This is a genomic window from Streptomyces sp. NPDC043746, from assembly GCF_056436485.1.
The window spans coordinates 1-55,873 of the sequence record NZ_JBWKCM010000031.1; the positions used below are offsets into that span (position 1 = coordinate 1).

The window sequence follows — 55,873 nt, forward strand, 5'->3', positions numbered from 1 at the left end:
CTCCCCCCCCCCCCCCCCCCCCCCCCCCCCCCCCCCCCCACCCCCCCTCCCCCCCCCCCCTCCCCCCCCCCCCCCCCCCCCCCCCCCCCCCCCCCCCCCCACCCTGGGGCGCTTCTGCCTATCGTGACGGCCATGGACGTGTTCGACGAGCTGTTGCAGGGTGTGCGGGGCAGAGGGGCGGTGTTCGGCCGGTCGGTGCTGTGGCCGCCGTGGTCCCTGCGCTTCACGGACGGGGCCTACCTGACGCTCTGCCTGCCGATGCGGGGGGCCGGGTGGATCGTTCCGGAGGGCGGCGGACCCCTGCGGCTGTCGTCCGGGGAGGCCGCGATCGTCCGGGGTCCGGCGCCGTTCACCTTCACCGACGACCCGGCACGGGTGAACGGCCCGCAGGCGGGCGTACGGGAGGTGCGCTGGGAGGACGAGGTCCCGCCGCCCTCCGGCCCCGGCCCCGAACTGGCGGGTCCCACCGTGCTGCTGGCCGCCGCCTACGATGTGCGGGCCGAGGTGCCCCGGCGCCTCCTGCGGGCTCTTCCGCCCGCTCTCGTCGTCCCCGACGAGGACGACTGCGGGCCGCTGCGCGACTATCTGGTCGCCCAGATCGGCGGTGCGCGGCCCGGCCACCAGATCGTGCTGGACCGGCTGCTCGACTGGATGCTCGTATGCACCCTGCGGGACTGGTTCGACCGCCCGGAGGCCGAGCCGCCCGGCTGGTACGGAGCCCTCGGCGACGCGGTCGCCGGGCCCGCGATCAGGGCGATGCACAGCGACCCGGCGCACCCCTGGACGACGGCGGAGCTGGCGGCCCGGGCCGGGGTGTCGCGGACGACCCTGGCGAAGCGGTTCACGGAGTTGGTCGGGGACGGCCCGGTGGCGTATCTGACCGAGTGGCGCATGACCCTCGCCGCCGACCTCCTGACCCGGCCCGAACTGACGGTGGCGGCGGTGGCCCGGCGGGTGGGCTACGCGGACGCGTTCGGCTTCAGCGCGGCCTTCAAACGGCTCCGGGGCGAGAGCCCGACCGCCTACCGCCGGGCGGCGACGGCGGTCGGGGGCGAGGGCGGTCGGAAGACCCCGGCGGGGTGAGCCGGGCCCCGGGGCGGATCACCCCCAGGCCCCCTCCGCCGCCGCGTCCCGGAAGACGTCGGACACATCGCGCGGGGGCCGGCCCAGGGCGCGGTGGACGCCGTCCTTCAGCGGGGCCTCCCGGCTGGTTCGGATCGGGTCCAGGGCGGCCGTCCAGAGGTCGGCCTCCACCTCCGCCATGCCCCGTCCGACCAGCGCGTCCCGGAACGCGGACTCCTCCAGCGGGGCGTAGGAGGCCCGCCGCCCGGACACCTTGGCGATCTCGTCCAGGACGTCGGGGACGCTCAGCGCGCGCGGGCCCGACAGTTCGTACACCTGGCCGTCGTGGCCGTCCTCGGTGAGCGCCGCCACCGCCACAGCGGCGATGTCGTCCGCGTCGACGTAGGCCGCCCGGCCGCCCCCGACGGGGAGGGCGAGCTCACCGTCGCGTACGCCTTCGAGGAAGACGCCCTCGCTGAAGTTCTGGGCGAACCAGCCGGGGCGCAGGATCGTCCAGGCCAGGCCGGAGGCGCGTACGGCCTGCTCCCCCCGCAGGTGGGGGCCGTTGTCGAGGAGGGGGGAACCGAAGTAGCCCGGTACGTCGACGCCCCGGGCCGAGAGCAGCACGAGCCGCCGCACCCCGGCCGCGGCGGCCTGCTCGACGAGGGCGGGGGTCGGGGAGGGCTCGATGTCCAGAGGGACGATGTAGACGGCGGCGGCCCCCTTCAGGGCGGGCGCCCAGGTCTCCGGGGACTCCCAGTCGAACGGGGTCTCGCCGGACCGCGAGGCCGCCCGGACCTCCACGTCCAGGTCGCGGAGGCGGGCCACCACCCGGCGGCCGGTCTTGCCGGTGCCGCCGATCACCAGGACGGGGGACGAAGGGTGCGCTGCTGCTTCTGTCGGCTGTGTCATGGCCCCAGCCTCGCCCGGCGCCCCGTGCCCCGCCATGGCTCAGCGTCCGGGAGGGATGTCCGCCCGTCCGGCGTACGCCGGGCCCGCGCCCGCTCCCCCACGGCCGGGGGAAGCCCGAGCCCTTGCCCTTGCCCTCACGGCCCTTCCTGACGGAACGTCATATCAGTGACCCGGCGGAGTGTCCGCGGTCGTGTCGGTCCCGAGGGGCGCCCGGGCCGGCCGGCGGGCCCCTGCGAGAAGCCGGTGACCGCCGCCGCCAACGGGACCGCCGCCGGGATCGGCGCGCATCCGGCGGGGGCGCCGAGCGCCCTCTCAGGAGTGCTGGGCCACGTACTCCGCCAACGCCCGCCGGTACGCGGTCAGCCGGGAGGTCCGGCCGATGGTGAGGGCGCCGACCAGTCGGCCGTCCAGGTGGTAGCTGACCTCCAGGCGGCGGGCCTCGCGGTCGCACTCGTGGACCTTCACCATGTCGCCGAGTCCGGGCAGCCCCACCGAGCGGAGCCGGACGCCGTGGACGTCGGACCAGAAGGAGGGCACCTCGGAGAAGACCGGGGCCGCCTCGTCCAGCAGCAGCGTGCGGGCCGCCGCCACGCCCTGTTCGACCGCGCCGGACCAGTGGCCGAGGGCCGGGGCGGCGCCGCCCGCCAGGGGCTGCGGGACCCGGGCCGCGTCGCCCGCCACGACCACACCGGGCACCACGCTGCCGTCCGGGAAGAGGGCGCGCAGCCGTGTGTCGGTGGGCACTCCCCCGACCGCCTCGATCCCCGACCCGGCCAGCCAGCCGGTGGCCGGGACGGCGCCCAGGGCCAGCAGCGCGACATCGGCCGCGAGGATCCGGCCGTCGGACAGCCGCGCGCCGGTGAGCGCACCGGCGGGGGCGGGTCCGGTCGGCGCGGCGGCGGTGCCGCCACCGGTCGGCGGGGCGTGTGCCGAAGCGGCAGCCGTACGGAACTCCGTCACCGTGGTGCCGGTCCGCAGGTCGATGCCCGCCTCCCGGTGGAGCATCCCCATGAAGGCGCCCACCTCCGTGCCGACCGCCCGCTCCAGCGGTACGGCCCCGGCCTCCACGAGGGTGACGTCGAGCCCGAGCGCCCGGCCGGCCGCGGCGGCCTCACCGCCGAGGAACCCGGCGCCGACGACGAGCAGCCTCCGCCCGGGGGTGAGCGCGGCCCGCAGCGCGAGGGCGTCGTCGCGCCCGCGCAGGGTGAACACGCCCTGGTCCGGACCCGGTTCACCGGGGAACACCCCGGACCGTGCGTCGGCCCCGGTGGCGATCAGCAGACCGTCGTACGGGAGGCGCGTACCGTCGGCGAGGGTGACGATCCGGCTGGCCGGGTCGAGCCCGACCGCGGAGCGTCCCAGCAGCCAGGAGGCCCCGAGGCCGTCGGGGACGGGGAGCGCGGTGTCGTCCGGTGAGCTGTCGGTGAGGAACCGCTTGGAGAGGGGCGGGCGGTCGTAGGGGGTGTGCTGTTCCGCCCCGACGAGGGTCAGGCTTCCCGTGAACCCCTCGGCGCGCAGCGTCTCGGCGGCCCGCAGACCCGCCAGCGAGGCCCCGACGATCACGATGTCGCGCGGACGGCCGGTGCCGGTCACGCGACGGGGGCCACGGTGATGGCGCGGACCGGGCAGGCGGCGGCGGCCTTCTCGATCCTGTCGCGGAGCGCGTCGTCCGGCGCCGGGTCGTACTGGAGGTATTCGTCGTCGTCGAAGGAGAAGGTCTCGGGAGCAGCGAAGACGCACTGGCCGTGGCTCTCGCAGACGTCCATGTCCACGGTGATCTGCATGGTGACTCCGTCACAGGTAGAGCGGGCGAACCGATGGGAGCGGGGGAAGCGGCGGCAGCGGGGGAGGAGCGGGGCGGCCGGGCGGGGGTCAGGCGGCCGTCGGCGGGTTGAAGCGGGAGTAGGCGGGCGCGGACCAGCGCAGCGGTGAGGCCGCCGCCACCTCCCGTACGGCGGCGATCTCGAACTCCACCAGCCGCTGGGCCCCGGGGTGGCGGGCCGCCTCCGCCTCGTCCCACACCGTGCGGGCGGAGCCGGTGAGGTGGAGGGAGGTGCCGGTCTCCCAGCCGGGGACGAGGAGGCCGGCGGCCGGGTTGAGTTCGAGGTTGCCGAGGGTCAGGAACATGGCGTTGCCCACGTAGTCGGGCCAGCGCAGCAGCCGGGGCGAGAGCACCTGGACGAAGCCGGGGTTGCCGCCCCGGTGCGAGGCGTCGGCGTCACCGTCCGGGGCGGCGGTGGCGACGAAGAAGGTGTCGGCTTCCCGCAGGGTCCGCTGCTGCCGCGGGCTCAGTTCCGTGCCGTCGACAGCGCCGCGGGCGGCCGGGGCCGCCGCGTCCGCGACCGGGTGGTGGTCGCGTTTCTGGATGTACTTGGGGCAGTTGGCGATGACCTGGTCGAGCTCGACGCGCAGTCCGTCGCCGTCTCGGACGGCCCGGCCGTTCATCCGCATCCGGCGCCGGGTGGCCGGCTCGATGCCGAGCATGCCGATGCGGGCGGGTCCCCGGCCGGAGCCGGAGCCCGTTTCGGCACCGGCTCCGGTCAGGACCGCCGCGAGCGGGTCCTCCGGCGGGGGCAGCGTCGCGATGTGCAGGGTGTGCGGCCCGGGGACGGTCAGGAAGCCCGGCTCCCCGGTGAGCTGGGTCGCCCAGATACGGCCCCGCTCGTCCGTGCCGCCCACCACCACATGGGGCTGTTCGGCGAGGAAGGCCACCGCCACCTCGGGGACGGTGTCGCCGATGGCACCCTGCGAGTACTCGGCCTCGCGGGCGAGTCCCGCCCGCTCCTGCACGGCGATCTCACCGTGGTGGTAGCCGCCCATGGTCCTGCCTTTCCACCGAGGAGGGGGCCGGTGCCGGACAGGTCGCCGGCACCGGGGGCCGGTGCCTTCGGGCACCGGGCGAAGCTGCGCGAGGCGCTGTCGGCCTAGAAGAAGCCGCAGGTGGGCGCACCCGGGGTCGGGGCGTCCGCCGGGTCGGCGCCGGTGGGCGCGTAGATCTCCAGGCGGATGCCGTCGGGGTCGGTGAAGAAGATGCCGCCCGAGGTGCCGTTCTCGCCGTGCGGCACCACTCCGTCGTAGTTGAACTCCGCACCCAGGTTGCGCAGGACCTCCTCGGTGGCCCGGACCTCCTCGACGGTGTCCACCTGGAAGGAGAGGTGGTGCAGCCCGGGCAGCGTGGAGCTGAAGGTGCCCTCGCTCTGCTGCCACAGCGCCACCAGGAGCCGGGGCCCGCGACCGAGGAAGGCCCAGCGGCGGTCCTCTTCCTTGCCCTCGGCCAGCACCTCGAAGTCGAAGACTTCGCGGTAGAAGGCGAGCGAACGGTCCAGATCGGTGACGTTGAGGCCGATGTGGCCGGTCTGCAGGTTCTTCGCCTTGCTCATGGTCAATCCCCATGCTTTCGGTCAGGGCCGCGAGGTGATCTCGTAACCTGTGAAAGCGACTTTAACGGTTAGAGATGCACCGGTCAACCGGTGATCTTGATTTGTCCGGTTACCATCGGGGGAACATTTCCCCACCGAGCCCGCGACGGAAGGATCCAGCCGTGCCGCACCCCCCAGGGGCCGACCCCCGTCCGCTCACCGGTGAACCGCTCGCCCTCGATCTGCTCAACACGCGCTGGGGCGATGCGGAGGGCGAGCACGACCTGCTCGCATCCGAGGCCGGTCTGGCCCTCTGGCTGGCCAGTACGCCGGTCCGCGAGCAGATGGGGCCCCTCTCCGCCGCCGCCGACGGCGTCACCCTGGGCCGGCTCCGGGAGACCCGAACGGCCCTCGAAGCACTGGCCGCGGCGGCCACCCAGCACAAGGCGGTCACCAGGGGCGCCGCCGCCGCGCTCAACACGGTCCTCGCCCACGGCCGCATCCGCCGCGCCCTGGCGGTCGGCGGGCTCCCGGAGTCGGTGGTGGAGGTGGACGACCCGTCCTGGGCCCCCGCCTGGTACGCGGCGGACAACTGGCTCAAGCTGGTGGCGGACCGGCCCGACCGCATCCGCCCGTGCGCGAACGACGCCTGCGTCCTGCACTTCTACGACGTCTCCAAGAACGGGACCCGCCGCTGGTGCTCCATGGCCGGCTGCGGCAACCGGGCGAAGGCCCAGCGCCACTACGCCCGCCGCACGAACGCGGGCGGGTGAGGAGCGCCTCCGCATGAACGTTCCCGCACAGCCGAAGGGCCCGGCCACCGCCCCATGACGGGCGGCGGCCGGGCCCTTCGGCTGCGGGATCGGCGTCGGGCCCCCGGACTACGGGGGCGGGTTCGGGTTCGGATTCGGCCCCCGCCAGGGGGCGGAACCGGGTTCAGGGCCCGGCCCCGGCCACCGGAGCGGGGCCGGGGCCGGGTCCGAACCGGGTCAGGGGACGGTCGGGGTCGGCGCTCCGGGCTCCTCCGCCCGGTACTCCGCCGCCCTCGGCCCCTGCTCGCGCAGCGCGGCCCGGCGCACCTTGCCCGAAGTGGTCCGCGGCAGGGCCGCCGCGAACTCCAGCACCCGCACCCGCTTCTCCGGCGGCAGCAGGGCGCTCGCCGCGTCCAGGATCTCCCGGGCCGTCGCGGCGGAGGCCGGGCGTCCGGCGGCCGGGACCACGAAGGCCTTCGGCGCCCAGAGCCCCACCGGGTCGGGCACCGGGACCACCGCCGCGTCGGCCACCGCCGGGTGGCGCAGCAGGGCGTCCTCCAGCTCGCGCGGCGAGATCCGGTGGTCGAACGACTTGAACATGTCGTCCGAGCGCGCCAGGTACGTCAGCGAACCGTCGGGCTCCCGCCGGGCCAGGTCCCCCGACCGGTAGTAGCCGCCGGCCAGCGCCTTCGCGGTGCGGCCGGGGTCACCGACGTACCCCCGCATCAGCCCCAGCGGCCCGTCGGCCAGGTCGAGGCAGACCTCCCCGGGCACCCCGTCGGCCACCGGCTCCCCGCTCTCGGGGTCGACCAGCACCACCGTGTAGCCGGGCAGCGGGAACCCCATGCTGCCGGGCAGGGCGGGGCGGCCGGGCGGGTTGCCGATCTGGCCCGTGGTCTCCGTCTGGCCGTACCCGTCCCGCAGGTCGAGCCCCCACTCCCTGCCGACCAGCTCCACGAGGGAGGTCTCCAGCGGTTCGCCCGCCGCGACCGTCTCGCGCAGCGCGGGCGGCCGGTCGCCCAGGCCGTGCGCCGCGAGGCCCCGCCAGACGGTCGGCGGTGCGCAGAACGTCGAGACCCCGCGGGTCCGCAGGACCTCCAGGATCTCCGCCGGGGTGGAGCGGGCCGCGTCCAGGGCGACGACGGTGGCCTCGGCGTTCCAGGGCACGAAGAGCGAGCTCCAGGCGTGCTTGGCCCACCCCGGCGCGGAGATGTTCAGATGGACGTCGCCCGGCCGGACCCCGTTCCAGTACATGCCGGAGAGATGGCCCACCGGGTAGCTGACGTGGGTGTGCTCCACCATCTTCGGGCGCGAGGTGGTGCCGGAGGTGAAGTAGCGGAACAGCGGGTCGTCCGCGCGGGTCGGCCCGTCCGGGGTGAACTCCTCCGGGGCGGTCAGGGAGTCGGCGTACCGCTGCCAGCCCGGGGCCGCACCGCCGACGGCGATCCCCTGCCAGCCGCCGGGCCCTCCGGCGAACCGGTCCGCCAGCTCCGCCTCCGCGACGACGTGCCGTACCTCGCCGCGCTCCAGCCGGTCGGCCAGTTCGCCGGGGGTCGCGGTGGTGTAGGTGGGGATGACGACCGCGCCCAGCTTGATCGCGGCGAGCATGGTCTCCCAGACCTCCGCCCGGTTGCCCAGCATCAGCAGGAGCGGGTCGCCCCGGCGCACCCCGATGCCGCGCAGCCAGTTGGCGACCTGGCCGGAGCGGCGGGCGAGTTCCCCGTAGCCGATCAGCCGGTCGGAGGCGGGGCCGCCGGAGCCGACGACCCGCAGCGCGTCCCGGTCGCCCCGGGTGGCGACGGTGTCGAAGTAGTCCAGGGCCCAGTTGAAGTGCTCGGGCCTGGGCCAGCGGAAGGCCTCGACCGCCTTCGCCAGATCCGTACGGTGGAGGAGCAGGGTGTCCCGTGCGGCGAGGAACTCCTGCGCGGGGACGGACAGTCGGCCGACGGGGGCGTCGGTGTGGAGGGTCTCGGTCATGCCCCTTCCCCCCGACGCGCGCCGACCGCCGCGCCGAGCCCCGGGGACGCCGGGGAACCGGACTGCTGGGCCGGGATGATCGCCGGGGTGGTCGCCTCCCGGTCCGCACCCGTACCGAGCGGACGCAGCACGTCCACCGCGATGGCGTCGGCGTCCTGGTAGAAGAGGGTGTTCACGCCGGGGCGGCTGCTGCCCACCTGGGTGAACCAGCGGGTGTGCTCGGTCGGGATGCCCAGGCCGTACAGGTCCGGCCGGACCCGGCCGGCCGCGTCGACCACGTGGAAGGGGCTCGTGGTGACCTCCAGGCCTCCGGTGGCGTACCCCTCGCCCTCCGGCCCCTCGATGACGTACGGCCGGACCATGCCCTCCGCGACCAGCTGGCGCGTCAGCGGTGAGGTGTCCCGGAGCAGGTCCGGGGTGGGGATACGGGCGTCGATCAGGCTCTGCACATGCCGGGCCGACCCCTTGACCTGCGGGGAGACCACCCGGAACGCCCCGGCCGCGTCATCCGCCTCGAAACGGGTGCCCGGGCCGGCCACCTCCACGATCCCCTGCCGGACGAGCGCCCTGAGCTGCTCGACCCGGGCCATCGGCGGACCTGCCGAGAGCAGGGCGTTGACCGGCAGGAAGCGGCCGTGGAAGAAGCCGGTGTGCGAGGCGGGCAGCAGTCCGCCGTAGTCCACCGCGAGGCGCACCACGTTGCGGATGTCCCGCAGCACGTCGAGCGCGGACTTCAACGGCCCGTCCAGCGTGCCCAGTTCCGCCTGTGCGAGGTCCTCGTCCATCACGGCGAGCAGCCGCTCGCGGAACTCCTCCGGTGAGGCGAAACGGTCGTCGCCGAACGGCCGTGCCAGCGCGTCGAGATCGACCGGGGCGACGTCCCCGAGCCCGGCGGCGGCCCGCAGCGGACCGGGGTCCCCTCCGGAGAGCAGCAGTTCGGCATGGGCGTCGGAGAAGGTCTCGGCCGCCTCGGGACCGGCGGAGTTGCGGACGTGGGTCACGTAGAAGACGTGGTCGATCTCCTGCTGGAGCAGCGGCAGGACGTCCTCGGCGAAGTCCAACTGGCCGCTTCCGCCGCGCCTTCGGCGCGCCGCCACCAGGGCGTCCCGGGTGAGGAAGCGGGCCCGGTGGCTGAAGTCGGGGCGCTTCTGGTTGCGGCCCCGGGCCGGGATCGGCAGTCCGCTGCGGGAGCCGGCCACGATGTGCGGCTCGCGCCCGCTGGGCACGTACCGCAGCTCGCTTCCGCCGTCCGCCCCCTCCGCCTGCCGGAACGTGCCGCCGCGGCCGACCGTGAGCGAGAGCATCACGTCGTAGAAGGAGAGTCCGAGGCCCTTGATCCCGACCGCGCTGCCCGGCGGGACGGTGTCCTCGTCGAGCGCCATGTCCGCGGCCGAGTCTCCGCAGAGGTAGTGGGTGCCCGGGGTGCGCTCGGTGAAGTCGAGCATGGTCCGCTCGAACGCGTCGGGGGCGTTGAAGGGGTGGCCGGTGGCGAGGACCACCCGGTCGGCCTCCAGCAGGTGCGGCGCGGATTCCAGGCTGAGCAGATAGCGGTCGTCGGGGCCGGTGCGCAGGGCGGTGACCCGGCCGGTGACCGGGACCAGCTCGACATGGGCGGGCAGGTGCTCCGCGATCGTACGGTGGACGTGGGCGAGGTACTGGCCGTAGCGGACGCGGGGCGCGTAGTCGTCGGGGCCGAGGGCCGGTTCGCCCGCGATCTCGTGACGGTGGGCGATCCACTCACCGAGCGAGGGGCCGGCGCCGGGGCGGTCGGGGCCGCCGTCCGGGCCGCCGGAGTACATGGTCACCTGGCTGATGACGGTGTTCATCGTGAACCAGTCGTCCTGATCGGTGCGCCACACACGGCCCGCGCCGATCTCCGTGGCGTCGATGAACAGCACGCGCACCGGGCGCGGGGCCCGGTCTGCTGCGGCCGTCCCGGCGGCTTCGGCCGCCTCGGCCGCTTCAGCCGCCTCGGCGGTGGCGCGTACGGCGATCCTTTCCAGTACGGAGATCCCGCGCGGGCCACTGCCGACGACGGCGATGACCAGGGGGTGCGGAGTGGATTCGAGTCCGGACACAGGAGCTTCCTTGGAGTGAGGAGGGAACACACGGCGATGGGCGCACCTGCCGGACCGGCCCGCACGGCATGGGCGGCACACGGGCCCGGCGGATCTGCGCGACGGGAGGTCAGACCGGCAGGGCGGCCCGGCCGTCGGGCCCCTCACCCCGCGCCAGAGCGGCCCGGTCGAAGGACTCCTGGGTGTGCGAGAGCATCCCGAGCAGGTCGTCGGCGCGCAGCCGCTCCCGGCCCGGCACGGGGGTGGCCGCGATCGGCATCGCCCCGGTGGAGTGCCACTGGAGCGTGCCCCGGGTGTCGATGTAGCTGCGGGAACGGTTGGCGTTGTCGGCGTGCAGGCAGTACGGGACGTCCAGCAGCCCGCGCCGGAACGCCTCGGTGAGGGCCCGCCCGACGTCCGGGTGGAGGCCGAGCACGGTGTCGATCAGGGTCCTGGCCTCGGCCTCCACCCCGAACTCCGGCTCGACCGCGCTCGCGCGCGCCGGATCCCCGGCGGCGGCCCGTGCCGCCTCCTCCAGGGCGTGGATGTTGTCCTGGATGGTGGGGATGCGGTGCGCCTCGGCCGGGGTCTTCACGATCATGCGCTCGGTCCCGGTCCGCATGGCCAGCACCGCGCTGTCGCGGAGCAGTCCGAGGGCGCCGCCGGTGGTGCGCGGGAAGACGCCCATGTACGTGTAGAGCACCACGTGCCAGTCGAGCCCGGCCAGATGCTCCCCGGCCAGGGTCCGCATCGCCTGGAGCGCCTCGACGTCCTGGCCGTGGTGGGTCTGCTGGGCGTAGCTGAGGGAGACGCTGCGTACGCCGTACTGCCGGAAGAAGATGCCTTCCAGCACCGAGAGCGCGACGAGCAGCCCCGGCGGACAGAGCTGGCCCAGCATGCAGCCGCCGAAGCTCTCCAGGTGGGTGCCGGGCCGGGAGGCGAGGAGTTCGCAGCTGCGCGCCCAGGCGTCCACGGAGGTGCGGATCGGGGTGCGGCTGTAGGGCAGGCAGTACGAGACCGGTCCGCCCTCGGTGGCGTCGAGTCCGGCGTCCAGCAGGGCCCGGATGATGCCGATCGGGTCGGCGGAGCCGTGCCGCACCTGGACGGCGAAACCGTCCCCGACCAGGTCGGAGACGAGCCGGCGGGTGGTGTCGGCGCCGTGGGCGACGATGGGGTAGCCGTTGAGGTCGGTCCCCTCAGCGAGCGCGCGGGCGGCCGAGTCGTTGTCACCGACGCGGGTGTAGCTGTCGATGGTCAGGGTGCCGACGGTCCGGGCGCGGGCGCCCTTCACCGCGAGGAGCCCCTCGCGCATCCGGGGCAGGTCGGCGAAGCCCATCCGCGGCTGGACCAGGAGCTCCCCGGCCCGCCGGGCGTCGGCGACGGCCGTGGCGAAGGCGCCCCGCTCCGGTGTCGGTGCCACGGGGGCGGGGTGGGGGCCGGACACGCTCACCGGGCACCCGACGTGAGGAGTTCGGGGCGGGCGGCGGTGCCGATGTACTGGCGGAACTCCGCGATCCCGGCGCCGTCCTCGAAGACCGCGTCGAACCCGGCGGCCAGCAGCTCCGGTCCGTACGAGTCGGCGTCCGTGCCTCGGACCCCGAGCTTTCCGCCGATGACGACGGGCAGGTCCCGCAGGTCGGGCTGGTCGCGGAGGCGGCGCACGGCCCGGGAGCCGTCGAGCGCGCCGTGTCCGTTGACGCTGCTGATGACGACGAGGTCCGGCCGGACCCGGCGGCACTCCTCGATCAGCAGTTCGTCGGGGACGCAGGAGCCGATGTTGGTCACCTCGTGACCCATCTCCTCCAGCAGTAACTGGAGGAAGACCAGGTTCCAGGTGTGGGAGTCGGAGGAGACGCTCGAGACGAGCACCCGGCGACCGGGGCGCTCCTGGGTGGCCGGGGCGGCTGCCCGCGGCTCCATCGCCTGTCCGTTGAGGTTCAGGGGCTGGACGCTGTACGACGACAAGACACTGTTCTTTCGCTCGGGACGGGAGTACGGGCGCGGGGGTGGGGCGGTGCTCACTGCGGGGGTGCCCGGTACCGGGGTGGTGCCGGAGGGCGGGCAGGGCGTCCGGCCCGGGAGGTGGGGGCGGTCGGCCCTGCCCGCGGTCAGGGGGCGGCGACCACGCCGACCTGGCGGACCGGCTTCTGCGGAGCGCGGGCCTCCACCGGCCGGGTGCGGATGGCGAGCACGGTGCAGCCGGTGCGGCTGGACATCTGGTGCTCGGTGCCCGGTCCCTCGACGACCAGGTCTCCCTTGACGTACGAGATGCCGTCGCTGTGGTCCAGCACACCGTCGAGCACGAGCATCAGCTCATAGCCGAGGTGCTCGTGGAAGTCGCCGTGGGCGCCGGGCGGGAAGCGGAGCAGCAGGCTGACCGACTTCTCACCGCTCTCCTCGTCGGGCGCCCACAGGACGTGGTGCTCGACCCCGTTACGGCCGGGCTCGTCCCAGGTGACCCACTTGATGTCGTCGAGTTCGAAGCCACTGCGGAATACGTTGGGTATATAGCTGATGTCTGACACGTTGCGCGCCTCTCGCGAGATGGTCCGCATTCATGAACCAGACTGTCAGCGTCGCGCGCGTGCCGTTGTGCACAGAAATCGATGGCTGCTATCGATTTTCCCGATCGCTCGTATGCGCGGGGCCCCACAGACGCCAACGGGCGGGTGGGTAAGCAGAGTTCCGCTTACCCACCCGCCCGTTGGACGACACGCTCGTGAACGACCCGTGAACGATCGACTTCCGAATGACCCGTGAACGGCCGGTTCCTGAACGGCCGGTTCCTGAACGGCCGGTTCCCGAACGGCCCGTTCCTGAACGGCCCGTTCCTGAACGGCCCGTTCCTGAACGAGTCGCGGGAACGGCTTCCCCGCTAGGCGATCTGCGGCTCCCGGTCCCGGCCGACCCGGATCGCGACGTCCCGGACGGCCGAGACCGCGGCGACGGCCATCTCACGGCCGAGCCACATCGCCCGGACGCCGAGCCGGACGCGCGGCAGTCCGGGCAGCACGGTCAGGCCGGTCGCCTCGGACTCGGTACCGACGGACTCGGCCGGCAGCATCGCGATACCGTAGCCCGCGCGCGCCAACTCCCTTGCACCACCCATCGATCCGGCCTCGATGACCTGCGGTTCGATGCCGTGGATCTCGCGCAGGGCGGTGACCAGGAGCTGGTGCGAAGCACAGTCGGGATCGACGGCGAGGACCTTCACCGCCGCCAGGGCCGCCCGCCGGTCGACGGCCTCGGCCAGGGCGAAGGAGCCGACGGCGAAGACCTCCAGATCCGGCAGCCGCTCCACCACGACACCCGGCGGGTCGGCCTCGGTGCCGATGAAGTCCCCGTGGACCAGCGCGAGATCGAGATCTCCGTCCCGAACGGCCTTCGCCGCGGACACGATCGAGAGCTGGCGGGGCGAGATCTGCACGCGGGGATAACGGTAGCGGCTCTCCTTGATGAGGGAGCCGACGCGGGTCTCCAGCAGCAGGGCTGAGGCCCCTACGGTCGCACGCCCCTCGGGCTCACCCGGCGGATTGAGGGCGGTGGCCATCTCGTCGACGACGCTGAATATGCGCTTCGCGTATTCGTGGAATATGACTCCGGAGGGAGTCAGCCGGACACCGTGCGGTAAACGTTGGACCAGCGGCATACCCACCCGGGATTCCAGCAGGCGAATGTGTGAGGTGACGCTGGACTGGGCGTACCCGAGGCTCCGGGCTGCCTTCGTTAGGCTCCCCAGCCGGGCAACCTCCCGGAAAGTTCTCAGCTGGTAGAGAGCAATGTCTAAAGTCATGTTTCCCCCCAAGAAACGCAGCTTTACCTGAAAAGCAACAGCACCGGGCACCGAGTCACGACACCCCCCACTGCGACGATCTTCGACCGGAGCCGAGCACGCGCGACAGGGAGACAAGGAAATGCCCCCCTTTTTTCACCCTACCGACCCCGTCGGCTCGGTAACCTAACGGGCACCTTCACAATATTACGTTAGATTTGAGATCTAAGCATGCGGCATGTGCCACGGACAAGCCCAATGTGCCCACCGCCCACCGCACCCTCGTGAGGACCCCATGTCGCCCAGTAATCCACCCCTGGTCACCACACCGGAAGACGTCCCTCCACTCAACGGCGAGCCACTCCCCCTGGAGTTCTCCAACACCGTCTTCCCGGTGCGCGGCACCCTGCGCGACGGGTTCCGCACACCGGAACACGTCTCCTGGTGGCTGCGCTCCTGCCGGCACCTCTTCACCACCTCCCTCCTCGAACCGGACCTCGCCGCGGTCGACGAGACGGACGCCCACTGTTTCGTGCTGCTGCGCGACGCCGCCCGCCGGCTGATCGACGCCCACGTCCGGGGCCACGACCCCGATCCGTGGGACGTCGCCCAGGTCAACCGCGTCTCCGCGCTGGGCCGGCCCTGGCCCGCCCTGCGCTGGGAGGCCGGCCGGCGCCCCGGCGCCCTGCACTGCAGCACCGCACCGCCCGTCGTCACCGTGCAGGCCGAGATCGCCCAGGCTCTCGTCGAACTGCTGGCCGGGATCACTCCCGCCCTGCCGACCGCGTGCCCGGCGCCCGGCTGCGTCTTCTTCTTCGACGCCGGGCGCTCCCGGCGACAGTGGTGCTCGCAGGGCTGCGGCAACCGGGCCCGGGCGGCCCGGCACTACGCGCGGCATCAGGGCACCGCAGCTTCCGGCCATTCCTCAATCTAACGCCCTCAAGGCCAAGCACGCGTTAGAGAACCGTGGCGGGCGCATGAACCCTGCCCCCTGCCTGCTGTCATCGGATTTACCGATGGCCGGCATCTGCGAAGCCACCGGTGACAGAACTCGACAGCGCCCTACGTTTTCCGGCGAAGCACTTGCACGCCACAGCGGCGCCATGCACCAGGTCGCCGCGGCCGGAAACCACAGACAGGGATGCCCTTCATGCTTCGCTCCGTCCACCAGCGCAAGACAACGTTCCGGGTCGCCGTGGCCGGCCTCGCCTTCGCGGGCGTCGCCGCACTGGCCCCCGCCGCACCCGCCGCCGCCACCACGGTCACCCACACCATCCCGGAGACCTCGCGCGGCTCCAACGACCACGTCCTGTACTGGAACAACGCGCTGCTCGACGTCTTCCGACACACCGGCGGCACCCCGGGCCCGCTGACCCGCGGCGGCGCCATCATGGACCTGGCGATCTACGACGTCGTCAACTCGATCCGCACGATCGGCAAGCCCTATCTGGTCAAGGACACGTCGGCGGCCGGCTCCTACGGGGCGCTCAACACCGCGATCGACCACGCCGCCTACTCCACCCTGCGCACCTCGTTCCCGAACTACCCGGTGGCCGACCTGGACGCCAAGCTCGCCGCCGCCCTCGCCCTGCCGGACGTCGGCAACGCCGCCCAGCGCGAGCAGGGCAGACGCCTCGGCGTCAAGATAGCCAAGGCCCACCTGGCGAACCGGGCGAACGACGGCTCCGCCGACACCACCCCGTACGTGGCCACCAACGCCCCCGGCCACTGGACCCCCGCCCCGGGCAAGCCGGCCGGCGGCCCCAACTGGGGCAAGGTGAAGCCCTTCGCGATCAGCTCGGGCAGCAAGTTCCGCCCGGGCCCGATCGGTGGCTTCACCACCCCGCAGGCGCTCCTGCAGAGCCCGGAGTACGCGGCCCAGGTGAACGAGATCAAGTCCATCGGCGCCAAGAACTCCACCACCAGGACCGCCGACCAGACGCAGCTCGCCCACTACTGGGCCAACGACATCGACGGCACGTACAAGCCGGTGGGCCAGCAGTACGACCACACCGCCGTCATCTTCAAGAAGTACCGCCCCAACGGCAGCTCCTTCGAGAGCGCCAAGCTGTTCGGCCTGACCTCGGCCGCGCTCGCCGACGCCGCCATCGCCATCTGGGACTCCAAGTACGAGACGAGCTGGGACGTATGGCGCCCGGCCGACGCCATCCGCCGCGCGGGTGAGGTCCCGAACCCGAACCTGGTGGCCGACCCGAACTGGGAGCCCCAGGAGCAGGACGCGGCCGGCAACAGCTTCTCGCCCAACTTCCCGACCTACGTCTCCGGCCACTCGGGCGTCGGCGCGGCCTGGGCCGGGATCGTGAAGCACTACTTCGGCACGGACAACCTGTCCTTCACCGCCGGCACCGACGACCCGCACGCCCAGGGCGTCACCCGGTCCTTCACGAGCCTGAGCCAGGCCGCCAAGGAGAAGGCCGACAGCCGCAAGTACATCGGCGTCCACTTCGAGTGGGACAACGCCGCGGCCCTGACCCTCGGCTACAAGGTCTCCCACGAGGTCGCGGGCACGATTCTCAACTGACCTCGCGGCACCTGCTCCTGCCACCTACTCAGCGCGGGCGCGTCTGCTGTGGCGCGCCACCCGCACCCGGTTGCCGCAGCCGGCCGTGCACCACGCGCGGCGCGCATGGGTCCTGACGAAGTAGAGGATGCACCCCGGCGCGGGGCAGGCCCTCAGCCGCTCCGCGCCGTCGCCCGCGAACAGCTCCACGGCGGCGGCGGCGACCGCCCCGAGCGCCAGGCGCGAGGGGTCCTCCACCGGCCGGCGGACCACGGCCCGGAACTCCGGGCCGGGGGCCAGCTCCGGCCAGTCGGCGGCCGTGCGCGCGTAGGTGTTCACCACCGCCACCGCCCCGGGGTCCGGGCTCCCGCCCGAGGTCCGCGCCCCGGCCAGCGACCGCAGGGCCCGGCGCAGCGCCAGGAACTCCTGGTACGGCGCCGGGCCCGCGGGCGGTGCGTCGGCCAGCGCGGCGGCGATGTCGGGGGCGAAGCGGTGGCGCTGGGCGGCCAGCCAGCCGTCCAGGTCCCGCGGCCCCGCGGCGAGTGCGTCGACGAGCCGCCCCCGCACACCGCCTTTGATGTACGTGGTGTTGACCAGGTCGAGGGGGAGCGGCTCGCCCGCGAGCAGCACACCCACCCACGGCTCTCCCCGCTCTTCCCGCTCCTCCGCGACGCTTTCAGCCATCTCCCCATCCTGTCTCGCGGAAAAGCCCCTGCAAAGCTAACGGATGAATCTATGCTTCACCCATTAGCTTGTGAACAGGCCGTCGCGAAAGGAAACCCCGGTGTCCGACGCCCCCTCGACCACGCTCCCCGCTCCGACCCGCGCCCCCTCCCTGCTGACCAGCAAGGCGCCGCCCCGCCCGAAGCCGTCCTTCGTCTCGGTCGCCACCATCGGCGGCACGGCCGCCCTGGTGCTGCTGGTGGCCATCGGCTACGCCCTCGACCAGACGGTGCTCATCCCTCCGCTGGCGGCAAGCGCCGCACTCGTCTTCGCCGCGCCGACGCTGCCGCTGGCCCAGCCGCGCAACGTCATCGGCGGCCAGCTCGTCTCGGCCCTCACGGGCTTCGTGGTCCTCGCCGCGGCGGGCAGCTCGGTCTGGGCCTCGGCGGTCGCGGGCGGTCTGGCGATCGGCGCCATGGCCCTGGCCCGTACGGCCCACTCCCCCGCGGCGGCCACCGCCGTCATCGTCGTGGTGGCCCAGCCCTCGACGCTCCTCTTCCTCGCCCTGCTGCTGCTCGCCACGGTCGTGATCGTCGGCGTCGGCGTCCTGGCCGGGCGCAGCGGCAGGACCGCCCGCTACCCCACCTACTGGTGGTAGGACGACAGCGATGACCAGCAGATACGCGCAGCTACTCTTCACCCCGCCGGTCCAGGTCCACCAGGAGCACCACGGCAGCAGACGGAACTACGCGGCCATGGCCGAGGGCCCGGCCGCGGCGGACCGGCTGACGGCCGCGGAGGCCGCGTTCGCCGCCGCGAGCACCGGCTTCTACCTGGCCACCACCGGCTCCACCGGCTGGCCCTACGTCCAGCACCGGGGAGGGCCGCCCGGCTTCCTTCGGGCCCTGGACGAACGGACCCTGGCCTTCGCCGACTTCCGGGGGAACAAGCAGTACATCACCACCGGAAACCTCGACACCGACAACCGGGTCTCCCTGCTGCTGATGGACCATCCGGCCCGCCGCCGGCTGAAGATCCTCGGCCGCGCCCGGACCGCCGAGGTCTCGGCCTGGCCGGCCGCGGCGGGCCCGCTGGTCCCCGACGGCTACCGGGCGGTGCCGGAGCGGATCATGCTGATCGACGTCGAGGCGTACGACTGGAACTGCCCGCAGCACATCCAGCCGCGCTTCACCCCGGCGGAGCTGGAGGAGGCGCTCGGCCCGGTCCGCGAGCGGATGGCCTCCCTGGAGCAGGAGAACGCCCGGCTCAAGGAGCGCCTGGCCGCCGCGGAGGCGGTGCACCGTGCGCGCTGAGACGGTCGGGGCGAGGGGAGCGGGCGAGGACGGCTGTACGGGGCCGGGGGCCACCCGCGAGGCGTCCGCGGCCCCACCCGACTCCGGCACCGGGACGAGCACCCCCTCCCCCGGCTCCGGCACCCGCCCCGCGGCGGACACGGCCCCGGGCGGCCCCCACCCGGCGATGCGCAGGGCCTTCCCCGGGGGCGGCCGGGCCACGCTCGGGCTGATCGCGCCGCTGGAGTCGTTCCGCGGCGATGTCCCCAGCATGGAGGGCCACTTGGCACGGGTGCGCGCGGCCGAGGAGGCGGGGTTCGCCTCGTTCTGGCTGCGGGACGTCCCGCTCCTGGTGCCCGGCCAGGGCGACGGCGGGCAGCTCTTCGACCCCTGGGTCTACCTCGGCGCCCTGGCCACCGCCACCAGCCGCATCACCCTGGGCACGGCGAGCACCGTCCTCCCGCTGCGCCACCCGGTCCATGTGGCGAAGGCCGCCGCCTCGGTCGACCTGCTCTCCGGCGGGCGCATGCTCCTCGGGATCGCGGTGGGCGACCGGCCGGGCGAGGTCCCGGCGTTCGGCCCCGGCGCCGCGGACCCGGCCGGCCGGCTGCCGGACAGCTGGGCGTATCTGCGCCATCTGACCGGCGGCACGGTCACCGCCGGCCACTCCTCGCCCCTCGGTGAACTGGCCCCCGGGATAGGGATGGTGCCCGGCCCCTCCTTCGGCCGGCTCCCCCTGCTGATGACCGGGCGGGGCGGGCGGACCATCGAGTGGGTCGCCGAACACGCCGACGGCTGGCTGTACTCGGCACTGACGCCTGAGATCCAACGCGCGAACACGGCCCGTTGGCGCCGACTGACCGGCGAGTCGGGCGCGCCGGGCTCCAAGCCGTACGCCCAGGCGGGCTATCTGGTCCTGGACGAGGACCCGCGCTCCGCACCCCGCCCGCTGCCGCAGGGCTGGGCCATGGGGCGCGAGCCGCTGCTCGACCTGTTCAAGACGTACGAGGCGGGCGGCGTCGACCAGTTGATGGTCAACCTGCGGCTCAACCCCCGCCCGGTGGACGAGGTCCTGGCGGAGCTGGCGGAGTACCTGCTGCCGCACTTCCCCACCCCGGGACCGCACGTCTGACGGTCGGCCGGTTCTCCTGGGCGGTGTGACGGGACACGCAGGCACGGAAGCCCCGCTGAAGCCCCTGGGGGAGCCCTTGGGAAACCTACGCACCGTCGGAGGCGGCCGTCGCGGCCCGCACGCCCGCCGCGGCCCTCCGGATGACCAGCGCCATCAGGGCGGCCACGGCGCAGAGCGCCCCCGAGGCGTACCAGACGACGTCGTACGTACCGAAGACGTCCCGCGCGACCCCGCCGAGGAACGCCACCACCGCCGCCCCCACCTGGTGCGAGGCGAGCACCCAGCCGAAGACGATCGCGCTGTCCTGCCCGTACTGCTCCCGGCAGAGCGCGAGCGTCGGCGGGACGGTGGCGACCCAGTCCAGTCCGTAGAAGACGATGAAGAAGACCATCGGCGGGCGTACGTCGGGGGCCATGAGCATCGGCAGGAAGAGCAGGGAGACCCCGCGCAGCGCGTAGTAGACGGCGAGCAGCCGACGGGCGTCGAAGCGGTCGGTGAGCCAGCCGGAGAAGATCGTGCCGATGACGTCGAAGACCCCGATCACCGCGAGCAGCGAGGCGGCTGCCGTGATGGGCATGCCGTGGTCGTGGGCGGAGGGGACGAAGTGGGTGCGGATCAGCCCGTTGGTGGAGGCGCCACAGATCGCGAAGCTTCCGGCCAGGAGCCAGAACGGGCCGGTGCGCGCCGCGTCGAGGAGCACCTTCACCGCGCGACGGGCGGCGCCCCGGGCGGGGGCGGGCTTCGCCACGTACGCCCCGCCGTACGGGGCGAGCCCGACGTCGGCCGGGTGGTCGCGCATCAGGAGCCAGACGAGCGGGACCACGACCAGGGCGGCCAGGGCGACGGTGACCGAGGCGGGCCGCCAGCCGTGCTCGGAGACGATCCAGGCGCAGAGCGGGAGGAAGACGAGCTGCCCGGAGGCTCCGGCGGCGGTGAGGATGCCGGTGACCAGGCCCCGGCGGGCGACGAACCAGCGGTTGGTGACGGTCGCGGCGAACGCCATGGCCATGGAGCCGGTGCCGAGGCCGACGAGCAGCCCCCAGTAGACCATCAGCTGCCAGGAGGCCGTCATCCACACGCTGGCGAGCGCCCCGGCGGCCACCATGGTCAGCGCGACCGCCACGACCCGCCGGATGCCGAACCGGTCCATCAGCGCGGCGGCGAACGGCGCGGTCAGTCCGTACAGCGCCAGGTCGATGGAGACCGCGAGGCCGATCTCGCCGCGCGACCAGCCGAACTCGGTGTGGAGCGGGTCGATCAGGAGCCCGGGGAGGGAGTTGAAGGCGGCGCCGCCGATGATCGTCACGAAGGTGACGGCGGCGACGATCCACGCCCGGTGGATACGGGGACGACGTCCCGCGCGGGACCGCGGACGGACGACGTCCCGGGCCGCGCTTTCGATGGTCTCGGTCACGGGGACCAGCCTCCTGCTCCGCCACCCCGCCCCACGAGTGGCCGGAGGGACATGGTTCGCAGGGATCAGGCCACCGGCCGGGACCGGGCTCCCCGGCGCACCCCCTCGTGCACGCCCCAGGCCACCGCCGCGCCCACCGCGTACCAGAACAGATCCGGCCCGTTGAACGTCGAGCCCAACACCGTCCGGGCGACCGCACTCCGCGCCGAGAGCCCCGCGGGCACCCCCGTGAGTTGGAAGAACTCCACCGCCCAGCTCAGCGCGAGCCCGGTCCCGGCCACGGCGAGGGGCCGCGCGCGGGGAGCGCAGAAGGCGACGAGGGCGCAGAGCAGCACCGTATAGAGCGCGCTCCCCGCGTACTTGGCGAACGGGCCGTCCGCCCCCGCGCGCACGACGAGCCCGGCGGCGACGGTGGCGAGGGCGGCACAGGCCGCGAGGGCACGGGCACGGAGGCCGGAGCACCGCACGGCAGGCCCCCCGCGGACCGGTGACCGGGGGCCGGGAACCCGCACGGGAGACCTCGCCCACAACGGCATCGGCGGCCGGGGCGGGGGCGGGCCGTCGGGAATGGACGCGGTCTCTGTCGGCTTCTCCCTCACGTCGCTAACCTGTATCAGCCCTGGTCCATACCAGCCAGTGACTTTCAGCCGGTCCGAGCTCCGGCGCGCTCCCCGCGGGCCCGCCGACGCATGTGGAGGAGGCCCCATGCCGCACCGCGTCGCCGTCCTGGCCCTGGACGGGCTGCTCCCCTTCGAGCTGGGCATCCCGCACCGGATCTTCGGCCGCTCGCTGGGCCCCGGCCAGGGCGACAGGCGCGAGAAGCTGTACGAGGTCGTGACCTGCTCGGTCCGCCCGCCGGGGCCGGTCCGGACCGACTCCGACTACGCGATCCTCGTGGAGCACGGTCCCGAGGCACTCGCCTCCGCCGACACCGTGGTCGTCCCCGCCTCCTACGAACGGGGACCGGTCTTCGAGGAGGGCAGGCTCACCGAGGAGCTGACGGCCGCTCTCGCGCTGGTCCGGCCGGGCACCCGCATGGTCTCCATCTGCACCGGCGCTTACGTCCTGGCCGCAGCCGGCTACCTGGACGGCCGCCCCGCCACCACGCACTGGTCCTCCGCCGACCACTTCCAGCGGACCTTCCCCCAGGTCCGCGTCGACCCGGACGTGCTGTTCATCGACGACGGCGACGTCCTCACCTCGGCCGGGGTCGCCGCCGGGATCGACCTCTGCCTCCACCTCGTACGCCGCGACCACGGATCGGCCGTCGCCAACGAGATCGCCCGCCGCACGGTGGTCCCCCCGTACCGGGACGGCGGCCAGGCCCAGTTCATCCACCGGCCCGTCCCCGAACCGCAGTTCGCGACCACCACCGCGGCCCGCGCCTGGGCGCTGGGCCGGCTGGACCGGCCGATCCTGCTGCGGGACATGGCCCAGCAGGAGTCGATGAGCGTACGGACCTTCACCCGCCGCTTCCGCGAGGAGGTGGGGGTCAGCCCCGGACAGTGGCTGACGCAGCAACGGGTGGAGCGGGCCCGCCATCTGCTGGAGTCCTCGGACCTCTCCGTCGACCAGGTAGCCCGGGACGCCGGATTCGGCACGGCGACGTCCCTGCGCCAGCACTTCCAGGCGGCCCTGGGCGTCCCGCCGACGGTGTACCGCCGCACGTTCCGTACGTCGGCGGACACCGCATAGGGCGGGGGTACGCCTTCCTGCCCGCCGCCGCCCCCGAGCCGTACCGGGGCCACCGGATCTCCCATCGCCCCGGTCGCGGTGCTCCGAGCCGTACGGGGCCGCCGTGGCATGGCCCCGTACGAAGTCGCGGCGCCGCGAGCCCGGCGGGGCCGCACCGCCTCCCGGGTCAGGCCAGGCCCGGCGCCTTCGTGAAGACGCGGGAGGGCGGCTCGGACACCTCACCGCCCTGCACCACCACCTTCGGCAGCACCTCGCGCACCGCGGGGGCCGCCACCACCGGAGCCCCCCGGTCCACCTCGCACCAGATCCGCTTCCCGGCGCCCTCCGGCTGCCAGCCCCAGCGGTCCGCGAGACCGTCCACCAGCTCCAGGCCCCGGCCGCCCGTGTCCTCGCCCTCCGCGTGGCGCGGGCGCGGCGGGCAGTCGCTGGCGTCCGCGACCTCCACCCGGACGGTCCCGGCCTCCCCGGCGCCGCCTCCCCCGCCGAACAGCATCCGCAGCACGGCGGGGCAGCCCGTGTGGACGACGGCGTTGGTGACCAGCTCCGAGATCAGCAGGATGAGCGTCTCCGCGAGCGGCTCGTCATCCCCTATCCCGGAACCGACCAGACGCGACCGCGCCCACCTACGGGCCCGCCCCACCTCTGCGGGATCCGGACCGACCTCCAGCTGAACCTGAAGCACCTGCACCGCTCACACCATCCGAACCGGCGGACACATCGCCTCGCGCCTCCTCAGGGTCACGGAACGTGATTCCCTTACGCGACAGCATGGTTGACGTACAGTCACCGCAACAAGCGCTTCGGGCATATTCCAGCGCGAAGGAGTATGCGTGGTGCATACTGTGCGACGCACGCTGCGGGGAGTCGAACAGGAGCGCGCAGAGACCGCGAGAATCGCTTCCCGGGCAGGCCCGGCACATCTCCGGCAAGGGCCCTCGCCCCGGACCGGAGCCGCCGCACAGGCCAGCCCCGGATCGTCCGGCTCCAGAACCACTCGCATCCCACGGAGGGTACCCGAGCGCGGGGCCGACTCCACCCGGTGACGAATCACGCAAAGGACACAACCCGGTATCGACGCCGACCGGCTGCACTGAGTCACCCTCCGCCCTGCGCCTCGCCCGCCGTCAACCACACGCCGCCGAACCGCTGCACAACGGCGGTACGAGGACCGGACCACCGCCCAGAGCGGCGGCCAGGATCTCCCCCGTCTCCGCCGCCGTGAGCCACCGGGCCGCCCGCGACCAGGCCCGCTCAAGGTACGGGTGAACATCTGCTTCCCAGGTGAACCCCGTCCCTCCGTGGTTCTGGAGGCGGTCCCGCGCGTTGCGCACGGCCTCCTCGTCGGCCGGCGGTTCGGCGGCCGCGGTCTCCACCGAGTCGGCGGCGAGCGCGGCCACGTACAGGGCACTGCGGGGCCGGTCCGGTGCGGGCGAGCATGTCGGCGCAGAGATGTCCGACGGCCCGGAACGGCCTGGAGGGCGATCCGAACTGTTCCCGGGTACGGGCGTGTTGGACGGCCCTTTCGGTGGTGCGCGTGGCGCTCCCGAGGTGTTCGGCAGCAGTGAGGAGCGCCCCTTGGCCGCGGAGCGCGCCGGGGTACGCCTCCGAGCCACCCGCGAGCCCCCGGACCACCCGGCCCTCACCGAGGGGCGGCCGGGCGGGGGGAGGCAAGGGAGATCCGGATCACCGACGAGCAGGGCAAGCCGCTCCCGTACGGCACGGACGGCGGGGTACGGCTGCGCGGGGAGGTAGCCCGCCGGTGGACGCCCCGCCCCGCGACGAGACGCTGCGCAAGGTGCTCGAGTAAGAGCGGTGGGAACGGTTCGGCGTGGGTGCGTCGGCGGGATCCACGGGGTGGCTCGCCCACTCCCGTGGATCCCGCACCCGTCCGGGACTACTGGTCGTCCGGCTCGATGACGGTGAAGTACCCGGCCAGAGCAGAGACCACATCACTCTCGGCGATCAACCCGTCCCGGTCCGTGTCCAGACTCTGGGCCGCGATGCCCGCGATCTCGGGGCTGGCGCCGAGCACCCTCAGCGCCCGCTCCACGGAGGCCACCGACGCCCGGCCGCCGTTGTTGTCGCTGTCCGCGACCGCGATCGCCGCTCGCAGGAAGGGACGGGCGATCTCCGCGAACCGCTCGGGGCTGTCCCGCAGCCGCTTCACCGCCCCGCCGACGAACTCCTCGCGGGTGACCCGCTGGTCCCCGTCCACATCGGCGATCCCCGCCATGCCCTGCCAGAAGGCCTCGGCCCCGTTGTAGAGCGCCTGGCCCTTGTCGCAGCGGGCCGTCGTACCGAACTCGGCGAGCAGACGGGCGGCTGCGGCGTTGAAATCGGCGCGATCGATGGTGCCGTTGCCGTCCTGGTCGAAGGCGGCGAAACGGTGCGCGATCTTGCGCTCGTACTCTGCGCTGTCCATGCGGGGAGCGTACGTCGCCCGAGGCCTTCACGTGTCACTGCGGGACGGCTCCCGTGTGACAACCTCGCTTCAGCACCGAACGCTTTCGGCCGGTCACGGTCGCCGGTCACGCAGCGGGCGCGGCCACTCACGGACCGTCAGGCCGTGAGCGGCTGGCAGGTCTCCCCGACGGCCGCCGCCGCATCCGGGTAGACGTCGAAGAGCCGACGTACGCCGAGCGCCCCCAGCACCTTGTTGACGTGGGAGCCGTCCTCGGCGCCCCGGGCCGGGAGGATCAGCCGCAGTCGGCCGCCGCAGGACTTCATCAGGCGGCGCGAGGCGATCAGCACCCCGACCCCGCTGGAGTCGCAGAAGAAGACCTCCGAGAGGTCGAGCACCACGTCGTGGCGACCCTCCGCCACCGCGTCGTGGACGGACTGACGCACGACGGGTGAGCTGACGAGATCGAGTTCACCCCGTATCCGCAGCACGGTCCAGTCGCCCTGCTCGGTCTCGTCCACCTTCAGCGTCACGCGACTGGCCCTCTCGTTCCGGGGCTCCCGGCGATCCGGAAGTTTCCGTTCCTCCTCGCGGCTGCCCCACCGCGTATCCATGAAACACCGCCCGCACCCCCGGGCCCAGGCAGTTTCCGGTGGAAATGATCACTTCAGCCTCTTTCCCCTGCTCAGGGAAGCCGGGACGGCAAGAACGGCCGAAAGAGATCGGTGGAACACGGACGCCCTTACATCGGACAGTTGCGGCAAAGGCACGGACGGGGCTTGCGCGGGCGACTACATTCGGACAGCGAAGGCAGAGGCTGGGGGTTGGTTTCATGGCGAAGGACGCACCGCCCCGCTGGGACCGCAGGATGCAGCAGAGGCTGGTCCGCGGTGAGGCGGCGGCGCTCGGCGAGCTGTACGACCGGTTCGCCTCCCTCGTCCACAGCCAGGCGCACCGGATGCTCGACGACGAGGACACCGCCGATCTGGTCACCCGCGAGGTCTTCGCCCACATCTGGGAGAACCCCGAGGCGTACGACCCGCGGGAGGGCTCGATGCGCTCCTGGGTGGCCGGGCTCACCCACCGCCACGCGGTGCGGCGGCTGCGGCGGGCGGCCACCGCGGCACACGCGCGGGAGCACGGCGAGGGCCAAGCGCCGGACCCGGAGGAGCTGGAGCGGCGGGTGCGGAGCGCCACCTCGGCGGCCCGGGCCGACTTCATCGTCTCCTCGATGCCCGCCTCCCTGCGGCAGGCGCTGGAGCTGGCGTACATCCAGCGCCGGGACTACCGCCAGACCGCCGCCGATCTCGGGGTCACCGAGGACGAGGCCCGCCGTCGGCTCCGGCTCGGCCTCCAACTGCTCTCCACCGCCGGCACCCCGCCGCTCGACACCGCCTCGCCACCCGGTCACGGACGTGCCCGGTGAGCGGCGACGGACGCGAGGGCGGCCGCCGCGACGACGAGGTGCGGGACGCGCGGCGGATACCGGGCCCGCGCGGTGCGGTGGACGATCTCGACCTGGAGGCGTTCCCCCGGCCGGTGCTGCCGCCGCGCGGCGTGCACGCGCCGGAGGAGAAGGCGCCGGGGCGGGAGGGGACGGTGTCTGAGGACGGGGCGCCGGGGCAGGAGGCGTGGGAGGAGGAAGCGCCGGTGGAGGAGGGCGGGGACGTCGTGCACGAACCGCTCTCCGGGACCGCCGCCGACCCGGCAGCTCCGACCGCCCCGCCCGACCCGGCCACCCCGCCCACGCCGGTCGCCCCGCCCGCGCCGGTCCTCCCCCACCGGGTTCTCAAGGCCCTCCTCGGTGCGTGGGCGCTCTCGGCCTGTTCGGCCGAGGAGACCGCCGCCGTCGAGGATCACCTCACCGCGTGCGGGCCCTGCGCGGACGAGGCCCTGCGGTTGCGGGACGCGGTGGGGCTGCTGCACACCGACGGGTCCCTGGATCTCGACCCGGGACTGCGGGCCCGGGTGCTGGACGGCTGCCTGGGGCGCCGGCCGGCCCGGATCCCGGTGCCGGACTGGGTCGCGCCGTACGACGCGGAGACCGCCCGGCTGGACGCCCTGGTGCGGGACTTCGGGGCCGCGGAGTGGCACGCGCCGGTGCGGCTCAGGTGGTTCGAGGAGGAGCGCGCGGTCACCCGCCGGACCACGGTCGCCGGGGTGATCGGCCACCTCTGGGCCGTCGACGGGCTGCTCTCCGCCGCGCTCGGCCTGGACGACCCGCTCGCCGCGGCCGACGGGCGCGGCGGGGCCGAGGTGCCGCTCACCCCGGTCCGGCGCACCGAGGCGTACTGGACGGCCACGCGCCGGCCCGCCACCCGGGCCGTCCGGGAGCCCTGGCGCGACCTCACCCACGAGCTGATCCGTACGGCGTCGATCGCCGACCGCAACGTGGCCGAGCGCTCCGTCTCGTACGGGGACTTCGCCCTGCCCCTCCAGGACGCCCTGCTGGACCGGGCCTTCGAGTGCTGGGTGCACGGCGCGGACATCGCGGAGGCGGTGGACTATCCGTACGGGCCGCCCTCCGCCACCCATCTGCACCGGATGGTGGACCTGGCCGCCCGGATGCTCCCGGCCGCCCTCGCGGGGCGCCGCCGCACCGGGCTGGCCGGACCGGCGAAGGAGCTGGTGGCACCCGGGGAGCCGGGCCGCTCGGTCCACCTCGAGGTCGAGGGGCACGGGGGCGGTGACTGGTACATCGCGCTCGACTCCCCGGCCGCCGTCGGCTCGCCCGACCGCGCGGTGGCGCAGGTGGCCCTGGACGGGGTGGAGTTCTGCCAGCTGGTCGCGGGCCACGTCTCGCCGGTGGAAGCGGCGGCGGGCCAGGAGGGCGATCGCGAGGCCATCCGCGACGTGCTGTTCGCGTCGGCCTCGCTCAGCCGCCTGTAGTCACACGGCGAGCTCAGTTGAAGATCACCGTACGGTGGCCGTTGAGCAGGATGCGCCGCTCCGCGTGCCACTTCACCGCGCGCGCCAGCGCCTGGCACTCCACGTCCCGGCCGATCGCGACGAGCTGGTCGGGGGTCACGTCGTGGCCGACGCGCTCCACCTCCTGCTCGATGATCGGTCCCTCGTCCAGGTCAGCGGTGACGTAGTGGGCGGTGGCGCCGATCAGCTTCACGCCCCGGGCGTGCGCCTGGTGGTACGGCTTGGCGCCCTTGAAGCTCGGCAGGAACGAGTGGTGGATGTTGATGATCCGGCCGCTCAGCTGCTTGCACAGGTCGTCCGAGAGCACCTGCATGTAGCGGGCGAGGACGACCAGCTCGACGTCCTCCTGACGGACCAGCTCCAGCAGCTGCGCCTCGGCCTCCGCCTTGTTGTCCTTGGTCACCGGGAGGTGGCGGAAGGGGATGCCGTACGAGGCGACCAGCTCGGCGAAGTCCGTGTGGTTGGAGACGACGGCCGCGATCTCGACGGGCAGCGCGCCCGTACGGGAACGGAACAGCAGGTCGTTGAGGCAGTGGCCGAACTTGCTGACCATCAGCACGACGCGCATCTTCTCGTCGGACCGGTGGATCTGCCAGTCCATCCGGAAGGCCTCCCCGATCGCGGCGAAGCTGGCCCGCAGCTTGTCCACGGTCACGGTGGTGTCCGCCGAGAAGTGGACGCGCATGAAGAACAGACCCGTGTCGTGGTCCCCGAACTGCTGGCTGTCCTCGATGTTGCAGCCGGTCATGAAGAGATAGCTCGACACGGCGTGCACGATGCCCTGTTTGTCGGGGCAGGAGAGGGTGAGGACGTACTGCTCGGGCAGGGCGGCGGGCTGCGGTGCGGTCATCCTCGTAGGGTGCCACAGCCTCGGGTTCCTAGGCGGCCCTGGTCATGATGCGGATGACGTCCAGCGAGCGCGGCGGGGTGTCGGGGTCCTCGCCGTCGTTGGTGGCGAGCATCACGTGCGCCTCGCGGGCCGCGTGGACCGCCTCCGGCCAGCCGTGGTGCTCCAGATAGGCCGAGACGGGGGCGTCCGCGCCGACCTGGTGCATGATCCGCAGCACCCGCAGGGCGGCGGCGTCGACGGCGGCCGCCTCGGCGGAGTCCCTGAATATGGTGCCGACGTACTTCTCGGCGGACCAGTTGTCGAGCCAGGTGTCCTCGACCAGGCGGTACACGGCGTCGGTGACGTCCCCGTACCCTTCCCGGCCGGCAAGCCAGCAATCGTGGTGGAAGACGGGGTCGGAGAGCATGTGCAGCGCCGAGCGCACGTTGGTGCGCCAGCGCCACCACGGCATGTCAGTGAGCGGCATGACGCCCATGGTGGAGGAGCGACGGCCGCGACGGGAAGAGTTCTCCGAACCTTGCTGCACGGTCGTCGATCGTACGTTCCCCTGCGACGGGCCCGCGCGGACCCCCGCAATTCACCTTTCCGTCACCGAGCGTTGAGCAGCGCACACCGTGGCGTTACCCCGGAGGCGGGAGTGTTGCTGAACATGACCGGACGGAGACGCACCGCCTTCCCCCGCCCCTTTCCCTTCCTCATCGGCACGGCGGTGGCCGGAGCGCTGCTGCTGTCCGGCTGCGGCGTGCTCCCCGGAGGCCCGGGGGGCTCCGGGGAGCCGGTCACGGTGATGACCTGGGCGCCCGACGAGGTGGACGCCGCCGGGGCGGTGAGCATGCCGGGCGTCTCCGCGATGGCCCGGACGTACGCCCGCTGGATCAACGAGCAGGGCGGCATCCACGGCCGCGAGCTGCGGGTGGTCACCTGTGACGAGCGCGACACCGCGGCGGGCGCCGAGCGGTGCGCCCGGCAGGCCGTGGACCGGGGGGTGGCCGCGGTCGTCGGTTCGTACAGCCGGCACGGGCAGAGCGCCATTCCGGTGCTGGAGTCCGGCGGCATCCCGTACATCGGCGGTTACGGCGCCTCCGACGAGGAGTTCCGCAGCTACCTCTCCTACCCGGTCAACGGCGGCCAGTCGGCGCTCCTCGCGGGGCACGGGCGGCAGTTGGCGGACGGCTGCGAGCGGGTCTCACTGGTGCGGCCCGACTCGATCGGCGGGGCCCGGATGCCGCAGCTCCTGAACACCGGGCTGCTCGCCGCCCAGCGGCCCGAGTCCACCGACATCCTCGCCCCGGAGCAGGCCACCTCCTACGACGAGCAGGCGGCGACGGCACTGAAGCGGGCGGGCGGCAGCTGTGTCGCGGCGGTGCTCGGTTCGCGTACGGAGACCTTCTTCGACTCCTTCCGCCGCCTGGAGCCGGAGGGCGGGCGGGTGCGGATCTCCTCCGTGCTCGGCAGCGTCAGCCAGCCGCTCATCGACCGCACGGGGGGCCGGAAGAGCCCCTTCGAGGGGGCCTACGTCACCGGCTGGTACCCGGACGCGGGCGACCCGCGCTGGAACGAGATGCGCGAGGTGATCCGGAAGCACGCCTTCGGGGACAACCGCATCGACCCGGACGACACGGGCGTGCAGACCACCTGGATCGCGTACACGGTACTGCGGGCGGTCGTCGGGACGATTCGCGATGACACGGTCACCGCCAACAAGGTCACCTCCTCGCTGAACCGGGGCACCGAGGTCGACACCGGCGGTCTGACCCCGGTGCTCCGCTGGCGGTTCAAGGACCTGCTCGGCACCTCGCCCTACCCGCGGATCGTCAACGCGGAAGTGACGTTCCAGGTGGTACGGGAAGGACGGCTCACCGCCCAGAAGAAGGGCTTCGTGGATGTCACGGAAGCCCTGTCGGACGCCCGGCGGACGGCGGGCTGACACCCGGCGGCCGGACCGCCCGGCCGCCGCTTCAGAAGCCCGGGGCCCGGCCGCCGCTTCAGAAGCCCGGGGCCCGGGGCGGGGCCCCGCCCCGGGCCTTCCTCAGGTCAGAGCTCCACGGGGGTGTGCTTCGTCAGGCCGTACTTCTCGGCGATGGCGTTCCACAGCACGGCGGCCTCCTGCTTGGCCTTGGTGGCCTCGCCGCTCTTCCGGTTGGCGCGGGCGGTCTCGTTCGTCGACCGTGCCCTGCCGTCCTTGCAGACGTGCTTCTGCTTCTTCGCCTGCCGGGCCCAGGTGGCGTAGTGCTCGTCGGCGGCGGCCGAGGCCTTCCACGCCCTGGTGAGCGAGGAGTTCAGCGCCTCGTGCTGCGGCAGCTCGTCCAGCGTGAGGGCCTCCAGCCGGGTCACCAGGTCGCGGCGCTGCTGGGCGGCGCCCTTCAGATCGGTGTTGGCCTGGTCCAGGTCCGTGCAGGACTTGATCTTCTCGACCGCGCTGATCACCGCGGCACGGCTGTTGTTGCTGTCGGCCAGCAGCTTGTCCAACGCCTCGGCCTGCGGCTGCGCGGGGTCGGGCGGCGGCGCTTCCTCGGTGGGGGTAGCGGCCGGTGAACTCTGCGAGGCGACGGTCTGCGTGGTGTTCTTGGCCTTGTCGTCACCGCCGCCACCGCTGAGCAGCGCGCCCGCGCCGAGTCCGATGACCGCGCAGCCGACGACGACCGCGGAGATCAGCGGCACATGGGCGCCGCGCCGACGCGGGGGGTCGCCGCCGTCGTCGTACGGAAGCGGCTCGGCGGCCCCGTCGCCGCCGCGCAGCCCCTGGAGCCCCGACTGGTAGCCCTGGGGCGGCAACTGGCCGCCGGGGTAGCCGTGCTGGGGCCGCTGGGGGTCGCTCCGGTAGCCCTGGCGGGGCGAGGGCGGCTGGTCGTACCGCTGGGGCGGCAGTTGCTGGGTGGCGTCCGCGGGCGCCTGAGCCCGGAAGAGGTTGTCGAACTCGGAGGGCGGCTGCCGCTCCTCCGGCGGGCTCGGCGGAGCCCCGTACGCTCCTGCGGCGGGCACGGGCGGCAGGTACTGCGTGGCGTCCGCGTCCGTGCCCTGGGCCGGGGCGGGCACCGGCGCGATGTACTGCGTGGCGTCGGCGTCCCCGCCGTGCGGGGCCTCCGGCGGCAGCGGCTGGGCGTAGGGCTGGGGCTGCTGGGGGGACGGGTACTGCTGCGGGTGCTGCTGGTACGGGTCGGAGTGCCGCGGCGGCTGTTGCTGCTGCGGGTATCCCCCGGCGCCCCCCTGCCCGTACGACTGCGGCGGCTGCTGGTACCGCCCCTCGCCGTACGGCTGGTCCTGCGCCTGTGCGGGCGGCAACGGCTGGGAGTGCTGCTGCGGGTACCCGTACGCCCCCGCTGCCTGCCCGCCGGGTATCGGTCCGCCCGGTATCGGTCCGCCCGGCTGCTGCGGGGCGTCGGTCTGCGGCCCCCAGGGTTGGCCCCACGGCTGCCCGCCCGCGGGCGCGGCCTGTCCGGCCGCCTGCCCGGCGCCCTGGTCGGCCGGGCCGCCGGTGGGCGCCCCCGGGATCCAGGGGGCGCCGCCGTCGGAGGGCAGCACGACACCTTCGTGCGCGGGTCGTCCAGCGGGGAGCTGTTGCTCGCCGCCCTGTCCGCTCTGCGTCACCGGGACTCCTACGTGTGAACCAACGGAACCGTCGGCTCACGCTATCGGGTGCCCACCCGCCTCCGCCAAGCGCGTGGTCCCCCTCACCACCCCTTCACAGGCGGGTGACACCCGGCCCCCGCGGGACGCTGTCAACAGCCGGACCGCCGCTTCCGCACGGACCGCACCCGCAGGTCACCCCGCCGGCACCGCCGCCTCACGCCGCCTGGAGCTCCATCCGCTCGCCGAACTCCCGTACCGCGGGCTCCTGTCCGTACGGCGCCAGGCGCTGCCGGAGGTCGTCGAGGTATTCGGCGCCCCGGCTGGAGCGCACCGTCCCGAGCAGCTCCATCGCCCGCGTCCCCGTGTGGCAGGCGCGCTCCACCTCGCGCTGCTGGACCTGGGCCGAGGCGAGCAGCACGAGCCCGATGCCCCGGCGCCTGGCGCGGCTCTCCGGCAGGGCGGCCAGCGCCTCCTTGGCCCGGCGCGCGGCCTCCGCCGCCTGGCCGAGGTCCCGGTGGCAGTGGGCCAGCTCGTCCGCGAGGTAGCCGGTGTCGAAGTGGCCGATCCAGTCCGGGTCGTCGCCCGTGTGCGGCTCGGCCTGCTCCAGCGCGGCGACCGCGCGCGCCATCACCAGCTGGCAGGTGCGGGCGTCCCCGAGGAGCGCGTGGCCCCGGGCCTCCGCCGCGTAGAACATCGCCTGGGCGCGGGGGGTGACCTGGCCGCGGGCCCCTTCCTGGGCGGCGCGGGCGAGTTGGGCGATCTCGCGCGGATTGCCGAGCTGGGCGGCGAGGTGGCTCATGGAGGCGGCGAGCACATAGCCGCCGTACGCCCGGTCGCCTGCGGCCTGGGCTAGCCGCAGGGCCTGGATGTAGTAGCGCTGGGCGAGACCGGGCTGGCCGGTGTCGACCGCCATGTAGCCGCCGAGTTCGGTGAGCCGGGCGACGGCGGCGAACAGCTCGCGGCCGACCTGTTCGCGGTACGCCCCCGAAAGCAGGCCGGAGACCACGCTGTTGAGGTAGTGCACCAGCACCGGGCGGACATGGCCGCTGCCGAAGCGGTGGTCGAGGTCGGTGAGGGCGGTGGTCATCGCCTTCACCGCCGCCACGTCGGCCATCCCGACCCGGGTCCCGGCCGCCCGTTCGACCTGGGGGTCCCTGCCGGAGATCAGCCAGTCGCGGCTGGGCTCGACGAGCGCGGAGGCGGCGACGGCGGAGCCGGTGAGCAGATCGCGGCGGCCGACGTCGCTGCGCCACAGCTCGCAGACCTGCTCGATGGCCCCGGCCACGGTCGGGGCGTACTGGAGGCCCACACCGGAGGCCAGGTTCTTGCCGTTGGCCATGCCGATCTCGTCGATCGTGACCGTACGGCCCAGCTTGCGGCCGATCGCCTCGGCGATGATGCCCGGGGCCCGGCCCCGGGGCTGCTGTCCGCGCAGCCAGCGGGCCACGGACGTCTTGTCGTACCGCAGGTCGAGACCGCGCTCGGCCCCGACCATGTTGACGCGGCGCGCGAGGCCAGCGTTGGAGCAGGCGGCTTCCTGGATGAGCGTCTGGAGCCGTTCGTTGGGCTGGCGGGCTACGAGAGGCCTTGCTGCCATATTTCCCCCTGGAACAGTCTGTATAGGTGGATACGCGGATACACGCTGATCGGTGGAAGGATCACTGCCCGTCACCTGCTCAAGAAATGCGCATATTCCATCGGCATTCGGTACGGGCGCGGCGAGTTACCCGCCCGGCCGGGGCGGGAGGCCCGGCCCTGGTGGGTGCTACCCCCGCAGCGGGGCACCGCCTCACGCGCGCCCCCGCCCGTGCTCCGATGCGCCCCACGTGCAGGATCGATGCGCCGCCCCTCGGTTCAGGGCAGGCCGTAACCCCAGGTGACGGCGGCAGTTGTGCTGGTCGTGGAAGAGCCCATGGGAGTCACGGAAGCCGCAACGGTCCCTCAGCAGCGGGGCGAGCAACTGCTCGACGCTGCCGTGCGATACGCGGAAGAGCGCCACTGGGACGTGTTCCCCGGCACCTGGCTGGAGGCCGTGGAGGGGACCGAGCGCTGCTCCTGCGGCGAGCCGGCCTGCCCCCTGCCCGGGGCCCACGCCGACCGCCCCGACTGGGCGGGCCAGGCGACCGGCAGCGGGGCGGCGGCCCGGCGGATGTGGTCCCGGCAGCCGCGCGCCTCGGTGCTCCTGCCGACCGGCCGCGCGTTCGACGCGCTGGAGGTGCCGGAGTCGGCCGGGTTCCTGGCGCTGGCCCGGATGGAGCGGATGGACCTCACGCTCGGCCCGGTGACCTGCACCCCCGACCGCCGGATGCTCTTCTTCGTGCTCCCGGGCGCGGCGGCCAAGGTGTCCGAGCTGGTGCGCGCGCTCGGCTGGAGCGCGGAGGCCATCGATCTGACCGGCCGCGGCGAGGGGCACTACATCGCCGCCCCGCCCACCCGGCTCGGCGGGCGCGGGGCCGTGCAGTGGGCCCGTAAGCCCACCACCGTCAACCGGTGGCTGCCCGATGTGGACGAGCTGGTCAGCCCGCTGGCGTACGCGTGCGCACGCGAGGCGGCGGACGCCCGCGCACGCGTCTCGTAGAGCTTCTCGCGCCGGAGAACGCCTTTCGTAGGGTGGTCCCACCAATGGGGACATCGAAAGGCTGTGCCATGCCGGACCAGGCCGTTACACGTGACACGACGGGCGCGCACGACGCGCCCGCGGGAGCGACGGAGGCAGAGGCGACGGCGGGCGGTGCGCGGACCGCGCCCCCCGCCGTCCGCGTGCAGGGGCTGTGGAAGCGGTTCGGGGAACAGGTCGCCGTGTCCGGGATCGATCTGGAGCTGCCCGCGGGCAGGTTCATCGGACTGGTGGGTCCCAACGGGGCGGGCAAGACGACGACGCTCTCGATGGTCACCGGGCTGCTGCGGCCCGACATGGGGAAGATCGAGGTCGCGGGCCACGACGTGTGGACGGATCCGGTCGCGGTGAAGTCCCGGATCGGCGTGCTCCCCGAGGGGCTGCGGCTCTTCGAGCGGCTGTCGGGTCGCGAACTGCTGGCGTACAACGGCCGGTTGCGGGGGCTGCCGGGCGACGAGGTCGACAAGCGGGCCGCCCAGCTCCTGGACGTCCTCGATCTGGCGGGCTCGCAGAACAAGCTGGTGGTCGACTACTCGACCGGCATGCGGAAGAAGATCGGTCTCGCCGCCGCCCTCCTGCACAATCCGGAAGTGCTCTTCCTGGACGAGCCGTTCGAAGGCGTCGACCCGGTCTCCGCCCAGACCATCCGGGGGGTGCTGGAGCGCTACACCCGGTCCGGGGCGACCGTGATCTTCTCCAGCCATGTGATGGAGCTGGTGGAGTCGCTCTGCGACTGGGTGGCCGTGATGGCGGCGGGCCGGATCAGGGCGCAGGGCACGCTGGAGCAGGTCCGCGGTGACGCGCCCTCCCTCCAGAGCGCCTTCCTCGAACTGGTCGGCGCGGGCGGCCGGAACGCCGGGGACGCGCTCGACTGGCTGGGCGGCGCCCGATGAGCGTGCTGGACGCCCCCGTCACCGCCGCCGCACCGGCGCCCCCGGCGACGGGCCTGACCCCCACCTTCGTACGGCTCAAGCTGACGCTGCTGCGCAACGGGTTGCGGCAGTCGTCCGGGCGGAAGGCGGCGTTCATCGCCTCGCTCGTCTTCGCGCTGCTGGTCGCCGCGGGCCAGGCCCTCGGACTCGCCCTGCTGCGCGGCAACGCGAACGCGGGCACGGTCGCGGTGCTGCTGACGGCCGTCGTCGCGCTCGGCTGGGCGGTGCTGCCGCTCTTCTTCCCCAGCGGGGACGACACCCTCGACCCGACCCGGCTGGTGATGCTGCCGCTGCGGCCCGAGCCGCTGGTGCGGGCGCTGCTGGTCTCCTCGATGATCGGGATCGGCCCGCTGTTCACGCTCTGCCTGGTGGTCGGCTCGGTGGTCGCGCTGGCGCACGGGGCGGCGGGTGCGGTGTTCGCCGTGCTGGCGGTCCCGCTGACGGTGCTGCTCTGCGTGGCGCTGTCCCGGGCCGTCACCACCGCCAACGTACGGCTGCTCAACTCCCGCAAGGGCCGTGACCTGGCGGTGCTCAGCGGGCTGGTGATCGCGGTGGGCATCCAGTTCGTCAACTTCGGTGCGCAGCGGCTCGGGGAGGCCGGCGGGCTCTCCACGCTGGAGCCGGTCGCGGACGTGGCCCGCTGGCTGCCCGGCGCCTCCGCCGTGGCGGCCGTGGACGCGGCGTCGCGGGGGTCGTACGGGGTCGCGGTCCTCCAGCTGCTGGTCACGGCGGCGGCCCTGGGGGCGCTGGTGTGGTCGTGGCGGCGGGGGCTGGTGAAGCTGATGACCGCCCCGGACGGCTCCACGCTGGCCGCGGCGGCGCCGACCCGCAAGGAGTCGGGCCGCACCGGGCTGTCCGGGCTGCTGCCGGAGGGCCGTACGGCGACGGTGGTGCACCGCAGCCTGCTCTACGTCGCCCGGGATCCGAAGACCAAGGCGGCCTGGGTCACCGCGCTGGCGATCGGTGCGATCGTGCCGCTGTTCAACGCGCTCCAGGGCACCGGCTCGATCTACTTCGCCTGCTTCGCCGCCGGGATGCTCGGCATGCAGATGTACAACCAGTTCGGCCAGGACACCTCCGCCTTCTGGATGGTCGCCCTGACGATCTCCTCCACCCGGGACGCGTACGTCGAACTGCGGGCGCGGGCCCTGGCCCTGCTGCTGATCACGCTCCCGTACACGCTGGTGGTCTGCGTGGCGACGGCGGCGCTCCTGGGCCGCTGGCAGGCGCTGCCGGGGGTGCTGGGCATCTCCTTCGCGCTGCTGGGCGCGATGCTGGCGATCGGGGCGGTCGCCTCGGCGCTGTTCCCGTACTCGATCCCGCAGGAGGGCGCGTTCAAGAACGTGGCCCCCGGGCAGGGCGGGCTGGCCTGGATCTCCATCGTCAGCGGCATGCTGGCCGCTCCGGTGCTGGCTGCCCCGGTGGTCGCGCTGACGGTCTGGCTGCACCTCGCGGACCTGCACACCGCGCTGTGGCTGGTGGTCCCGGCGGGTGCGGTGTACGGGGCGCTCCTGGGGTGGGCGGGGCTGCGTGTCGCGGCACCGCGCACGGCGAACCGGCTGCCGGAGATCCTGGCGGCGGTCAGCAAGGGGTGAGGACGAGGGTCCGCACGGCGTCCGGGCCGACGCCGTGCGGGGTCCGCGTGCAACCGCCGGGCGCGGCGTGGTGTTGTGATGGGTGATGGATGAGATGCCTCTTCAGGTGCCCGAGTTACTCGCGGTGGATCTCGACCGCGGCTTCGCCGAGCTGGTGCGGTCCCACGGCGGGGTCGTGTACTCGGTGCTGCTGCGCCTCTCCGGCGACTCGCGCGATGTGGAGGATCTCGTACAGGACACGTTCCTCCGGGCGTACACCGCGCTGTCGGGGTATCCGCCCGAGCGGCGCGGGGCCCTGCAGCCGCGGGCGTGGCTGCTGGCGATCGGTACGAACGTATGGCGCAACCACGTACGGACGCTGACGCGGCGGCCGGTCGCGGAGTCGGGCGTGGACGTCGGGGAGCTGCCGCTCGCCGACGGGAGACCGGGCCCGGAGCAGCGGGCGGAGCACGTGGTGGAGCGGGAGAGGCTGGTGGCGGCGCTCGCCGAGCTGCCCGAGCGCTACCGGGTCCCGGTGGTGCTCCGGCATATCGCCGAGCTGGGGTACGCGGAGATCGCGGACCTGCTGGGGTGTCCGGTCGGCACGGTCAAGGCCCAGGTGTCACGGGGCCTGGCGGCGCTGCGCGAGATGCCCCGGCTGACGCGGGAGGAGGTGATCCGATGAGTGGTCTGGACGAGAGGCCCGGTGGACCGGCCGGTGCGGCGCGGCTGAACGGTACGGCGAGCGCCGACCGCGCGCCGTTCGGGTTCGACGGCCTGCGGGAGCCCATGCCGGTGGATCTGGGGATCCGGATTCTGCGGCGGGCGGGCGTCACCGAGCACGCGTACGACCGTTACTCCCTGGTGGAGGGCCCGGTGGTCGCGCTGTTCGTCGCGCACGGCCGGGGAGCGGTGACCGGGGCCGGTCCGGTGGACCGGTATGCGGGCCCGGAGGACTTCGAGGAGCAGCATCTGCTCCGGACCGGCCGGGCGGCGCTTCCGGCGGGCAGGCCGCTGCCGGGGGTGGTCGGGGCGCTGCGGACCGGCCGTGACCGGAACCTGCGCTACGACTACGGGACGCTGCCGGAGTCCCGGTCCCGGGTCCTGGAGGCCGTGCGGGGCATCCCGCGCGGCCAGTTGCGGCCGGTGGGGTGGCTGGCGGCCGAGGCGGGGGTACCGGATGCCACGGCGGCGGAGCTGCTGGAGGCGGTGCGCTCCGGTCCGGCCCCGGTGCTGATCCCCGTCCACCGGCTCGGTGACGAGGACGGCCGACCGGTGGACTGCGGGCTTCCGGCCGTGCTGGTCGAGCGGCTGCGGGCGTACGAAGGGGTCGACGAGGAGCGGCTGGGGAGGTTCGCCGCGGCCGGTACCCACTATCTGGGCAGCGGCACCACCAGGATCTTCTGCTACCCGACCTGCGCGCACGCCCGCCGGATCACCGACCGGCACCGGGTGCCCTTCGGGTCGGTGGCCGCGGCGCGGCGGGCCGGGTACCGCCCGTGTCTGAGCTGCCGCCCCGTGGCGGCCTGACGGCCGGGCGCGCGTCCGGCCGAGCGGTCGGCTGCCCGGGCGGCCGGTCGCGCTCCGCCGTGCGGCCGGTCAGCGGACGAAGAGGGCGAGGGCGAGGCCCAGGAGGACGAGCCCCGCGACGGCGTTGCCGATCCGGGAGGCGAGCGGGGGGAACGCGGCCTCGCCCGCCGTCCGCCGCGTCACCATCCGTACGCCCACTTCCGTGGGGATCAGCAGCCAGAGCGCGCCCGCGCCATGAACGCGGGCGGCTCCTCCGGCGGCAGTGCCGCCGCGGTCTCCTGCGGCATGGTGCCGCTCGCCCAGGGCTCCGACGCCGGGGGCTCCCTGCGCGTGCCCGCCGCCTTCTGCGGGGTCTTCACCCTGATGCCGACCTTCGGCCGGGTCCCGGTGCCCGCCAGGCCCAACGCCTTCCGCCGGTTCAACCCGATGGTCTGTTACGCGCCCCTCGCCCGCACCGTCGCGGACGCCGCCCTCGGCGTCGACCTGATGTCCGGCGCCCACCCCTACGACCCGTACTCGTTCCCCGCCCCCGAGAAGCTCACCGACGCGCTGCACGGGGACCTCACCGGGCTCACCGTCGCCTACAGCCCCGTCGGCCGGGCCCGCAACGGCGTCCCCGTGGGACTCCAGCTCGCCGCCCGCCGCAGGAACGACGCCCTCGTCGTCCGTGCCGCGGCCGCCATCGAGAGCCGCCCCCCCTGGGCGGCCCGCTACGACGACCTGGACCTGGACGCCACCACGGCCTGACCGGGCCGGACACCGCCGGGACGGCCCCCGGCAGCCATCGGGGCCGTCCGGGCGGACGGCCCCCTCCCCGGCGGGGAGCGAAGATCGGAGAAACCCGTGCACACCACCACCGGCGGGCGCAGCGGACTCGGTGGCAGCGCCGCCCTTCTCGTGCTGCTGGTCGGACAGGCGATGGCCAACATCGACCTGGCGATCGTCAACCTCGCCGTACCCGCGATCAGCACCGACCTCGACGTCGGCAGCTCCGAACTGACGCTCATCGTCACGGCCTACGCGCTCTGCTCCGCCGTGCTCCTCGCCCCGGCCGCCCGGCTCGGTGAACGCCAGGGCGTCCGCCGGGTCTACCTGTGGGGCCTGACGCTCTTCACCTTCGCCTCCGTCGTCTGCGGGCTGGCCACCAGCGCCGCCGTCCTCATCGCCGGACGGTGTCTGCAAGGGGCCGCCACCGCCCTGATGATCTCCCAGGTGCTGGTCGGCATCCACCGCTGGTTCACCGGCCCGGCCCGGGCCCGCGCCCTGGGCTGGAACGTGCTCACCCTCTCCGGCGGTGCCGCGCTCGGCCAGGTCCTCGGCGGCACCATCGTCTCCGCCGACCTGCTGGGCACCGGCTGGCGGGCCGTCTTCCTGCTCAACGTGCCCATCGGCGTACTGATCCTGGCGCTCGGCCTCTTCCTGCTCCCGCACGACCGGCCCGCCGCCACGACCGGCCGGGGCGACAACGACATCCCCGGCACCGTGCTGCTCGCCGCCACCACGCTCGCCGTCCTCATCCCGCTCAGCCTGGAGCGGCCCGACTGGATCTGGGTGCTGCTGGCCGCCGCCGTACCGCTCGGCGTCCAGTTCATCCGTACCGAACGGCGGGTCATCGCCCGCGACGGCACCCCCGCGCTCGACCTGCGCCCGCTGAGCGCCACCACCGTCCGCTGGTCGCTGGCCTCCTACGCCGGCACCACGCTGACGTACATCGCCATGCTCTACCTGCTCTCCCTCCACCTCCAGCAGGAGCTGGGGCTCCCCGCCTGGCAGGCGGGCCTGGTCCCGCTCGGCTGGGTCCTCGCGTTCGGCCTGGCGGGCCCCGCCTTCGCCCGCTCCCCGCAGGCGCTGGCCCGCTTCCTCCCGTTCATCGGCTGCGCCATGCTCACGGTGACGTACGCGCTCGCCTCCTTCGTCCCCGCCGGTGCGGGCACCGCCATCTGGCCGCTGACCGCCGTGCTCTGCATCGGGGGCTTCGGCCTCGGCATCAACCACACCTCCCTGCTCAACCTGGTCACGGCCACCGTCTCGCCGCGGTACGCCGGCCCGCTCAGCGGCACCGTCAACACGCTCTCCACCGTCGTCGGGGTCACCGGCGTCGCCCTCTTCGGCGCCGCCTACTCCTGGTTCAGCCGCAGCGACTGGGCGGGGTCCGCGACCGCCTGGGTCCTCACCTGCTCCGGGCTCGCCCTCATCGCCGGGCTCTGCAGCTTCGCCGCGCTCCGTGCCATCGCCACCACCCCGGCAGGCCCTCCGGACCCCGACGTCACGGCCGACGCAACCGTCGCGCCCACCACGGTGTTCTCCTCCAAGGAGAACACCGGACACACGACGCCCACCGCCGACTGATCCGCCCGCACCGCCCGCTCCACCGGCGGGAGGCGCACGAACCACGAAGGACGACCAGCGATGACCGCGACCGAACCGCACCCCATCCAGGCCAAGGCGGCCCTGTTCGACCTCGACGGCACCCTGGTGGCGACCGAGCACCGCAGCCGTGCCGCCTGGACCCGCCTCTTCACCACCCACGGTCTGCCCGTCGACGACGCGCTGCTGGCGACCTTCGTCGGGCGGCGCGGCCAGGAGGCGCTGGCCGACCACGTCGACCGGTTCGGCGGGCCCACCGTCGACGAACTCTTCGAGGAGGCGTGCGGCTATCTGATGGGCCCGGACAGCCCGCCGCCGTACGCCGTCCCCGGGGCCGCCGACCTCCTCGCCGACCTGCACGGCCGCGGTGTGCCGCTGGCCGTGGTCACCTCGGGCCTGCGGGCCCACGCCACGGAGCTGCTCGACCACGTCGGCGGGGCCGAGCTGTTCCAGGTGATCATCACCGCCGAGGACGTCCGGGCCGGCAAGCCCGACCCACAGGGGTACCTGGCCGCCTGCCGGGCCCTCGGGGTCCACCCCGCCGACGGGATCGCCTTCGAGGACGCCCCCGCCGGGGTCCGGGCCGCCGCGGCCGCCGGGCTGCGCTGCGTCGCGCTCACCACCACCCACACCGGGGCGGACCTCGCCCACGCCGACGTGGTGGTCCCCGACCTCACCACCCTGCGCTGGGCCCCGGACTCCGAGGTCCGTTGACCGCCGGTCCCGTACGCGGGTGCGTCGGCACCGACCCCGTACTCCGGTACACCCGCACGTCGGCGTCCATCCCGTACTCCGGTACGTCGGCCCGGCCCGCACCACCGAAAGCCACCCGCCATCCCTGGGGAGCCGCGAACATGTCCGCCGCCCGCCCGTCCGAGCCCGCCGCCCTGGCCGCCTCGGTCACCAGCAGCCTGGTCCTGGTCCACGACCCGGAGTGCCGGGCCACCGCGCCCGACTACTGGGACTGGTCGGCCGACGCCCACCGCACCGCCGTGCGGGCGCTCACCGCGATCGACGACGACCGTGTCCGGACGGCGGCCGGACGCCTCACCGCCGCCCCCGCCGACGACACCGCCGCCGCCGCCCTCACGACGGCGCTCACCTCGCTGCTGGGCCGCCCCGGCGGGGAGAGCGACGCCGTCGACGCGCTGCGCGCCGCCGCCGCCCGGACCCCGCCCGCGCCCGGGCCCCACCCGCCGTTCGGACCGCACCGCCCGGAACCCACCCGCCCCGACCACCCGCCGCCCGCCCAGAGACGAGGACCGACCATGGACACCCGGCACACCGTCATCGACTCCGGCCTCGGCCCCCTCACCGTCGTCGCCCGGGGGCAGGCCCTGACCGGCCTGTACTTCCCCGACCACGTCCGCCGCCCCGCCGAAGAGGCGCTCGGGCCCCGGGTCCCGGCCGAGGAGGACCCTCTGTTCGCGGAGGCCGCCGAGCAGCTCCACGACTACCTGGCCGGGCGTCGCGACGGCTTCGCCCTGCCGCTCGCGCCCGAGGGGGACACCTTCCAGCACGCGGTGTGGGACCTGGTCAGGGAGATCCCCCACGGCGAGACCACCACGTACGGAACCATCGCCGAGCGCCTCGGCGCCCCCGGGCTCGCCCAGCGCGTCGGCCAGGCCGTGGGGGCCAACCCGCTCTGCGTCCTCGTCCCGTGCCACCGGGTCGTCGGCGCCGACAACTCCCTCACCGGCTACGCGGGAGGCCTCGCCCGCAAGCGTGCTCTGCTCACCCTGGAGGAACCCGCCGAGGTGACGGCTTCCCGCCTCTTCTGACTCCCCGCTCCCGGGGCGCGCGCCACCCGCCCTCCTCCCGACAGCGAAAGCACCGCCATGAACCACTCCGCCGGCCTGCCCGCCCCGCTCTTCGACGATGCCTTCCGGGCCGGCGGGGCGCCGCGGACGGTGTCCAGCGGCGAACTGCCCGCACTCCAGGACCTGGACTGGGCAGCGCTGTACGCGCGGCTGAACGAGAACGGGGTGGCGGTCACCGAACCGCTGCTCTCGCCCGAGCAGTGCGAGGAGATCGCCAGCACCTACGAGAACCCCGCTCTGTTCCGCTCCACCGTGGTGATGCAGCGCCACCAGCTCGGCCGCGGCACCTACCGGTACTACGCCGACCCGGCCGCTGTCCCCCTCGTCCAGGCACTGCGCGAACAGCTGTATCCGCCCCTGGCGTGGATGGCCGACCAGTGGGCGCCGCTTCTCAAGGAGCACGCCTTCCCCGCCACCCTGGACGGGCTCCTCGCGAAGTGCGCGGCCCACGGCCAGACCCGGCCCACCCCCCTGATCCTGCGCTACGACGAGGGCGACTACGCCTGTCTGCACCAGGACGTCTACGGCGACATCGTCTTCCCCCTCCAGGTCACCGTCATGCTCGCCCGGCCCGGGGAGGACTTCACCGGCGGGGAGAACGTCTTCGTCGAGCAGCGCCCCCGGGCCCAGTCGCGGGCCGTCGTCGTCACGCCGCGACAGGGCCAGGCGATGATCTTCCCGGTCCGCCACCGCCCCGTACGCGGCGAGCACGGCTTCTGCCGCCATCCGATGCGGCACGGCACCGGCGCCGTGGAGTCCGGCCGCCGCACCACCCTCGGCGTCATCTTCCACAACGCCCGCTGACCCGTCCGGGCAGCAAGGAGTCTCCATGACCGACACCGCTCCCCTGACCGGCCCCCTCGAAGACCGGGTCGCGGCGGGCGACTGGGACGCGCTGACCGGCGAGCTGGACCTGCACGGCAGCGCGCTGACCTGGCCGCTCCTCACCCCCGCCGAATGCGCGGAGATCGCCGGACTGTACGACGAGGAGGACCGCTTCCGTACGACGGTCGACATGGCCCGCCACCGCTTCGGCTCCGGCCAGTACCGCTACTTCACCCACGATCTACCCGACGCGGTAAGGGAGTTGCGCGAGGCCTTCTATCCGCACCTGCTCCCCGTCGCCCGCGACTGGGCCGGGAGGCTCGGCCGGCCCGCGCCCTGGCCCGACACCCTGCACGAGTGGCTGACGATGTGCCACGACGCCGGGCAGGACCGCTCGGCCCAGATCCTGCTGCGCTACGGCCCCGGCGACTGGAACGCCCTCCACCGGGACGTGTTCGGGGACATGGTCTTCCCGCTCCAGGTCGTCATCGGCCTCGACGCGCCCGGAACCGACTACACCGGCGGCGAGTTCCTCATGACCGAGCAGCGCCCCCGCGCCCAGACGCGGGGCTCGTCCACCACCCTGCCGCAGGGGCACGGGCTGGTCTTCACCACCCGCGACCGGCCGGTCCCGTCCCGGCGCGGCTGGTCCAACGGGCCCATGCGCCACGGGGTGAGCACCGTCCGCTCCGGCCACCGCCGCACCCTCGGCCTGGTCTTCCACGACGCCGCCTGAGACATGCGAGGAGGAACGGGATGAACGTCCGCAAGAGGTGGGAGCCGCGCCGCTCGCCGCTGATCAGCGCCACGGACCAGACCGCGTACGGCGGCCCCCTCACCCCCGCGCCGCACACCCGCGCGGAACTCGCCGCCCTGGTGAGCCTGTTGGCGGAGACGGGGAAGCAGATCGGGACCGTCGCGGTGGGCCGCGGCAGGGACGCGCCCTCCCGGGCCGCCGCCGAGGCCTTCACCACCGCGTGGGAGGCCCGGGGCGGGACGGTGCTCACCGCGGTGGACTGGCCCGAGACCGCCGCCTCCTGGCTGCGCCCGGCGGTCCGACTGACGGAGGTGGTGCCGGACGCCTGGGTGATGGCGGCGGCCCCGCTCGGCTTCGCCCAGCTCGCCCGCCGCCTGCGCCACTCCACCGACTGGGACCCCGCCCGCACCTACGCCTTCGCCGTCCTCGGGGACCCCCGCCTCCCGGCCCTCGCCGGGGAGGGGACCCTGGACGGTCTGCGCGGCGCCACGGCCGAGGGCGGCAGCTGGGAGGTACGCCGCGACTCGGTGACCGTCCTCCCGCCCGCCCCGGACACCGCCTGACCCGCACTCAGGCCCACAGGTCCACAGGTCCACAGCCCCTCAGGACCCCGCCGCAGCCCCTCAGGCGCTCGTCACGGGGCGACCGGCTCCCGGTCGCCCCGGGGGTCCTCCGCGAGCTGTTCGAGGAACGGCTCGACCGCCGCGCGCCACCCCTCCGGCTGGTCGTAGTGGACGAGGTGGCCCGCTTCGGCCACCTCCGCGTACTGCCCGCGGGGCAGGACCCGCACCATCTCCTGCGCCTCGGCCCGGCCCAGCTCCCCGTCGAGCCCCCGGAGCACCAGGGCGGGGCACTGCACCTGCGCCAGCTCCTCCCAGTGGGCGTCGAAGACCCAGGTGGCGCGGGAGACCAGCATCTGCCGGCGGGAGAAGACCGGGCGCCAGCCGTCCTCGGTCTCCGTCATCACCTCGGCGTAGAACTCGCCGCGCGAGGGGTTCGGCCGCTCCACCCAGGGGTCGTCCTCACCGAACCACTTGCGGACGTCGGCCAGCGTGGCGAAGGGCAGCGGCCAGGTCGCGAACCAGTCGGTCCACTCGCGCTGCGAGGCGGCCCCCAGAGCGGAGGCCCGCATGTCGCAGATGACGAGGGCGCGCACGAGGTCGGGGCGCTTGGCGGCGAGCTGCCAGCCGGTGAGCGCTCCCATGGCGTGGCCGACGACGGTGACGGGCCCGAGCCCGAGCTGTTCGATCGCGGCCTCGGCATCCCCGACGTACGCCTCGCGGGTGTACGGGCCTTCGGCCGGCTTGTCGCTGCGGCCGTGGCCGCGCTGGTCGAGGCCGACCGCGCGATACCGCTCGGAGAGCCAGCGGGCGGTGGGGGCCCAGTGGGAGGCCCGGCCCATCAGCCCGTGCAGCAGTAAGACCCCGGGGGCCCCGGGAGCGCGGTCCTCGCCGAGGGCGTGGCCCGCTCCCTCCCCGTCCGCCCCCGCACGCTCCTTGGGCGGATCCGCGAACTCCCACGCCGCGAGGCGTGCGCCGTCGGATCCGGTCACATCGATGCGCCGCACCATGGTCCTGGCACCCCCTTCTGGTCCTTGGTCACCCACCGCGTGGTCGCACAACGCCAGAGTATCGAACTCTTATTCGAAAACAGGGATCCGCCGCTCAACACCCCACGTTCGAGTGACACCCCGCGAGGATTGCGGCTCGGCCCCCTGGGGAGATCTTCAACGGGAGGCGGACCGCTCGGGGACAGGGGTCCGCAGGGAATGACCTTGAGAGCTCGGGGCTCCGGGTCAGCACAGGGGAGGACGGACCCCGGCGCCTTCGGGCGCCGGGGTCGACGTCTGTCCACGACAACGATGGCAGAGCACCGCGGAGCCATCACCGAACCGTCCCCGACCAGGACATCCGGGACGGCGGCAACCACCGGACGGCGGGCGTGCCGATACGACAGGCGCATCCCCTGCTCCCTCCCCGACCGTGCCGACCACATCCGGTCCGACACCCTCAGGTCATATGCCTGGCCTCAGCCTGGCACGCGATCCGCCCGCCCGCTGCCGTTCCCCCCGGAAACCCACCCGGAGCGCGCCGACCCGTCCGGCCCCGCCCCGGCCCGCCCGGGGGACGTCCCGGCCCGCCCGGCGTTCGAGGACGGACCCTCCGCCCCGGGGAGCGGCGCCCCGGACTTCCGCCCGGGCCCGGGAGCCCGCCCCGAACCCCGGCGCCGAAGGCGTCACCGCTTGGCGACGAACACGTGCGAAGCGACCTCCGCGTCCAGCTCCGCCGCCTCCCCGCTGGACCCGACCAGCACCCCGCCGGGCGACTCCGTCACGCTGACGACCGACCCGGGCTGCACCCCGGCCCGCCGCAGCGTGTACATCAGCTGGGCGTCCGTCTGGATCGGCTCCCCGATCCGCCGCACGACCACGGTCTTGCCCTCCGGGCCGGGGTCCAGCTCGGCCAGGCTCACCATCGAGGCGTCCAGGAACGGGTCGGCCTCGGCCTTCTCGCCCAGCTCCTCCAGACCCGGGATGGGATTGCCGTACGGAGACTCCGTCGGGTGGCGCAGCAGCTCCAGCACCCGCCGCTCCACGGCCTCGCTCATCACGTGCTCCCAGCGACAGGCCTCGGCGTGGACCTGCTCCCACTCCAGACCGATCACATCGACGAGCAGGCACTCCGCCAGCCGGTGCTTGCGCATCACGCGCGTCGCGAGGCGGCGGCCCTCCTCGGTCAGCTCCAGATGGCGGTCGCCCGCGACCTGGACGAGGCCGTCGCGCTCCATGCGGGCCACCGTCTGGCTGACCGTCGGACCGCTCTGGTCGAGCCGTTCCGCGATCCGGGCGCGCATGGGGACCACGCCTTCCTCTTCGAGTTCGAGGATGGTGCGGAGATACATCTCCGTGGTGTCGATCAGTCCGGACATACGTGCCCCTCGATGCTGTGACAGAAGACGTCGTGCGATGGCCCTGCACCAATTCTGACGCATCGCACCGACAACCGTGCCGCGCCGGCCGAAGACCCTGCGACGCCCGGACGGCGGAGGGTGTCACGCGGTATTGACAGGCCACTGGTCCAGACCGCAACGTGATCGGCGGCACAGCCGTTCCCGCCCCGCAGAAACCCGTCGAAAGGGTCCTTCCCGATGAGCGACAGCAAGCTGGCCGGTCAGTTCCTCGATGCGGCGATCGGCCTGCTCCAGCGGGTACGGGACGAGGAGTCGGGGAACATCGCGGCGGCCGGGACCGCCATCGCCGACACCGTCGAGGCGGGCGGCCGGCTCTTCGCGTTCGGCGCCGGGCACTCCTCACTCGCCGCCCAGGACGTGGTCTACCGGGCGGGCGGGCTGGCCCTGATGAACCTGCTCACCGTGCCCGGCACCGTCGGCGTGGACGTCATGCCCGCCACCCTCGGCTCCGCTCTGGAGCGGGTGGACGGACTGGCCTCGGCGGTCCTGGACTCCAGCCCCGCCGCCGCCGGCGACGTCCTCGTCGTCATCTCCCTCTCCGGCCGCAACGCGCTCCCCGTCGAGATGGCCCAGAACGCCCGGGCCCTCGGGCTGAAGGTCATCGGCGTGACCTCGGTGGCGTACGCGGAGAACACCCGCTCCCGGCACACCTCGGGCGGCTTCCTGCGCGACCACTGCGACATCGTGCTGGACAGCAAGATCGCGATCGGGGACGCGGAGCTGACCGCCCCCGGCATCGAGGCCCCCTTCGCCCCCGCCTCCACCGTCGTGACCAGCGCGATCATGCAGTCGATGATGGCGGCGGCGGCCGAGCGGCTGGTGGCGCGGGGCATCGAGCCGCCGCTGCTGCGCTCGGGTAACGTCGACGGCGGCCACGACTGGAACGGCCGGGTGATGACGGAGTACCGGGAGCGGATCTTCTACCGCCACTGAACCCCGTACAGACCCTCCGTGCGCGGACCCCGGCCGTTGCGGGCACGGGCGGCGGGCGGCGGGCAGCACGACCCGGGCCGCGCGCCCCGGCCCGGGGTGGTCGTGGCGCAGCGGGTGGCCGACCGGGCCGGGCGCGGAGTGGTCCGGGAGGACCGGGCTCCGGCCGCCCCCGGCTCCCGCTCCTGACGGCCCGGGCGCCCCGGCCCGCTCCCCCGCCTGCCCCCTGCCGCTACTCCCGGGGCCCGGACTGCGACCCCACCGCCCGTGCCAGGTCGACGGCGCCCGCGACCCGGGCGGCGACCGTCTCCGCGTACACCGTGTCCGGGCGTTCGAAGGCGGCCCGGTTCGCCGCGCGGAGGAACGTCAGAACGCCCAGCGTCTGCCCCCGGCTCCGGAGCACCGCGGACAGGGCGTGGGCCGCGTCCCGGGGCCACCGCCGCTCCGCCGCCCAGGCCTCCGCGCCCGCCCGGTCCCCGGCGCCCGCGCTCGTACGGACCGAGCCGGTGCGCTCGACGGCCTGGAGGGCGGGGTGCCCGGGGCCGTAGCGGACGGGGACGGAGCCGCCCGCGACCAGCAGGCAGGGGCCGGGCGCGTCGGCGGGGGTGGCGGCCGTGCGGACCAGGCGCCCGCCCTCCATGAGGTCGAGCAGGACGTGGTCGGCGAACCCGGCCAGGGCGAAGTCGAGCAGGGAGGTCGCGGCCTCCATCGGGTCCTCGCACTCGGAGACCGTACGCGCCGCCCGGTGCAGCTGGCCCGTCGTGAACCGCAGCCGGTCGGCCTCCCGTTGGGCGAGCTTCCTGGCCGTCACGTCCCGGAACATCCACCCCACCCCGAGCGGAACCGGCTCCTCCGTCAGGGGCGAGGCCAGCCGGAGGAACCCGCTGCGCCAGCACCGCCGCCGCTCGCCCTCCGCCGTGCGCAGCGTCACCCAGAACTCCGCCGGAGCCCCCGGCGCCCCTTCGGCGAGCACATGGGCCAGGGCGGCCTCCAGCTCCTCCACGCCCTGGACCACCAGCTCGCCGAGCGGTCGGCCCAGCAGGCCCGTACGGCTGCCGCCGAGGGCACGGGCGGCGTACGCGTTGACCACGGTCGGGCGGAGGTCGACGTCGACGAGCACCACCCCCCAGGAGACGTCCTCCAGCAGGGCTTCGCCGAGCGCGATGGCCCGTTCCAGGTCGATCTGCGCGTGCACCTCGCTGAACGCGCAGTAGACCCCGGCCGGCTTGCCTCCGGCGCCCAGGACCCGGGCGGTCTGGGTCCGCACCAGCACCCGGCTGCCGTCCTTCCGCAGCAGCGCGAACTCGTGGACCTGGCGTCCCGGCACGTCCATGGCGGCCATCAGCCGACCCTGCACCTCGTGTGCGTCGGCCCGGCGCACCGCCCACCCCGCGAACCCCGTACGCCCCACGGCCTCTCGGGCGGACCAGCCGAGGATGCGCTCGGCCTCGCGGTTCCAGTGGGTGACGGTGCCGCCGGCGTCGAAGGCGCAGAGGGCGGCGTCCATGCCGTCGAGCAGGGCGGCGAGCAGATCGGCCCCTGAGTCGGAACCGGAACCGGTGACGAGCGGCGCGGAACGAACACCCCGCCCGCTCGGACCGTCGGGCCGGTCGGGCTCGTCGGGCCCTTCGTCCGGTCCGAGCGCGTCGGTGGTCCCGCTGCTCCTGGAAGCACCCACTCCGTACCCCCCGCAGAACGTGTCGGCCGTTTCCCCGCGCGTCACCGCGCGTATTGCTGCACGTCAGACCATTCAACTCGAACGTGACCCAGCGCACATCCCCCTTCGCCAAATAAATCGGTTGAACGGCCGCCGGACCCGCTCCTAGGCTTCACAGCACACAGGAAAGGAGGTGTTCCGGAAGTGATTTCTCTTCGGACTCGTGAGGTGGCTGCGGGCTGACGCCCGTTGTCACGCACTTTCGCAGTGCATGGCCGGATGCCGGCCAATTCCCAGCAGTCACCGACCCGCAGGCTCGCCGGTACGTCCGGCCGGCTCCTTCGTGCACGGAGGACCCCGAGCCTGCGGGTTTCTGCGTTGTCCGGGCCGGGAGGCGCTCCGCCGCCCCTACGGACAGAGCCGCTCCACCCTCCAGGAGCCGCCCTCCCTGACGTACCGCAGCCGGTCGTGCAGCCGGTTCCCGTGCCCCTGCCAGAACTCGATGGCCTCCGGCACCACGCGGAAGCCGCCCCAGTGGGGCGGGACGGGCACCTTCTCGCCCTCCGGGTAGCGCGCGGCCAGTTCCTCGTACCGCTCGATCAGCTCCTCCCGGGAGCCGATGACGGCGGACTGCTCGCTGGCCCAGGCGCCGAGCTGGGAGCCGTGCGGCCGGGTACGGAAGTAGCCGACGGTCTCCTCGCGGGGGACCCGGGAGGCGGTGCCGGTGACGATCACCTGACGGGCCATCGGGTGCCAGGGGAAGAGGAGCGAGACATACGGGTTGGCGGCCAGCTCGCGGCCCTTGCGGGAGCCGTAGTTCGTGAAGAAGACGAAGCCCCGCTCGTCGTACTGCTTCAGCAGGACCGTACGCGAGGACGGGCGGCCGTCCGGGGTGGCGGTGGAGACGACCATCGCGTTGGGCTCGTGGAGCACACCGCCTGCGGCGACCTGGCGGAACCAGCGGGCGAACTGGTCCATCGGGTCGGGGCAGAGGTCGCGCTCGGTGAAGTCCTCGGAGCGGTAGTGCTCGCGCATGGCGGCGGGATCGATGGTGGAATCGTCGGGAAGGGGTCCCGATCCCGGCAAAGGGTCTGGTGTGGGCACGGGCCCATCCTGCCGCAGCCACCGAGTGTGCCCGGCGGGGCGTCCCGGTAACCACGCGGCGGAGGAATGGAGCCCTGTGCCGGATGTCACGCTTCCCCGCTCCGTGGGAAGCCGCCAATATCTTGGGGCAGGGCCTCGTGGGAGCCTCCGGTTCCACCGAGGCCTCCGGGGCCGGCCTCCGAGCGACCACCGAGAACCGGCGACCACCCGGAATCCGGGCCCTGAGGTCGCAGGGGGCCGTCGCCCATCCGCCGCCGAACTGAGGGAGCCGCCTGATGTCCGACTTCGTACCCGGTCTTGAGGGAGTCGTCGCGTTCGAAACGGAGATCGCCGAACCGGACAAGGAAGGCGGTGCGCTCCGCTACCGGGGGGTCGACATCGAGGACCTGGTCGGCCATGTCTCGTTCGGCAACGTCTGGGGCCTGCTGGTGGACGGGGCGTTCAACCCCGGTCTGCCGCCGGCCGAGCCGTTCCCGATCCCGGTGCACTCGGGTGACATCCGGGTCGACGTGCAGTCCGCGCTCGCGATGCTCGCCCCCGTGTGGGGCCTGAAGCCGCTGCTGGACATCGACGAGGCGACGGCCCGGGACGACCTGGCGCGGGCCGCGGTGATGGCGCTGTCGTACGTCGCCCAGTCGGCGCGCGGCCAGGGCGTGCCGATGGTGCCCCAGAGCGAGATCGACAAGGCGCAGTCCGTGGTGGAGCGGTTCATGATCCGCTGGCGCGGCGAGCCGGACCCGAGGCACGTGAAGGCGGTGGACGCGTACTGGACGTCGGCGGCCGAGCACGGGATGAACGCCTCCACCTTCACGGCCCGGGTGATCGCCTCGACGGGCGCGGACGTCGCGGCGGCCCTGTCCGGGGCGGTGGGCGCGATGTCGGGCCCGCTGCACGGCGGCGCCCCGTCCCGGGTCCTCGGCATGATCGAGGAGATCGAGCGTACGGGCGACGCCACGGCCTATGTGAAGGGAGCCCTGGACCGGGGCGAGCGCCTGATGGGCTTCGGCCACCGCGTCTACCGCGCCGAGGACCCCCGCGCCCGGGTCCTGCGCCGCACGGCCCGCGAGCTGGCCGCCCCGCGCTTCGAAGTGGCGGAGGCGCTGGAGAAGGCCGCGCTGGAGGAACTGCACAACCGCCGCCCGGACCGGGTCCTGGCGACGAACGTGGAGTTCTGGGCGGCGATCGTCCTGGACTTCGCGGAGGTCCCGGCACACATGTTCACGTCGATGTTCACGTGCGCCCGCACGGCGGGCTGGTCGGCGCACATCCTGGAGCAGAAGCGAACGGGCCGCCTGGTCCGCCCGTCGGCGACCTACGTGGGCCCGGGCTCGCGGAGCCCTCGCGAGATCGAGGGGTACGGGGACATCGTGGGGTGAGTCCCGCGCCGTCCGCCCCGTCCGCCCACGCGGACGGGGCGGTGGCACCGGCCGTGCGAGGTGGCCGACCAGGCCTCGGCGGACCGCTCGTCATGCCCCTCGGCCGGCCCCCGACACCGGTCTCACGTAACGCCGCCCTCGTCCGACTCGTTGTCGCGGAAAGCGCGAGACATCGGGCGGTCGACGCCCGCGGAGCCCAGGAGGCTTGGGGAGCATGATCGAAGAGGGCGGCGGCCCCGGAGGATGCCCGGCATCGCGGGAGGGGCCGCGCGTGGCGCACTCCCGTACGCTGCGGTTCTGGCTCGACCCGGCGAACATCGCGGTGCGCCTCGGTCAGGGGGGTCCCGTCGCCCGGACGAAGGCCGGACCGGCGGTCGCCTTCCAGGTCAACGACCCGTCGCTGATCAGGAAGGTCGGCTGCGGGGAGGACGTCTTCCAGGCCTGGAGCGCGGACCCGTGCCTCCGGGACTTCACCGGGAACGGTTTCGCCGGATCCGAGGGCCAGGCCCACCGCGACCGGCGCGCTCTGATGAAGCCGGCGCTCGCGGCACCCCGCCTGACGGCTCTGGGACCGTCCGTACGGGACAGTACCGACCGCCTGATCGCGGGCCTGCCCGCCGACCGCCCCGTCGACATCCCCTTCGAGATGAGCCGGCTGGTGGCGGGACTCGTCATCGAGACCGTCCTGAACAGCGCCGTCTCCCCGGACACGCTGGCCGGGCTCGCCCGGGCACGTTCCGTGCTGTCCGCGGGGGTGTTCTGGACGTACGCCCTGTCGCCGTGGCCCTGGGTGCCCACACCCCGGGGCCGCGCCTTCCGCCGTGCCCTGGGGACGCTGAACGAGGCCACTCGGGAGGTGTACGCACGCCATCGGCCGGACCCGGACGGGAACGACGTCGTCTCCCTGCTCAAGCGCTCGCCCGACGACCGGCCGGACGCGGCGCTGCACGACCTGCGGGCGCTGCTGTTCGCCGGCATCGAGGCCACGGCTTCGACACTCGCCTGGGCCTGCTACGAGTTGGGCCGCCACCCCGATCACCAGGCGGCCGTCCGGGCCGAGGCGGACGCCGTCCTGGGCACCGGATCCCCGGTCGGCGCAATCCGGCCCGGACTGATGCCCCGCACCACGCGCTTCGTCAGGGAGGTCACGCGGCTCCACGGCATCCCGTTCCTCGTACGCCGCCCCCGCCACGCGACGTACGTGGGTGACCAGCCGGTGCCCTCCGGCGCCCTGGTGACCCTGCCTCTGGGGGCGCTGCGCCGTGACCCCGCACGGTACGCGCGGCCGGAGGAGTTCGATCCGCTGCGCTGGTCGCCCGAGGCCCGCCCTCCGCTCTCCCCCGCCGCCCTGCTCCCCTACGGCCTCGGCCCCCGCTACTGCCCCGGCGCCGCGGCCTCCGAGATCCTGACGCCCGTCGCGCTGGCGGCCCTGGCCCGCGCGCGGACCCTCCGTACGGCACGGCCCGGCAGGACCATCCGTGTGAGCCTGGAACTCACCCCCATGCCCAAGGGCCTGAGCATGGTGGCCGCACCCCGTGAACCGCACGCGCCTGTTCCCGGGCCGCCGCACGGTGGACAAGCCGACCGCGCCCGGAAGTGACGTGAGACCGACGTCCACGTGAGCCCCGCGGGCCGGTTCACGGAGACGAACGTGAGTAGGACGACTCATGTGGCGGATGCCGGGGGGCGGGAGAGTTCTGGTCGTCGACGGAACGACCACCGCACCGGACACACCGACGTCTCCAGGGAGAACCGACATGGCCAAGGCTTCCCGTCCACTGCCGCAGACCCTCCGCCACTACGTGGTGAACCCTCTGGCTCTGGGCTACCTGGGCATCGTGCTCGGCGTGTGCCTGTGGGTCGCGGCGGACGCCTTCTTCGCCGCCTCGTCCGGAGACGCCAGCTTCGCCGGAGTCTGGGCCGTACTGGTCACCGCCCCGACATCGCTGCTGACCCCCTTCGAGGGCCCCGTCGCCCTGACAGGGATCCCGATCGGGGCCGTCGTCCAGGCCTTCGCGCTCGGTGCCGTGTACCGCTACGTCACCGAGCGGCGGGCCCACGGCACGGCGAACGGCGTCAACAGCGCCTGAGAGCCGCAGCGCTACCAGGCGGGTGCCGCGGGCAGGGTGACCTCGAAGCGGCACCCGCCTTCCACGTTGCGTACGGCCGCTCGCCCCTGGTGGGCCTCGACGATCCCCGCCACGATGGCCAGTCCGAGCCCCGCGCCGGTCGGCGGCGTACGGGCGTGGTTGCCGCGCCAGCCCGTGTCGAAGACGCGCGGCAGGTCCTCCTCGGGGATGCCTCCGCAGCCGTCGGTCACCGACAGGACGACGTCCCTGCCGGCACGTCGGGCCGCCACGGCGACGGTGCCGTCGGCGGGGGTGCGGTGGATCGCGTTCACGAGGAGGTTGCCGAGCACGCGGCTCATCTCCTTGCCGTCGACCTCCACCGGCACCTGGTCGACCCTCTCCCCCACCAGACGTACGCCGTGCTCCCCGGCGAGAGGGTCGGCCCCGGCCAGGGCGTCGGCCACCAGGTCGTAGACCGAGATCCGGGCCAGACTCAGGGCCAGGGCCCCGGCGTGGATGCGGGACAGCTCGAAGAGATCGCCGACCAGGGTGTCGAGGTGTTCGACCTCCGCGCGGATCTGGCGCAGATAGCGGTCGGGGTCGGCCGCCACACCGTCCTCCAGCGCCTCGGACATGGCGCGCAGGCCGGCGAGCGGAGTCCGCAGGTCGTGCGAGATCCAGGCCACCAGCTCGCGCCGGGAGGCCTCCAGGGCGCGTTCGCGGCTGCGGGACTCCGCCAGCCGGGCGCTGCTGGCCTCCAGCTCGGCGCTCAGGGCGGTCAGCTCCGCGGTGGCCGCGCGCGCGGGTACGGAGAAGGTGCCGCCGTCGCCGAACGACCGGGCCGCCTCGGTCAGCGCCACGCTGCGGGCGACCACCCAGCGGCCGAGCAGCAGCGCGGTCGGGAGCGAGACGACGGCGGCCATCGCCACGACGATGACGACGACGTTCAGGTCGTGCGGTGACAGGAACATCTCCCAGGCCACGGCCA

55 protein-coding genes and 1 pseudogene (1 of these 56 cut by a window edge) are annotated in these 55,873 nt (G+C 73.8%); 28 read left to right on the top strand and 28 right to left on the bottom strand.

The window, feature by feature from the left end; genetic code table 11:
- The first annotated feature begins 132 nt into the window (after positions 1–132).
- On the top strand, positions 133–1,083 hold the full coding sequence (locus AC0682_RS26430; protein ID WP_478535525.1) for an AraC family transcriptional regulator: 951 nt from the start codon (positions 133–135) through the stop codon (positions 1,081–1,083).
- 18 nt (positions 1,084–1,101) lie between these two features.
- On the opposite strand, the gene AC0682_RS26435 is transcribed toward AC0682_RS26430, so the two are convergent.
- From AC0682_RS26435 to AC0682_RS26455, 5 genes are all read right to left on the bottom strand, one after another.
- Positions 1,102–1,974 carry an NAD(P)H-binding protein gene (locus AC0682_RS26435; protein ID WP_478535527.1) on the bottom strand — a complete coding sequence of 291 codons (873 nt, stop codon included), beginning with the start codon at positions 1,972–1,974 and terminating at the stop codon, positions 1,102–1,104.
- 312 nt (positions 1,975–2,286) lie between these two features.
- Positions 2,287–3,567, bottom strand: coding sequence for an NAD(P)/FAD-dependent oxidoreductase (locus tag AC0682_RS26440; protein WP_478535528.1), 1,281 nt, complete (start codon positions 3,565–3,567; stop codon positions 2,287–2,289).
- On the bottom strand, positions 3,564–3,758 hold the full coding sequence (locus AC0682_RS26445; RefSeq protein ID WP_478535529.1) for a ferredoxin: 195 nt from the start codon (positions 3,756–3,758) through the stop codon (positions 3,564–3,566). Before AC0682_RS26445 ends, AC0682_RS26440 begins: the two co-directional genes overlap by 4 nt.
- An 88-nt stretch (positions 3,759–3,846) precedes the next feature.
- Entirely contained in the window at positions 3,847–4,794 is a 948-nt protein-coding gene (locus tag AC0682_RS26450) for a pyridoxamine 5'-phosphate oxidase family protein (protein WP_478535530.1), read from the bottom strand.
- A 104-nt stretch (positions 4,795–4,898) separates the two neighbouring features.
- A complete protein-coding gene (locus tag AC0682_RS26455) occupies positions 4,899–5,354 on the bottom strand; it encodes a VOC family protein (RefSeq protein ID WP_478535531.1) in 456 nt (151 codons plus the stop codon).
- Between the two features lie 161 nt (positions 5,355–5,515).
- Between AC0682_RS26455 and AC0682_RS26460 the strand changes: the two genes are divergently transcribed.
- Positions 5,516–6,106: a CGNR zinc finger domain-containing protein gene (locus AC0682_RS26460; protein ID WP_478535532.1), complete on the top strand. Its 591-nt coding sequence runs from the start codon at positions 5,516–5,518 to the stop codon at positions 6,104–6,106.
- Positions 6,107–6,322: 216 nt separating this feature from the next.
- Here the strand turns inward: AC0682_RS26460 and AC0682_RS26465 are convergent, their stop codons facing one another.
- The 6 genes from AC0682_RS26465 to AC0682_RS26490 form a co-directional block, all read right to left on the bottom strand.
- Positions 6,323–8,062 (bottom strand): AMP-binding protein, encoded by a 1,740-nt coding sequence (locus AC0682_RS26465; RefSeq protein ID WP_254811960.1) that lies wholly within the window; start codon positions 8,060–8,062, stop codon positions 6,323–6,325.
- Positions 8,059–10,140 carry an FAD/NAD(P)-binding protein gene (locus tag AC0682_RS26470; protein WP_254811961.1) on the bottom strand — a complete coding sequence of 694 codons (2,082 nt, stop codon included), beginning with the start codon at positions 10,138–10,140 and terminating at the stop codon, positions 8,059–8,061. Before AC0682_RS26470 ends, AC0682_RS26465 begins: the two co-directional genes overlap by 4 nt.
- Before the next feature lie 109 nt (positions 10,141–10,249).
- Positions 10,250–11,539, bottom strand: a complete 1,290-nt coding sequence (locus AC0682_RS26475; RefSeq protein WP_478535534.1) for a methylaspartate mutase — start codon at positions 11,537–11,539, stop codon at positions 10,250–10,252.
- Positions 11,540–11,565: 26 nt separating this feature from the next.
- The gene (locus AC0682_RS26480; protein WP_478535535.1) at positions 11,566–12,084 is read right to left on the bottom strand and encodes a cobalamin B12-binding domain-containing protein; all 519 of its coding nucleotides are present in this window, start codon (positions 12,082–12,084) and stop codon (positions 11,566–11,568) included.
- Between the two features lie 143 nt (positions 12,085–12,227).
- Complete coding sequence (locus tag AC0682_RS26485) at positions 12,228–12,644, bottom strand: cupin domain-containing protein (RefSeq protein WP_478535537.1); 417 nt, start codon at positions 12,642–12,644, stop codon at positions 12,228–12,230.
- A gap of 350 nt (positions 12,645–12,994) precedes the next feature.
- The gene (locus tag AC0682_RS26490; protein WP_478535539.1) at positions 12,995–13,912 is read right to left on the bottom strand and encodes a LysR family transcriptional regulator; all 918 of its coding nucleotides are present in this window, start codon (positions 13,910–13,912) and stop codon (positions 12,995–12,997) included.
- A 274-nt stretch (positions 13,913–14,186) separates the two neighbouring features.
- On the opposite strand from AC0682_RS26490, the gene AC0682_RS26495 reads away from it, so the two are divergent.
- The gene (locus tag AC0682_RS26495) at positions 14,187–14,825 is read left to right on the top strand and encodes a CGNR zinc finger domain-containing protein (protein WP_478535541.1); all 639 of its coding nucleotides are present in this window, start codon (positions 14,187–14,189) and stop codon (positions 14,823–14,825) included.
- 216 nt (positions 14,826–15,041) lie between these two features.
- Positions 15,042–16,433: a vanadium-dependent haloperoxidase gene (locus AC0682_RS26500; RefSeq protein WP_478535543.1), complete on the top strand. Its 1,392-nt coding sequence runs from the start codon at positions 15,042–15,044 to the stop codon at positions 16,431–16,433.
- A gap of 24 nt (positions 16,434–16,457) precedes the next feature.
- Here the strand turns inward: AC0682_RS26500 and AC0682_RS26505 are convergent, their stop codons facing one another.
- On the bottom strand, positions 16,458–17,096 hold the full coding sequence (locus AC0682_RS26505; RefSeq protein WP_478535545.1) for a CGNR zinc finger domain-containing protein: 639 nt from the start codon (positions 17,094–17,096) through the stop codon (positions 16,458–16,460).
- Positions 17,097–17,196: 100 nt separating this feature from the next.
- Here AC0682_RS26505 and AC0682_RS26510 point away from each other — a divergent pair, with 100 nt between their 5' ends.
- Genes AC0682_RS26510 through AC0682_RS26520 form a run of 3 tightly spaced genes read left to right on the top strand, consistent with a single transcriptional unit; the run spans position 17,197 to position 19,499 of the window.
- The gene (locus tag AC0682_RS26510; protein WP_478535547.1) at positions 17,197–17,733 is read left to right on the top strand and encodes an HPP family protein; all 537 of its coding nucleotides are present in this window, start codon (positions 17,197–17,199) and stop codon (positions 17,731–17,733) included.
- Between the two features lie 10 nt (positions 17,734–17,743).
- On the top strand, positions 17,744–18,388 hold the full coding sequence (locus tag AC0682_RS26515; RefSeq protein WP_254811965.1) for a pyridoxamine 5'-phosphate oxidase family protein: 645 nt from the start codon (positions 17,744–17,746) through the stop codon (positions 18,386–18,388).
- The gene (locus AC0682_RS26520) at positions 18,378–19,499 is read left to right on the top strand and encodes an LLM class flavin-dependent oxidoreductase (protein WP_478535550.1); all 1,122 of its coding nucleotides are present in this window, start codon (positions 18,378–18,380) and stop codon (positions 19,497–19,499) included. The genes AC0682_RS26515 and AC0682_RS26520 overlap by 11 nt, the downstream gene beginning before the upstream one ends.
- 85 nt (positions 19,500–19,584) lie before the next feature.
- Here the strand turns inward: AC0682_RS26520 and AC0682_RS26525 are convergent, their stop codons facing one another.
- Positions 19,585–20,913 (bottom strand): MFS transporter, encoded by a 1,329-nt coding sequence (locus AC0682_RS26525; RefSeq protein ID WP_478535552.1) that lies wholly within the window; start codon positions 20,911–20,913, stop codon positions 19,585–19,587.
- Positions 20,914–20,978: 65 nt separating this feature from the next.
- The gene (locus tag AC0682_RS26530) at positions 20,979–21,380 is read right to left on the bottom strand and encodes a ribosomal maturation YjgA family protein (protein ID WP_478535554.1); all 402 of its coding nucleotides are present in this window, start codon (positions 21,378–21,380) and stop codon (positions 20,979–20,981) included.
- 238 nt (positions 21,381–21,618) lie between these two features.
- On the opposite strand from AC0682_RS26530, the gene AC0682_RS26535 reads away from it, so the two are divergent.
- Complete coding sequence (locus AC0682_RS26535; protein ID WP_478535556.1) at positions 21,619–22,608, top strand: GlxA family transcriptional regulator; 990 nt, start codon at positions 21,619–21,621, stop codon at positions 22,606–22,608.
- Positions 22,609–22,774: 166 nt separating this feature from the next.
- Here AC0682_RS26535 and AC0682_RS26540 read toward each other — a convergent pair whose 3' ends face one another.
- From AC0682_RS26540 to AC0682_RS26560, 5 genes and pseudogenes are all read right to left on the bottom strand, one after another.
- Complete coding sequence (locus AC0682_RS26540; protein WP_478535558.1) at positions 22,775–23,296, bottom strand: ATP-binding protein; 522 nt, start codon at positions 23,294–23,296, stop codon at positions 22,775–22,777.
- Positions 23,297–23,732: 436 nt separating this feature from the next.
- Positions 23,733–24,005 (bottom strand): hypothetical protein, encoded by a 273-nt coding sequence (locus tag AC0682_RS26545; protein ID WP_478535627.1) that lies wholly within the window; start codon positions 24,003–24,005, stop codon positions 23,733–23,735.
- An 85-nt stretch (positions 24,006–24,090) separates the two neighbouring features.
- Positions 24,091–24,240 (bottom strand): annotated as a pseudogene (locus tag AC0682_RS26550) (acyl-CoA dehydrogenase); the annotation flags it as partial.
- A 262-nt stretch (positions 24,241–24,502) separates the two neighbouring features.
- Positions 24,503–25,030: an EF-hand domain-containing protein gene (locus AC0682_RS26555; protein WP_478535560.1), complete on the bottom strand. Its 528-nt coding sequence runs from the start codon at positions 25,028–25,030 to the stop codon at positions 24,503–24,505.
- A 137-nt stretch (positions 25,031–25,167) separates the two neighbouring features.
- A complete protein-coding gene (locus tag AC0682_RS26560) occupies positions 25,168–25,542 on the bottom strand; it encodes an STAS domain-containing protein (protein WP_478535562.1) in 375 nt (124 codons plus the stop codon).
- 299 nt (positions 25,543–25,841) lie between these two features.
- Between AC0682_RS26560 and AC0682_RS26565 the strand changes: the two genes are divergently transcribed.
- Positions 25,842–26,435: a sigma-70 family RNA polymerase sigma factor gene (locus tag AC0682_RS26565; protein WP_478535564.1), complete on the top strand. Its 594-nt coding sequence runs from the start codon at positions 25,842–25,844 to the stop codon at positions 26,433–26,435.
- Positions 26,432–27,898: a zf-HC2 domain-containing protein gene (locus AC0682_RS26570; protein ID WP_478535566.1), complete on the top strand. Its 1,467-nt coding sequence runs from the start codon at positions 26,432–26,434 to the stop codon at positions 27,896–27,898. The genes AC0682_RS26565 and AC0682_RS26570 overlap by 4 nt, the downstream gene beginning before the upstream one ends.
- Before the next feature lie 13 nt (positions 27,899–27,911).
- Here the strand turns inward: AC0682_RS26570 and purU are convergent, their stop codons facing one another.
- Positions 27,912–28,787, bottom strand: coding sequence for a formyltetrahydrofolate deformylase (gene purU / locus AC0682_RS26575; RefSeq protein ID WP_254811970.1), 876 nt, complete (start codon positions 28,785–28,787; stop codon positions 27,912–27,914).
- A 28-nt stretch (positions 28,788–28,815) separates the two neighbouring features.
- Positions 28,816–29,262, bottom strand: a complete 447-nt coding sequence (locus tag AC0682_RS26580; RefSeq protein ID WP_254813217.1) for an SCO4402 family protein — start codon at positions 29,260–29,262, stop codon at positions 28,816–28,818.
- A 174-nt stretch (positions 29,263–29,436) separates the two neighbouring features.
- On the opposite strand from AC0682_RS26580, the gene AC0682_RS26585 reads away from it, so the two are divergent.
- Positions 29,437–30,714, top strand: coding sequence for an ABC transporter substrate-binding protein (locus AC0682_RS26585; RefSeq protein ID WP_478535569.1), 1,278 nt, complete (start codon positions 29,437–29,439; stop codon positions 30,712–30,714).
- A gap of 107 nt (positions 30,715–30,821) precedes the next feature.
- Here AC0682_RS26585 and AC0682_RS26590 read toward each other — a convergent pair whose 3' ends face one another.
- Both AC0682_RS26590 and AC0682_RS26595 read right to left on the bottom strand, forming a co-directional pair.
- On the bottom strand, positions 30,822–32,375 hold the full coding sequence (locus AC0682_RS26590; protein WP_478535570.1) for a hypothetical protein: 1,554 nt from the start codon (positions 32,373–32,375) through the stop codon (positions 30,822–30,824).
- A gap of 196 nt (positions 32,376–32,571) precedes the next feature.
- Positions 32,572–33,954 (bottom strand): transcriptional regulator, encoded by a 1,383-nt coding sequence (locus tag AC0682_RS26595; RefSeq protein ID WP_478535572.1) that lies wholly within the window; start codon positions 33,952–33,954, stop codon positions 32,572–32,574.
- Positions 33,955–34,269: 315 nt separating this feature from the next.
- Here AC0682_RS26595 and AC0682_RS26600 point away from each other — a divergent pair, with 315 nt between their 5' ends.
- The 12 genes from AC0682_RS26600 (at position 34,270) to AC0682_RS26655 (ending at position 45,342) form a co-directional block, all read left to right on the top strand.
- Positions 34,270–34,935, top strand: a complete 666-nt coding sequence (locus AC0682_RS26600) for a bifunctional DNA primase/polymerase (RefSeq protein WP_478535573.1) — start codon at positions 34,270–34,272, stop codon at positions 34,933–34,935.
- Positions 34,936–35,003: 68 nt separating this feature from the next.
- On the top strand, positions 35,004–35,867 hold the full coding sequence (locus AC0682_RS26605) for an ABC transporter ATP-binding protein (RefSeq protein ID WP_478535575.1): 864 nt from the start codon (positions 35,004–35,006) through the stop codon (positions 35,865–35,867).
- A complete protein-coding gene (locus tag AC0682_RS26610) occupies positions 35,864–37,501 on the top strand; it encodes a transporter (protein ID WP_478535576.1) in 1,638 nt (545 codons plus the stop codon). The genes AC0682_RS26605 and AC0682_RS26610 overlap by 4 nt, the downstream gene beginning before the upstream one ends.
- A gap of 106 nt (positions 37,502–37,607) precedes the next feature.
- Positions 37,608–38,165, top strand: coding sequence for an RNA polymerase sigma factor (locus AC0682_RS26615; RefSeq protein WP_478535577.1), 558 nt, complete (start codon positions 37,608–37,610; stop codon positions 38,163–38,165).
- Positions 38,162–39,010 (top strand): Ada metal-binding domain-containing protein, encoded by an 849-nt coding sequence (locus AC0682_RS26620; RefSeq protein WP_478535578.1) that lies wholly within the window; start codon positions 38,162–38,164, stop codon positions 39,008–39,010. Before AC0682_RS26615 ends, AC0682_RS26620 begins: the two co-directional genes overlap by 4 nt.
- Positions 39,011–39,244: 234 nt before the next feature.
- On the top strand, positions 39,245–39,757 hold the full coding sequence (locus tag AC0682_RS26625) for an amidase family protein (RefSeq protein ID WP_478535580.1): 513 nt from the start codon (positions 39,245–39,247) through the stop codon (positions 39,755–39,757).
- A 96-nt stretch (positions 39,758–39,853) separates the two neighbouring features.
- A complete protein-coding gene (locus AC0682_RS26630) occupies positions 39,854–41,359 on the top strand; it encodes an MFS transporter (protein WP_478535581.1) in 1,506 nt (501 codons plus the stop codon).
- A gap of 60 nt (positions 41,360–41,419) precedes the next feature.
- Positions 41,420–42,091 carry an HAD family hydrolase gene (locus AC0682_RS26635; RefSeq protein ID WP_478535583.1) on the top strand — a complete coding sequence of 224 codons (672 nt, stop codon included), beginning with the start codon at positions 41,420–41,422 and terminating at the stop codon, positions 42,089–42,091.
- Positions 42,092–42,231: 140 nt separating this feature from the next.
- Positions 42,232–43,158: a methylated-DNA--[protein]-cysteine S-methyltransferase gene (locus AC0682_RS26640; protein WP_478535584.1), complete on the top strand. Its 927-nt coding sequence runs from the start codon at positions 42,232–42,234 to the stop codon at positions 43,156–43,158.
- A 57-nt stretch (positions 43,159–43,215) separates the two neighbouring features.
- Complete coding sequence (locus tag AC0682_RS26645; protein ID WP_478535586.1) at positions 43,216–44,001, top strand: 2OG-Fe(II) oxygenase; 786 nt, start codon at positions 43,216–43,218, stop codon at positions 43,999–44,001.
- Positions 44,002–44,026: 25 nt separating this feature from the next.
- Entirely contained in the window at positions 44,027–44,758 is a 732-nt protein-coding gene (locus AC0682_RS26650) for a 2OG-Fe(II) oxygenase (protein WP_478535587.1), read from the top strand.
- 20 nt (positions 44,759–44,778) lie between these two features.
- A complete protein-coding gene (locus tag AC0682_RS26655) occupies positions 44,779–45,342 on the top strand; it encodes a type 1 periplasmic-binding domain-containing protein (protein ID WP_478535588.1) in 564 nt (187 codons plus the stop codon).
- A gap of 71 nt (positions 45,343–45,413) precedes the next feature.
- Here AC0682_RS26655 and AC0682_RS26660 read toward each other — a convergent pair whose 3' ends face one another.
- Together AC0682_RS26660 and AC0682_RS26665 are read right to left on the bottom strand one after the other, a co-directional pair.
- Positions 45,414–46,349 (bottom strand): alpha/beta fold hydrolase, encoded by a 936-nt coding sequence (locus tag AC0682_RS26660; RefSeq protein WP_478535589.1) that lies wholly within the window; start codon positions 46,347–46,349, stop codon positions 45,414–45,416.
- Between the two features lie 665 nt (positions 46,350–47,014).
- Entirely contained in the window at positions 47,015–47,707 is a 693-nt protein-coding gene (locus AC0682_RS26665) for an iron-dependent transcriptional repressor DtxR (RefSeq protein WP_254811976.1), read from the bottom strand.
- A gap of 219 nt (positions 47,708–47,926) precedes the next feature.
- Here AC0682_RS26665 and AC0682_RS26670 point away from each other — a divergent pair, with 219 nt between their 5' ends.
- Together AC0682_RS26670 and AC0682_RS26675 are read left to right on the top strand one after the other, a co-directional pair.
- Positions 47,927–48,682 carry an SIS domain-containing protein gene (locus AC0682_RS26670; protein WP_254811977.1) on the top strand — a complete coding sequence of 252 codons (756 nt, stop codon included), beginning with the start codon at positions 47,927–47,929 and terminating at the stop codon, positions 48,680–48,682.
- A gap of 18 nt (positions 48,683–48,700) precedes the next feature.
- Complete coding sequence (locus tag AC0682_RS26675) at positions 48,701–48,868, top strand: hypothetical protein (protein ID WP_478535591.1); 168 nt, start codon at positions 48,701–48,703, stop codon at positions 48,866–48,868.
- 43 nt (positions 48,869–48,911) lie between these two features.
- Here the strand turns inward: AC0682_RS26675 and AC0682_RS26680 are convergent, their stop codons facing one another.
- Entirely contained in the window at positions 48,912–50,357 is a 1,446-nt protein-coding gene (locus AC0682_RS26680; protein WP_478535592.1) for a PAS domain-containing protein, read from the bottom strand.
- Between the two features lie 387 nt (positions 50,358–50,744).
- The gene (gene pdxH, locus AC0682_RS26685) at positions 50,745–51,371 is read right to left on the bottom strand and encodes a pyridoxamine 5'-phosphate oxidase (protein ID WP_478535594.1); all 627 of its coding nucleotides are present in this window, start codon (positions 51,369–51,371) and stop codon (positions 50,745–50,747) included.
- A gap of 344 nt (positions 51,372–51,715) precedes the next feature.
- On the opposite strand from pdxH, the gene AC0682_RS26690 reads away from it, so the two are divergent.
- From AC0682_RS26690 to AC0682_RS26700, 3 genes are all read left to right on the top strand, one after another.
- Positions 51,716–52,816, top strand: a complete 1,101-nt coding sequence (locus AC0682_RS26690; protein WP_478535596.1) for a citrate synthase 2 — start codon at positions 51,716–51,718, stop codon at positions 52,814–52,816.
- A 214-nt stretch (positions 52,817–53,030) separates the two neighbouring features.
- Positions 53,031–54,416: a cytochrome P450 gene (locus AC0682_RS26695; RefSeq protein WP_478535597.1), complete on the top strand. Its 1,386-nt coding sequence runs from the start codon at positions 53,031–53,033 to the stop codon at positions 54,414–54,416.
- A gap of 157 nt (positions 54,417–54,573) precedes the next feature.
- Entirely contained in the window at positions 54,574–54,906 is a 333-nt protein-coding gene (locus AC0682_RS26700; RefSeq protein ID WP_478535598.1) for an SCO4225 family membrane protein, read from the top strand.
- 11 nt (positions 54,907–54,917) lie between these two features.
- Here AC0682_RS26700 and AC0682_RS26705 read toward each other — a convergent pair whose 3' ends face one another.
- Positions 54,918–55,873, bottom strand: the 3' portion of a protein-coding gene (locus AC0682_RS26705) for a sensor histidine kinase (protein ID WP_478535599.1). 160 nt of this gene lie beyond the right edge of the window; 956 of the gene's 1,116 nt are visible here — the last part of the coding sequence; its start codon lies beyond the right edge, outside the window; it ends in the stop codon at positions 54,918–54,920.

Excerpts from the sequence above, each read along its gene's own strand:
- AC0682_RS26430 (WP_478535525.1), top strand. The coding sequence starts at position 133 with ATGGACGTGTTCGACGAGCTGTTGCAGGGTGTGCGGGGCAGAGGGGCG.
- AC0682_RS26435 (WP_478535527.1), bottom strand. The coding sequence starts at position 1,974 with ATGACACAGCCGACAGAAGCAGCAGCGCACCCTTCGTCCCCCGTCCTG.
- AC0682_RS26445 (WP_478535529.1), bottom strand. The coding sequence starts at position 3,758 with ATGCAGATCACCGTGGACATGGACGTCTGCGAGAGCCACGGCCAGTGC.
- AC0682_RS26450 (WP_478535530.1), bottom strand. The coding sequence starts at position 4,794 with ATGGGCGGCTACCACCACGGTGAGATCGCCGTGCAGGAGCGGGCGGGA.
- AC0682_RS26455 (WP_478535531.1), bottom strand. The coding sequence starts at position 5,354 with ATGAGCAAGGCGAAGAACCTGCAGACCGGCCACATCGGCCTCAACGTC.
- AC0682_RS26465 (WP_254811960.1), bottom strand. The coding sequence starts at position 8,062 with ATGACCGAGACCCTCCACACCGACGCCCCCGTCGGCCGACTGTCCGTC.
- AC0682_RS26490 (WP_478535539.1), bottom strand. The coding sequence starts at position 13,912 with ATGACTTTAGACATTGCTCTCTACCAGCTGAGAACTTTCCGGGAGGTT.
- AC0682_RS26495 (WP_478535541.1), top strand. The coding sequence starts at position 14,187 with ATGTCGCCCAGTAATCCACCCCTGGTCACCACACCGGAAGACGTCCCT.
- AC0682_RS26500 (WP_478535543.1), top strand. The coding sequence starts at position 15,042 with ATGCTTCGCTCCGTCCACCAGCGCAAGACAACGTTCCGGGTCGCCGTG.
- AC0682_RS26505 (WP_478535545.1), bottom strand. The coding sequence starts at position 17,096 with ATGGCTGAAAGCGTCGCGGAGGAGCGGGAAGAGCGGGGAGAGCCGTGG.
- AC0682_RS26515 (WP_254811965.1), top strand. The coding sequence starts at position 17,744 with ATGACCAGCAGATACGCGCAGCTACTCTTCACCCCGCCGGTCCAGGTC.
- AC0682_RS26535 (WP_478535556.1), top strand. The coding sequence starts at position 21,619 with ATGCCGCACCGCGTCGCCGTCCTGGCCCTGGACGGGCTGCTCCCCTTC.
- AC0682_RS26555 (WP_478535560.1), bottom strand. The coding sequence starts at position 25,030 with ATGGACAGCGCAGAGTACGAGCGCAAGATCGCGCACCGTTTCGCCGCC.
- AC0682_RS26565 (WP_478535564.1), top strand. The coding sequence starts at position 25,842 with ATGGCGAAGGACGCACCGCCCCGCTGGGACCGCAGGATGCAGCAGAGG.
- purU (WP_254811970.1), bottom strand. The coding sequence starts at position 28,787 with ATGACCGCACCGCAGCCCGCCGCCCTGCCCGAGCAGTACGTCCTCACC.
- AC0682_RS26580 (WP_254813217.1), bottom strand. The coding sequence starts at position 29,262 with ATGGGCGTCATGCCGCTCACTGACATGCCGTGGTGGCGCTGGCGCACC.
- AC0682_RS26585 (WP_478535569.1), top strand. The coding sequence starts at position 29,437 with ATGACCGGACGGAGACGCACCGCCTTCCCCCGCCCCTTTCCCTTCCTC.
- AC0682_RS26595 (WP_478535572.1), bottom strand. The coding sequence starts at position 33,954 with ATGGCAGCAAGGCCTCTCGTAGCCCGCCAGCCCAACGAACGGCTCCAG.
- AC0682_RS26600 (WP_478535573.1), top strand. The coding sequence starts at position 34,270 with ATGGGAGTCACGGAAGCCGCAACGGTCCCTCAGCAGCGGGGCGAGCAA.
- AC0682_RS26605 (WP_478535575.1), top strand. The coding sequence starts at position 35,004 with ATGCCGGACCAGGCCGTTACACGTGACACGACGGGCGCGCACGACGCG.
- AC0682_RS26610 (WP_478535576.1), top strand. The coding sequence starts at position 35,864 with ATGAGCGTGCTGGACGCCCCCGTCACCGCCGCCGCACCGGCGCCCCCG.
- AC0682_RS26620 (WP_478535578.1), top strand. The coding sequence starts at position 38,162 with ATGAGTGGTCTGGACGAGAGGCCCGGTGGACCGGCCGGTGCGGCGCGG.
- AC0682_RS26625 (WP_478535580.1), top strand. The coding sequence starts at position 39,245 with ATGAACGCGGGCGGCTCCTCCGGCGGCAGTGCCGCCGCGGTCTCCTGC.
- AC0682_RS26635 (WP_478535583.1), top strand. The coding sequence starts at position 41,420 with ATGACCGCGACCGAACCGCACCCCATCCAGGCCAAGGCGGCCCTGTTC.
- AC0682_RS26640 (WP_478535584.1), top strand. The coding sequence starts at position 42,232 with ATGTCCGCCGCCCGCCCGTCCGAGCCCGCCGCCCTGGCCGCCTCGGTC.
- AC0682_RS26645 (WP_478535586.1), top strand. The coding sequence starts at position 43,216 with ATGAACCACTCCGCCGGCCTGCCCGCCCCGCTCTTCGACGATGCCTTC.
- AC0682_RS26650 (WP_478535587.1), top strand. The coding sequence starts at position 44,027 with ATGACCGACACCGCTCCCCTGACCGGCCCCCTCGAAGACCGGGTCGCG.
- AC0682_RS26655 (WP_478535588.1), top strand. The coding sequence starts at position 44,779 with ATGAACGTCCGCAAGAGGTGGGAGCCGCGCCGCTCGCCGCTGATCAGC.
- AC0682_RS26660 (WP_478535589.1), bottom strand. The coding sequence starts at position 46,349 with ATGGTGCGGCGCATCGATGTGACCGGATCCGACGGCGCACGCCTCGCG.
- AC0682_RS26665 (WP_254811976.1), bottom strand. The coding sequence starts at position 47,707 with ATGTCCGGACTGATCGACACCACGGAGATGTATCTCCGCACCATCCTC.
- AC0682_RS26670 (WP_254811977.1), top strand. The coding sequence starts at position 47,927 with ATGAGCGACAGCAAGCTGGCCGGTCAGTTCCTCGATGCGGCGATCGGC.
- pdxH (WP_478535594.1), bottom strand. The coding sequence starts at position 51,371 with ATGCGCGAGCACTACCGCTCCGAGGACTTCACCGAGCGCGACCTCTGC.
- AC0682_RS26690 (WP_478535596.1), top strand. The coding sequence starts at position 51,716 with ATGTCCGACTTCGTACCCGGTCTTGAGGGAGTCGTCGCGTTCGAAACG.
- AC0682_RS26695 (WP_478535597.1), top strand. The coding sequence starts at position 53,031 with ATGATCGAAGAGGGCGGCGGCCCCGGAGGATGCCCGGCATCGCGGGAG.
- AC0682_RS26700 (WP_478535598.1), top strand. The coding sequence starts at position 54,574 with ATGGCCAAGGCTTCCCGTCCACTGCCGCAGACCCTCCGCCACTACGTG.